Origin of the sequence: Sulfurimonas hydrogeniphila, from assembly GCF_009068765.1 — a bacterium.
Lineage (GTDB): Bacteria > Campylobacterota > Campylobacteria > Campylobacterales > Sulfurimonadaceae > Sulfurimonas > Sulfurimonas hydrogeniphila.
In genome coordinates, this window is the sequence record NZ_CP035534.1 from 1610721 (window position 1) to 1668391 (window position 57671).

Annotated in this window: 59 protein-coding genes, 3 tRNA genes and 2 rRNA genes (2 of these 64 cut by a window edge); 20 read left to right on the forward strand and 44 right to left on the reverse strand. The window is 37.8% G+C overall.

Going from position 1 to position 57671, the window contains the following annotated elements:
* From ETP70_RS08430 to aroQ, 12 genes are all read right to left on the reverse strand, one after another.
* Nucleotides 1–140 (reverse strand): 23S ribosomal RNA (locus tag ETP70_RS08430); it reaches 2753 nt to the left of the window's first position.
* A gap of 288 nt (nt 141–428) precedes the next feature.
* A tRNA-Ile gene (locus ETP70_RS08435) sits at nt 429–505 on the reverse strand.
* A gap of 286 nt (nt 506–791) precedes the next feature.
* Nucleotides 792–2311: ribosomal RNA gene (locus ETP70_RS08440) — 16S ribosomal RNA — on the reverse strand.
* Together the 16S and 23S rRNA genes with 1 tRNA gene alongside form the textbook arrangement of a ribosomal RNA operon.
* Before the next feature lie 448 nt (nt 2312–2759).
* Nucleotides 2760–3785 (reverse strand): tRNA 2-thiouridine(34) synthase MnmA, encoded by a 1026-nt coding sequence (gene mnmA / locus ETP70_RS08445; RefSeq protein WP_151900773.1) that lies wholly within the window; start codon nt 3783–3785, stop codon nt 2760–2762.
* 20 nt (nt 3786–3805) lie between these two features.
* Nucleotides 3806–4690: a flagellar motor switch protein FliY gene (gene fliY, locus ETP70_RS08450; protein ID WP_151900774.1), complete on the reverse strand. Its 885-nt coding sequence runs from the start codon at nt 4688–4690 to the stop codon at nt 3806–3808.
* Between the two features lie 3 nt (nt 4691–4693).
* On the reverse strand, nt 4694–5794 hold the full coding sequence (gene fliM, locus ETP70_RS08455; RefSeq protein ID WP_151900775.1) for a flagellar motor switch protein FliM: 1101 nt from the start codon (nt 5792–5794) through the stop codon (nt 4694–4696).
* A gap of 1 nt (nt 5795) precedes the next feature.
* Nucleotides 5796–6482: an RNA polymerase sigma factor FliA gene (locus ETP70_RS08460; protein WP_151900776.1), complete on the reverse strand. Its 687-nt coding sequence runs from the start codon at nt 6480–6482 to the stop codon at nt 5796–5798.
* Entirely contained in the window at nt 6479–6814 is a 336-nt protein-coding gene (locus tag ETP70_RS08465) for a hypothetical protein (protein WP_151900777.1), read from the reverse strand. The genes ETP70_RS08460 and ETP70_RS08465 overlap by 4 nt, the downstream gene beginning before the upstream one ends.
* Before the next feature lie 18 nt (nt 6815–6832).
* Nucleotides 6833–7711 carry a MinD/ParA family protein gene (locus tag ETP70_RS08470; RefSeq protein WP_151900778.1) on the reverse strand — a complete coding sequence of 293 codons (879 nt, stop codon included), beginning with the start codon at nt 7709–7711 and terminating at the stop codon, nt 6833–6835.
* The gene (gene flhF / locus ETP70_RS08475) at nt 7708–8988 is read right to left on the reverse strand and encodes a flagellar biosynthesis GTPase FlhF (RefSeq protein WP_151900779.1); all 1281 of its coding nucleotides are present in this window, start codon (nt 8986–8988) and stop codon (nt 7708–7710) included. The genes ETP70_RS08470 and flhF overlap by 4 nt, the downstream gene beginning before the upstream one ends.
* Complete coding sequence (folK, locus tag ETP70_RS08480) at nt 8985–9473, reverse strand: 2-amino-4-hydroxy-6-hydroxymethyldihydropteridine diphosphokinase (RefSeq protein WP_151900780.1); 489 nt, start codon at nt 9471–9473, stop codon at nt 8985–8987. The genes flhF and folK overlap by 4 nt, the downstream gene beginning before the upstream one ends.
* Before the next feature lie 8 nt (nt 9474–9481).
* Nucleotides 9482–9961: a type II 3-dehydroquinate dehydratase gene (gene aroQ / locus ETP70_RS08485; protein WP_151900781.1), complete on the reverse strand. Its 480-nt coding sequence runs from the start codon at nt 9959–9961 to the stop codon at nt 9482–9484.
* A 93-nt stretch (nt 9962–10054) separates the two neighbouring features.
* Between aroQ and mqnF the strand changes: the two genes are divergently transcribed.
* Together mqnF and sppA are read left to right on the forward strand one after the other, a co-directional pair.
* Nucleotides 10055–11278 (forward strand): aminofutalosine deaminase family hydrolase, encoded by a 1224-nt coding sequence (gene mqnF, locus ETP70_RS08490; RefSeq protein WP_151900782.1) that lies wholly within the window; start codon nt 10055–10057, stop codon nt 11276–11278.
* Entirely contained in the window at nt 11279–12148 is an 870-nt protein-coding gene (sppA, locus tag ETP70_RS08495) for a signal peptide peptidase SppA (RefSeq protein WP_151900783.1), read from the forward strand.
* Between the two features lie 10 nt (nt 12149–12158).
* Here sppA and ETP70_RS08500 read toward each other — a convergent pair whose 3' ends face one another.
* The 19 genes from ETP70_RS08500 to nadA form a co-directional block, all read right to left on the reverse strand.
* On the reverse strand, nt 12159–12758 hold the full coding sequence (locus tag ETP70_RS08500; RefSeq protein WP_151900784.1) for an FmdE family protein: 600 nt from the start codon (nt 12756–12758) through the stop codon (nt 12159–12161).
* On the reverse strand, nt 12755–14008 hold the full coding sequence (gene xseA, locus ETP70_RS08505; protein ID WP_151901533.1) for an exodeoxyribonuclease VII large subunit: 1254 nt from the start codon (nt 14006–14008) through the stop codon (nt 12755–12757). The genes ETP70_RS08500 and xseA overlap by 4 nt, the downstream gene beginning before the upstream one ends.
* 14 nt (nt 14009–14022) lie before the next feature.
* Nucleotides 14023–14316, reverse strand: coding sequence for a type II toxin-antitoxin system RelE/ParE family toxin (locus ETP70_RS08510; RefSeq protein ID WP_151900785.1), 294 nt, complete (start codon nt 14314–14316; stop codon nt 14023–14025).
* On the reverse strand, nt 14306–14548 hold the full coding sequence (locus tag ETP70_RS08515; RefSeq protein WP_151900786.1) for a type II toxin-antitoxin system Phd/YefM family antitoxin: 243 nt from the start codon (nt 14546–14548) through the stop codon (nt 14306–14308). Before ETP70_RS08515 ends, ETP70_RS08510 begins: the two co-directional genes overlap by 11 nt.
* A 246-nt stretch (nt 14549–14794) precedes the next feature.
* Nucleotides 14795–15529 carry a bifunctional demethylmenaquinone methyltransferase/2-methoxy-6-polyprenyl-1,4-benzoquinol methylase UbiE gene (ubiE, locus tag ETP70_RS08520; protein ID WP_151900787.1) on the reverse strand — a complete coding sequence of 245 codons (735 nt, stop codon included), beginning with the start codon at nt 15527–15529 and terminating at the stop codon, nt 14795–14797.
* A 4-nt stretch (nt 15530–15533) separates the two neighbouring features.
* Nucleotides 15534–16520: a bifunctional diaminohydroxyphosphoribosylaminopyrimidine deaminase/5-amino-6-(5-phosphoribosylamino)uracil reductase RibD gene (gene ribD / locus ETP70_RS08525; protein WP_230973247.1), complete on the reverse strand. Its 987-nt coding sequence runs from the start codon at nt 16518–16520 to the stop codon at nt 15534–15536.
* 14 nt (nt 16521–16534) lie between these two features.
* On the reverse strand, nt 16535–16987 hold the full coding sequence (locus tag ETP70_RS08530; RefSeq protein WP_151900789.1) for an LSm family protein: 453 nt from the start codon (nt 16985–16987) through the stop codon (nt 16535–16537).
* Nucleotides 16984–17352 (reverse strand): 30S ribosome-binding factor RbfA, encoded by a 369-nt coding sequence (gene rbfA / locus ETP70_RS08535; RefSeq protein ID WP_151900790.1) that lies wholly within the window; start codon nt 17350–17352, stop codon nt 16984–16986. Before rbfA ends, ETP70_RS08530 begins: the two co-directional genes overlap by 4 nt.
* Before the next feature lie 9 nt (nt 17353–17361).
* A complete protein-coding gene (gene infB / locus ETP70_RS08540) occupies nt 17362–20022 on the reverse strand; it encodes a translation initiation factor IF-2 (RefSeq protein ID WP_151900791.1) in 2661 nt (886 codons plus the stop codon).
* Entirely contained in the window at nt 20006–20269 is a 264-nt protein-coding gene (locus tag ETP70_RS12565) for a YlxR family protein (protein ID WP_151900792.1), read from the reverse strand. Before ETP70_RS12565 ends, infB begins: the two co-directional genes overlap by 17 nt.
* A gap of 30 nt (nt 20270–20299) precedes the next feature.
* On the reverse strand, nt 20300–21181 hold the full coding sequence (gene thrB, locus ETP70_RS08550) for a homoserine kinase (protein ID WP_151900793.1): 882 nt from the start codon (nt 21179–21181) through the stop codon (nt 20300–20302).
* A gap of 8 nt (nt 21182–21189) precedes the next feature.
* Nucleotides 21190–21648 carry a hypothetical protein gene (locus ETP70_RS08555; protein ID WP_151900794.1) on the reverse strand — a complete coding sequence of 153 codons (459 nt, stop codon included), beginning with the start codon at nt 21646–21648 and terminating at the stop codon, nt 21190–21192.
* The gene (lpxC, locus tag ETP70_RS08560) at nt 21641–22525 is read right to left on the reverse strand and encodes a UDP-3-O-acyl-N-acetylglucosamine deacetylase (protein WP_151900795.1); all 885 of its coding nucleotides are present in this window, start codon (nt 22523–22525) and stop codon (nt 21641–21643) included. Before lpxC ends, ETP70_RS08555 begins: the two co-directional genes overlap by 8 nt.
* 10 nt (nt 22526–22535) lie before the next feature.
* On the reverse strand, nt 22536–23903 hold the full coding sequence (gene pgp6 / locus ETP70_RS08565; RefSeq protein ID WP_151900796.1) for a peptidoglycan metallopeptidase Pgp6: 1368 nt from the start codon (nt 23901–23903) through the stop codon (nt 22536–22538).
* Between the two features lies 1 nt (nt 23904).
* A complete protein-coding gene (locus tag ETP70_RS08570; RefSeq protein WP_151900797.1) occupies nt 23905–24573 on the reverse strand; it encodes a DHH family phosphoesterase in 669 nt (222 codons plus the stop codon).
* A gap of 29 nt (nt 24574–24602) precedes the next feature.
* A complete protein-coding gene (gene flhB, locus ETP70_RS08575) occupies nt 24603–25655 on the reverse strand; it encodes a flagellar biosynthesis protein FlhB (RefSeq protein ID WP_151900798.1) in 1053 nt (350 codons plus the stop codon).
* Nucleotides 25656–25664: 9 nt separating this feature from the next.
* Nucleotides 25665–25793 (reverse strand): hypothetical protein, encoded by a 129-nt coding sequence (locus ETP70_RS12690; protein ID WP_269138895.1) that lies wholly within the window; start codon nt 25791–25793, stop codon nt 25665–25667.
* Nucleotides 25794–25805: 12 nt separating this feature from the next.
* Nucleotides 25806–26621: a carboxylating nicotinate-nucleotide diphosphorylase gene (nadC, locus tag ETP70_RS08580; protein WP_151901534.1), complete on the reverse strand. Its 816-nt coding sequence runs from the start codon at nt 26619–26621 to the stop codon at nt 25806–25808.
* Complete coding sequence (nadA, locus tag ETP70_RS08585; protein WP_151900799.1) at nt 26618–27616, reverse strand: quinolinate synthase NadA; 999 nt, start codon at nt 27614–27616, stop codon at nt 26618–26620. The genes nadC and nadA overlap by 4 nt, the downstream gene beginning before the upstream one ends.
* A gap of 104 nt (nt 27617–27720) precedes the next feature.
* Between nadA and plsY the strand changes: the two genes are divergently transcribed.
* The 6 genes from plsY to ETP70_RS08615 all read left to right on the forward strand — a co-directional run bounded on the left by plsY (nt 27721) and on the right by ETP70_RS08615 (nt 32596).
* Entirely contained in the window at nt 27721–28335 is a 615-nt protein-coding gene (plsY, locus tag ETP70_RS08590; RefSeq protein WP_151900800.1) for a glycerol-3-phosphate 1-O-acyltransferase PlsY, read from the forward strand.
* 1 nt (nt 28336) lies between these two features.
* Nucleotides 28337–28669: a dihydroneopterin aldolase gene (locus ETP70_RS08595; RefSeq protein ID WP_151900801.1), complete on the forward strand. Its 333-nt coding sequence runs from the start codon at nt 28337–28339 to the stop codon at nt 28667–28669.
* Nucleotides 28670–28769: 100 nt separating this feature from the next.
* Nucleotides 28770–29441, forward strand: a complete 672-nt coding sequence (gene hsrA, locus ETP70_RS08600) for a homeostatic response regulator transcription factor HsrA (protein WP_151900802.1) — start codon at nt 28770–28772, stop codon at nt 29439–29441.
* Between the two features lie 186 nt (nt 29442–29627).
* The gene (locus ETP70_RS08605; protein ID WP_230973248.1) at nt 29628–30794 is read left to right on the forward strand and encodes a sensor histidine kinase; all 1167 of its coding nucleotides are present in this window, start codon (nt 29628–29630) and stop codon (nt 30792–30794) included.
* A 79-nt stretch (nt 30795–30873) separates the two neighbouring features.
* Nucleotides 30874–31125: a YfhL family 4Fe-4S dicluster ferredoxin gene (locus ETP70_RS08610; RefSeq protein WP_151900803.1), complete on the forward strand. Its 252-nt coding sequence runs from the start codon at nt 30874–30876 to the stop codon at nt 31123–31125.
* Nucleotides 31126–31129: 4 nt separating this feature from the next.
* Nucleotides 31130–32596, forward strand: coding sequence for a Ppx/GppA phosphatase family protein (locus tag ETP70_RS08615; RefSeq protein ID WP_151900804.1), 1467 nt, complete (start codon nt 31130–31132; stop codon nt 32594–32596).
* On the opposite strand, the gene bamA is transcribed toward ETP70_RS08615, so the two are convergent.
* The gene (gene bamA / locus ETP70_RS08620; RefSeq protein ID WP_151900805.1) at nt 32593–34854 is read right to left on the reverse strand and encodes an outer membrane protein assembly factor BamA; all 2262 of its coding nucleotides are present in this window, start codon (nt 34852–34854) and stop codon (nt 32593–32595) included. The genes ETP70_RS08615 and bamA overlap by 4 nt on opposite strands.
* 98 nt (nt 34855–34952) lie before the next feature.
* Between bamA and ETP70_RS08625 the strand changes: the two genes are divergently transcribed.
* Nucleotides 34953–35783, forward strand: a complete 831-nt coding sequence (locus ETP70_RS08625; protein ID WP_151900806.1) for a prephenate dehydrogenase — start codon at nt 34953–34955, stop codon at nt 35781–35783.
* On the opposite strand, the gene ETP70_RS08630 is transcribed toward ETP70_RS08625, so the two are convergent.
* The 8 genes from ETP70_RS08630 to ETP70_RS08665 all read right to left on the reverse strand — a co-directional run bounded on the left by ETP70_RS08630 (nt 35780) and on the right by ETP70_RS08665 (nt 44319).
* A complete protein-coding gene (locus ETP70_RS08630; RefSeq protein ID WP_151900807.1) occupies nt 35780–37216 on the reverse strand; it encodes a BatD family protein in 1437 nt (478 codons plus the stop codon). The genes ETP70_RS08625 and ETP70_RS08630 overlap by 4 nt on opposite strands.
* Nucleotides 37200–39140 carry a VWA domain-containing protein gene (locus ETP70_RS08635; protein WP_151900808.1) on the reverse strand — a complete coding sequence of 647 codons (1941 nt, stop codon included), beginning with the start codon at nt 39138–39140 and terminating at the stop codon, nt 37200–37202. The genes ETP70_RS08630 and ETP70_RS08635 overlap by 17 nt, the downstream gene beginning before the upstream one ends.
* Nucleotides 39137–39988 (reverse strand): vWA domain-containing protein, encoded by an 852-nt coding sequence (locus tag ETP70_RS08640; protein WP_230973249.1) that lies wholly within the window; start codon nt 39986–39988, stop codon nt 39137–39139. Before ETP70_RS08640 ends, ETP70_RS08635 begins: the two co-directional genes overlap by 4 nt.
* Before the next feature lie 73 nt (nt 39989–40061).
* Nucleotides 40062–40469: a hypothetical protein gene (locus ETP70_RS08645; protein ID WP_151900810.1), complete on the reverse strand. Its 408-nt coding sequence runs from the start codon at nt 40467–40469 to the stop codon at nt 40062–40064.
* Entirely contained in the window at nt 40470–41300 is an 831-nt protein-coding gene (locus ETP70_RS08650; RefSeq protein WP_188109970.1) for a DUF58 domain-containing protein, read from the reverse strand.
* 10 nt (nt 41301–41310) lie between these two features.
* Entirely contained in the window at nt 41311–42258 is a 948-nt protein-coding gene (locus tag ETP70_RS08655; protein ID WP_151900811.1) for an AAA family ATPase, read from the reverse strand.
* Nucleotides 42259–42328: 70 nt separating this feature from the next.
* Nucleotides 42329–43321: an LPP20 family lipoprotein gene (locus ETP70_RS08660; RefSeq protein WP_151900812.1), complete on the reverse strand. Its 993-nt coding sequence runs from the start codon at nt 43319–43321 to the stop codon at nt 42329–42331.
* Entirely contained in the window at nt 43318–44319 is a 1002-nt protein-coding gene (locus ETP70_RS08665; protein ID WP_151900813.1) for a CsgG/HfaB family protein, read from the reverse strand. Before ETP70_RS08665 ends, ETP70_RS08660 begins: the two co-directional genes overlap by 4 nt.
* A gap of 154 nt (nt 44320–44473) precedes the next feature.
* Between ETP70_RS08665 and ETP70_RS08670 the strand changes: the two genes are divergently transcribed.
* The 4 genes from ETP70_RS08670 to ETP70_RS08685 all read left to right on the forward strand — a co-directional run bounded on the left by ETP70_RS08670 (nt 44474) and on the right by ETP70_RS08685 (nt 46592).
* Nucleotides 44474–44549 (forward strand) — tRNA-Lys (locus ETP70_RS08670).
* A 98-nt stretch (nt 44550–44647) separates the two neighbouring features.
* Nucleotides 44648–44722, forward strand: a tRNA-Glu gene (locus tag ETP70_RS08675).
* Nucleotides 44723–44799: 77 nt separating this feature from the next.
* Nucleotides 44800–46395: a Na/Pi cotransporter family protein gene (locus ETP70_RS08680; RefSeq protein ID WP_151900814.1), complete on the forward strand. Its 1596-nt coding sequence runs from the start codon at nt 44800–44802 to the stop codon at nt 46393–46395.
* Between the two features lie 26 nt (nt 46396–46421).
* Nucleotides 46422–46592 carry a rubredoxin gene (locus tag ETP70_RS08685; RefSeq protein WP_430739208.1) on the forward strand — a complete coding sequence of 57 codons (171 nt, stop codon included), beginning with the start codon at nt 46422–46424 and terminating at the stop codon, nt 46590–46592.
* A 5-nt stretch (nt 46593–46597) separates the two neighbouring features.
* On the opposite strand, the gene ETP70_RS08690 is transcribed toward ETP70_RS08685, so the two are convergent.
* The 4 genes from ETP70_RS08690 to ETP70_RS08705 all read right to left on the reverse strand — a co-directional run bounded on the left by ETP70_RS08690 (nt 46598) and on the right by ETP70_RS08705 (nt 50752).
* The gene (locus tag ETP70_RS08690) at nt 46598–47389 is read right to left on the reverse strand and encodes an energy transducer TonB (protein ID WP_151900815.1); all 792 of its coding nucleotides are present in this window, start codon (nt 47387–47389) and stop codon (nt 46598–46600) included.
* Nucleotides 47390–47397: 8 nt separating this feature from the next.
* Nucleotides 47398–48573, reverse strand: a complete 1176-nt coding sequence (locus ETP70_RS08695; protein ID WP_151900816.1) for an ammonium transporter — start codon at nt 48571–48573, stop codon at nt 47398–47400.
* A gap of 448 nt (nt 48574–49021) precedes the next feature.
* Nucleotides 49022–49360: a P-II family nitrogen regulator gene (locus ETP70_RS08700; protein WP_151900817.1), complete on the reverse strand. Its 339-nt coding sequence runs from the start codon at nt 49358–49360 to the stop codon at nt 49022–49024.
* A gap of 81 nt (nt 49361–49441) precedes the next feature.
* Nucleotides 49442–50752, reverse strand: coding sequence for an ammonium transporter (locus tag ETP70_RS08705; protein WP_151900818.1), 1311 nt, complete (start codon nt 50750–50752; stop codon nt 49442–49444).
* Between the two features lie 198 nt (nt 50753–50950).
* Between ETP70_RS08705 and gyrA the strand changes: the two genes are divergently transcribed.
* From gyrA to hemE, 7 genes are all read left to right on the forward strand, one after another.
* The gene (gyrA, locus tag ETP70_RS08710) at nt 50951–53431 is read left to right on the forward strand and encodes a DNA gyrase subunit A (protein WP_151900819.1); all 2481 of its coding nucleotides are present in this window, start codon (nt 50951–50953) and stop codon (nt 53429–53431) included.
* Between the two features lie 44 nt (nt 53432–53475).
* Nucleotides 53476–54042 carry an LPP20 family lipoprotein gene (locus tag ETP70_RS08715; RefSeq protein ID WP_151900820.1) on the forward strand — a complete coding sequence of 189 codons (567 nt, stop codon included), beginning with the start codon at nt 53476–53478 and terminating at the stop codon, nt 54040–54042.
* 205 nt (nt 54043–54247) lie between these two features.
* On the forward strand, nt 54248–54403 hold the full coding sequence (locus ETP70_RS12430; protein WP_188109971.1) for a hypothetical protein: 156 nt from the start codon (nt 54248–54250) through the stop codon (nt 54401–54403).
* 22 nt (nt 54404–54425) lie between these two features.
* Nucleotides 54426–55565, forward strand: coding sequence for a sigma-54-dependent transcriptional regulator (locus ETP70_RS08720; protein ID WP_151900821.1), 1140 nt, complete (start codon nt 54426–54428; stop codon nt 55563–55565).
* Between the two features lie 16 nt (nt 55566–55581).
* The gene (locus tag ETP70_RS08725) at nt 55582–56613 is read left to right on the forward strand and encodes an aspartate-semialdehyde dehydrogenase (protein ID WP_151900822.1); all 1032 of its coding nucleotides are present in this window, start codon (nt 55582–55584) and stop codon (nt 56611–56613) included.
* Complete coding sequence (locus tag ETP70_RS08730; RefSeq protein ID WP_188109972.1) at nt 56614–57132, forward strand: YqhA family protein; 519 nt, start codon at nt 56614–56616, stop codon at nt 57130–57132.
* A 9-nt stretch (nt 57133–57141) separates the two neighbouring features.
* On the forward strand, nt 57142–57671 hold the 5' portion of the coding sequence (gene hemE / locus ETP70_RS08735; protein ID WP_151900823.1) for a uroporphyrinogen decarboxylase. It continues 511 nt past the right edge of the window; 530 of the gene's 1041 nt are visible here — the first part of the coding sequence; the start codon lies at nt 57142–57144; the stop codon falls past the right edge of the window.

The window sequence follows — 57671 nt, forward strand, 5'->3', positions numbered from 1 at the left end:
CGCTCCGTGCTGGGTCGCCCCATTCAGAAATTCCCGGATCAAAGCTTCTTGGCAGCTCCCCGAGACTTTTCGCAGCCTAGTACGTCTTTCATCGCCTCTACTAGCCAAGGCATCCACCTATGGCCCTTAATATCTTTTTATTCTATGTTGCGTTCACTACCTTATTTAATGTATGAATACATTAAACAAGATGAATGATCTGTTATTGTAGTTATTTAGTTTTTAATTATATCTCTATAATTAAAGTTGTTGACTTTAACAATTGTAATTTAATGATCGTTTGGTTTTTAAACCAAATATAAATTCTTATGACTTTAAGAACTTATATTTAATTTAGAAACTTGTTTCTTAGATGAGTTGTGCTTAAAAAAGAAGCGAAGCATACTTTAGTATGTGAGTTTCTTTTTTAAGTGCAAATCGCTAAGAAATGGTGGGCCTACCAGGACTTGAACCTGGGACCTCACCCTTATCAGGGGTGCACTCTAACCAGCTGAGCTATAGGCCCTTTCTGGTGCTTTTAACTTTATTCTGCGTCAGAACCTTTACTTCAGTTGTCACGTACAGTTTATACGCTCCGCCTTCAGCAAAGAACCTTCCTTGACTAAAGCTAAAATCCCTCAGAAAGCAAAGCCCTCTCAAGGTTACACCTTTGACATAATCGTAATTCAAATGAACACAGATCACTGAAAACTAAGCAAGTAAGTAACTTTTGAAACAACTAATAAACTATTTCTCGTGTGAGATTTTCTTTTGAATGAAGTAGTCAAACGAATGACTCTTCTTTACTCTAGAAAGGAGGTGATCCAACCGCAGGTTCTCCTACGGTTACCTTGTTACGACTTCACCCCAGTCGCTAATTCCACCGTAAGCGGTAGCCCCCGAAGGTTGGCTTCCCGATTTCGGGTGAAATCAACTCCCATGGTGTGACGGGCGGTGAGTACAAGACCCGGGAACGTATTCACCGTAGCATTGCTGATCTACGATTACTAGTGATTCCAGCTTCATGGAGTCGAGTTGCAGACTCCAATCCGAACTGAGAGACGCTTTAAGTGATTAGCTCCACCTCGCGGTATCGCAACACTCTGTACGCCCCATTGTAGCACGTGTGTAGCCCTAGCCATAAGGGCCATGATGACTTGACGTCGTCCTCACCTTCCTCCTCCTTACGAAGGCAGTCTCCTTAGAGTGCTCAGCTTAACCTGCTAGCAACTAAGGACGAGGGTTGCGCTCGTTGCGGGACTTAACCCAACATCTCACGACACGAGCTGACGACAGCCGTGCAGCACCTGTTTTCGAGCTCCCAAAAGGGCACCCCGCCATCTCTGGCAGGTTCTCTCAATGTCAAGGCTAGGTAAGGTTCTTCGCGTATCTTCGAATTAAACCACATGCTCCACCACTTGTGCGGGTCCCCGTCTATTCCTTTGAGTTTTAATCTTGCGACCGTACTCCCCAGGCGGTTCACTTAATCTGTTAAGTGCATCACCGCCCTGACTAGCAGAGCGACGACTAGTGAACATCGTTTAGGGCGTGGACTACCAGGGTATCTAATCCTGTTTGCTCCCCACGCTTTCACGCCTTAGCGTCAGTTATGTTCCAGGAGATCGCCTTCGCTTTCGGTATTCCTAGTGATATCTACGGATTTTACCCCTACACCACTAATTCCATCTCCCCCTCCCATACTCTAGGTCGGCAGTTTCAAATGCAGTTCTACAGTTAAGCTGTAGGATTTCACATCTGACTTGCCAACCCGCCTACGCGTCCTTTACGCCCAGTGATTCCGAATAACGCTTGCACCCTCCGTATTACCGCGGCTGCTGGCACGGAGTTAGCCGGTGCTTATTCATATGCTACCGTCATTTTCTTGACATATAAAAGGAGTTTACACACCGAAATGCGTCATCCTCCACGCGGCGTTGCTGCATCAGGGTTTCCCCCATTGTGCAATATTCCTCACTGCTGCCTCCCGTAGGAGTCTGGTCCGTGTCTCAGTACCAGTGTGGCGGATCATCCTCTCAAACCCGCTACCCGTCATCGCCTTGGTAGTCTCTTACACTACCAACTAGCTGATGGGATATAGACCGATCCCTTGGCGGAATCCATTTCCCGACTTATCTTGTGATAAGAAGGAGTATCCGGTATTAATCATCGTTTCCAATGGCTATCCCGGTCCAAGGGGCACATTATCTATATATTACTCACCCGTGCGCCACTCGTCAGCATAGTAGCAAGCTACCATCTGTTACCGTTCGACTTGCATGTGTTAAGCACGCCGCCAGCGTTCATTCTGAGCCAGGATCAAACTCTCCATAATTGTTATTACAGAAAGATAAGTAAACTTATTACTGATCTTTTGCCCAAGATTATTAAATCATTGGCTTTGTTATTTTAAGTCTTAATAAAACTGCTTAAGGTTCTATTACTAGACTGTATAGTTATCTATTACTATTAAGGGAACCATACAGGCAAGCCTGTATGGATTTCAAAATAGAATAGACGGTTGTTGTTTATTAGTTATTTCTAAGTAATTTATCTCTTTAACTCTAAAGTTAAAAAGTCTCTTACTTGCTTAGTTTTCAATGATCTCAAACATTTTTAAAAGCTTCTACTTGAAGTCTCTCTAGGCCTTTTAAATCAGGTCTCTCTGTTTGTGGATGGGAATTATAGGGGAGTATTGCTTAGAGACTGCTTAATGTTTGGTGGGTTTTTTAAAAAGTTTTTGAAGTTTTTATTTGTTACTTTTTATAGAAGTTTGTTGGCAGCTAAGACTCTATAATCCAGCCGCCGCCTATAAGTTTATAATCATCATAAAATACCGCGGCCTGTCCGACTGCAACACCGAATACACTCTCTTCGAGTTTCAGATAGGCTACATCTGCTTCTATTTTTACATGGCACTTGACTGCTTTAGTTCTGTAACGCAGTTTCACTGTTGTGTCAAACTCTTTTCTGTCATCAAACATATTGAGATTATTGAGTTTTACATCATAACATGCCAGATCTTCTTTTTTCCCGACAACTATTTGATTTTTTTTCGGATTAATACTCAGTACAAAATGAGGATCATGGGCACCATGTACTGTAAAGCCTTTACGCTTTCCAATCGTATAGTGCATATATCCCTTATGTTCACCTATAACATTGCCATTTTGATCAAGAACTTCTCCCGGCTGATCAACCTGAACATAGTCTTTTAAAAGGTCCGTATATGTTGTTTCCACAAAACAGATTTCACTTGATTCTGCCTGAGATGAAAATGATTCCAATCCTTTTATGGATGCAGCCAACGCTTTTATATCTTTTTTATGTCTTTCACCTAATGGAAATTTTAATCTTGGTAGAATTTCTCTGTTAATATAAAAAAGAAAATAACTTTGATCTTTTGTATCATCATCTGCAGAGTAAAGATACTTTCCATCTGTTTTAATGTAATGTCCGGTTGCCAAATACTCTGCACCGATTTCATCAGCGAATTTTATCATTTCACCAAACTTAAGATTTCTGTTGCACAGGGCACACGGATTTGGAGTTTTTCCTTCAGCGTATGTATCAATAAACGGTTGAAATACTTTTTCATTAAATGTTTTTTGTAAATCCAGTACATGCAATTTAATACCGACAAAGTCAGCAGCTTTTTGTGCACGTGCCTGGTGAATTTCATGATATCCGGGTTTTGAATGAAGTTTCATATATAATCCTTCAACTTCATACCCTTGCTCTTTTAACAATAAAGAAGTAATTGTTGAATCAACCCCTCCACTCATTCCTACTAAAACTTTTTCTTTCATTATGTCCTCAAACTTTCTTATTAACCTTTAAGCTGTGTTAATCTTTCTTTTTTCGTGCCTATCGTTGTTACTTGTATTCCAAAGTTGCCATCTACAATAACTACTTCACCCTGTGCTATCACATGATTATCTACCAAAATATCCAACGGATCATTTGCCAATTGGTTTAATTCAATAACCGAGCCGATATCCATATTCAGTACATCTTTTAGCAACATTCTTTTTTTCCCGATTCTTACCTTTACAGGAAGTTTTACATCCATAATAAGAGCAATGTTTTTCATCTCTTCACTGCTCAAGGTAATATCTTCTTCACAATTTGATATTACATGTTCCGAAGTATCGGCACTGCTCGCATGGTCATGTGCATTTACTGTTTCTTTTGAAGATTCTGCTGGAAACAGGACATTTTTTAATTTTTCATCTATAATAAACATCAGTAATGAATGCACGGATTCCAGGTTAAACTTATATACATACATTCTGCTGAAAGCTTCGAGACTTACTTCATCATTATCGCCGACCAATTCTATATTTTCAATACTGAAAGACAAAACAGGCAACTCTTTTTGAGCAGAAAGCGTATTTGCAATAGCACCAAAAATATTTGATACTATCTCTTTTGTAGCATCCATATCGTCTTCGCTTACATCTTCTCTCTCACTGGCTTCTTCACCCATCATCATATCTGAAAGTGATGCTGCCAGATTTGGTGGTAACGCTACCATTGCCTCTGCATCCACATCTCCGCTTACCTTGATTTTTACCAAAACAATTGGCGGAACAATGTTTGAAATGATGCTTAATTCCTGTTCTTCTTTTAACTCTAAAGTTGGAGCAGTTCCAATAAGTGCTTCAATAGTACCAACTGTTTCATCTTCAAATAGTTTTATAAAGTCACTCATTTTTTACTCCTCATATTTGTTTTCAAATTCCGTTTCACCTTCATGAATTATATCTTTAACCCCGGAAATTTTTTCGTGTCTTTGTTTTTCTAAATTCTCAAGTGCACGCTTGACGGTATCTTTTTCTGTTTCAATAATCTCTGTAATACTAATTGATTTTCTGAACCTCCGCAGTCCTATTTCACCACGAAATCTCTCTTTTCCATCTACTGCAACAGTCACAATGTCATCTGCAGCACTTGAGAGCCTGATTACATCACCGATTTTCAATTCAAGTATATCATGCATAGTTAAATCTGCATCACCCAAATTTGCTTCTACATTTACTTTTGCCCCACCGAGAAGAACCTTCAGCTCCATATTTCTGCTTTTTTTAGAACTTGTTTCGTTTAACATTAAATCACGGCTTGCAAGTTTTGGCAAAACAGGTTCCAATGAGATAACAGGATAGCATATATTCATCATACCGGAACTGTGCCCTATGATGATTTCCATTACCACCATAACAACAATTTCGTTTTGTGCAACAATTTGAACGACATTCGGAGAAGATTCTTTGGATTCTATTGCCGGATAAATTTCCATAACAGGAGCCCATGCCTCTTTTAGCGTGCTCATCATAACACGAAGTATTGTTTCAAACAGGCTGAGTTCTATATCTGAAAATTCCCGACTTGCATCGAAAGGTTCTCCTTTTCCTCCAAGCAATCTGTCAAGCATAGGAAAAGCAATGGAAGGATTGATTTCTATAATGCCGCTTCCCTCAAGAGGCTTCACCGAAAATACATTAAAACTTGTAGGGTTTGGCAAACTCATCAAAAATTCACCATAGGTCATCTGATCAACAGAGTGAAGCTGTATTTCAACAATAGAACGCATAATTGAAGATATCTGAGAAGCCAGACTTCTGGCCATTTTGTCATGAACACCGCGAAATGCACGAAGCTGCTCTTTTGAAACCCTGTTTGGACGTTTAAAATCATAGAGAGTTACCTGCCGTTGAGGCAAAAGAGCATCTTCATCACTCTCTAAGACATTTTCACCTTCATCTTCAACAACATCCAAAAGCGCATCGATTTCTTCCTGTGATAGTATATCTGCCATGTTATGCTCCTATACTCTCTTTAATTTTTTGGATTACAGACTTGTGAATTTGTGAGATACGGGACTCAGTTATATCTAAAATATCACTAATTTCTTTTAAAGTCAACTCTTCAAAGTAGTATAGCTGAATTATCATCTGTTCTCTCTCTTTATAAGAGGAAAGAACTTTTTTTATTACGCCAATCAACTCTTCTTTTTCAATTTGAACAAGCGCTGCACCCTCATCACCAATTTGCAACTGATCATGCAGAGGCATGACTGTATAAATATTTGAAGCGATGCGTGCTTCATGAACTTTTTCAATACTTTCGCCCAGTATATCTGCCAGTTCTTCATCACTCGGTTCTTCGTCATGTGTCAGCATATATTCCTGAACTGCATAATCTATAGCTTTTACAAGTTTACGGCTGGCACGGCTTAAAATATCCAGACTTCTCAAATAGTCAAGCATTGCACCATAAACTCTTTTTTTTGCATAGCCCCAAAAAGAGTCATTGAGCTTTTCATCATATCGCCTTGCCAGTTTTATAAGTTCTTCTGTCCCGATTGCTGAAAGATCACTAAAATCCACCGAACTTGGAAGCCGCTCTTTGAGCCGAAAAGCCATTGCTTTTACGGCAGGAAGATATTGCAGTGCCAGTTCATCTTCTTTGTGTTTGAGATCTTGAAGGTAGGCATTTTTTGTCATAATTTTTGTCCGGCTACATCTTCAGAGTTCATTTTGACAGCAATATCTGTAATTTTACACGCTGAGTCTATCAGTTTTTCTCTTTTGTTTATCTCTTTTACAAAAACATCTAGTTCTGTTTCATGGGTTTCTTTTGGAAAATTATAGGCTTTAACCGTTATCGTTCTGTAATAAAGTGCAACAATTACATGTGAAAAAAGATAAAAAAAGATGGTAATAAAAAATGTATAAAGTAATAACCCTTCAGCATCAAAAGATTTTAACAACCCAAAGATTATTCCTACAAAAAACCCTTGAACAGTAAAAAAATAAACAAAGTTTTCACCAAACATAACTACCCCAAATAAGACTTAAAAATGATCCATTAATCTTTTAAACAGACCTGACAATCCACTTTCATTGGATGTAACCAGCACATTTCGTTCCAGCTTTTGTGTAATTTTACGCACAATTGCATCTATGTCTTTGCTCGGCTGTGATGCAGGATAAAGCATTCTAAAAAGTGCACGCTGCTTTACCGATGTTGAAACTTTTGCATCAGCATTCATTTTCCCAATCAACTGCAAATCCAGTTTTTCACCTATATTTGCCTTGGCAACTTTTTTAATTTTTTCAAAAACACCAAAAGCCTCTTTTTCATTTTTCACCTGATTCATTATCATAAATACATCATTTCTGAGTGTCGCAATTGTTTTAATCGTTGCATATGCATCGGTAATTGCTGCAGGATCGGGAACGGTTACAACAATTACATCATCTGCCGCATTTAAAAACATTTGAATATGCTCTCCAATCCCGGCTCCCGTATCTATAATCATTACATCAAGTTTGTTCAAGACCTGTGCTTCTTGCATAAATCTGTCAAACAGTGCCATATCGGAATATTTTAATATTTCATCACCACTCTCACCAGGAATCAGAATAAGATTACGGGTAATAGGAATTAAAATATCGCTAACCGTCGCTTCACCTTTGAGTACATGTAAAATGTTTTTTTTGATTTTTACATTAAACATAACATCCAGATTGGCCAGTCCTATATCTGCATCAAATATTCCCACATTCAAACCCTGCTGAGACAACGCGTAGGCAAGGTTTGAACTTATAGTACTTTTGCCTACCCCGCCTTTACCGCTTGTAATTGCGATAAAACGTGTTTTTTTTGATTTTTTCTTTTGGGAATTTGAAGCAACCAGTTCTTCAAGCTTTTGCGCCTGATTCCCAATCATACCTTACTCCTGTTAAATCCGTTCAAAAGACACTCAATTAAAAAATCACTGCTCGCACATACTAAATCTTCCGGTACTTCCTGACCTACAGAAAAATAACTTATCGGTTTTTTTGTTTCATAAGCCAGCGAAAAAATATTTCCAAAACCCATTGTCTCATCCAGCTTTGTAAACATCAGTGTATCTACACCCAGTGTTGAAAAACTGTCATAGGTCACTTTTAAGTCTTCATATTTAATTGAACTTGGCATTACCAGTACTACATCCACATTGTATTGCGTGTTGTTTGCATTCAGACACTCATATATTTTTTCAATTTTCACTCTGTCATAAGGACTCGATCCCATTGTATCAATCAATATATAGTCACAATATTTGAGAGATTCCAGAGCGCTTGAAAACTCCGGAGGGTCAACAACTGTTTCAATTCCAAGTTTCATCATTCGTGCATACTGCATCAACTGCTCGACTGCCCCTATACGATAGGTGTCAAGCACAACCAGTCCGACTTTGTACTTTTTTTCCATTAAAAAAGAGTATCTGGCAGCAAGTTTGGCAATAGAAGTTGTCTTTCCCACACCTGTTGGTCCGACAAGCATAATAACTTTTTTCGCACCTATATTAGGCAGTGTTTCTCTTCGGATAGGAACCATTTTTCGAAGTATTGTTTGAAAATACCTTTTTACGGTGGAAGAGTTTTCTCGCATTTTCAACGGCATATGTTCCAAAGTAACCTGCATAAGAGTATCCAGATGTTCCCTGTTCATTCCGCTTTGTGAGGCAAGACGATAAATTTCAGAAAATTCCGACGGAATTTGACTTGAAAGATTTGGTGACTTTTCATCCCAAAACATATTTTGAATAATTTTTACCTTATCTGTCAGTTTATTGATTTCAGATTTTATCTCTTTTAGCTCTTTGGGTTCAACAGAAGCAGCTGTTTGTTGCAACGGTGAAGGCTGATATAGGTTCTCCAAAGGATCGGTCACATTTGAAATTTTAGAAATTTGTTGTGCCGCATTGGAAATATCAAAAAGTATTTCCCGACTCTCTTCTTTGAGCGGTTGCTGTTTAGAAAGCGGTTTTTTTGTTTTTTTATAGGTAGCCGGAATCATTTCTTCATCTATACCGATTACTATCTCATAGAGGGCTTCTCTGCCTAAAGCTTTTTTTTGAATCTCTTTGGTTTCAATGAGCATCCCCTCATCCCCAATTTCCATTTTTGCTTTTTTGAGTGCCTCTGACGGACTGCGCCCGGTAAATGTCAATATTTTCATCTACCAACACCTGACAAAGGTATCATTACACTTTCTCTTTGCGCATAAAAAGGATGTGGCACAATTAAATCTTGTGTATGTATTGTACGGTTATCAAAAAATATAATATCCAAATCTAGCGTCCTTGGTGCATTTTCAAAAGTTCTTTTTCTGCCAAATTTTTTTTCCAATCTCAGTAAATAGCGCAAAAAAACTCTTGGCTGCATTGAAGTTTTTAAAACAAGTATTGAGTTGAAAAAATCATCCTGGTCTGTATAGCCAAAAGGAGGATTTTTTAAAATCAATGATGTTTTTACTACTGATACTCTTTTGTCTTTTTGCAACACCACAAGAAGATGTTCAAATCTTCGACGCACATCTCCGACATTTCCACCAATACCTACAACAGTTTCATATCTATGCCGACTTTTGCCACGGGCAGTATAAGGGAAATGCAAGTTGTAAAAAGAGGTTAATCTTTTGTTTATCTTGCATTTTCTGTACATGTAAAGACTTAGGCCTGTTTCTGTGCTTGCGCCTGCGCTTCTTGGGCCGCTTTGATTTCGTTCATAATCTGAAGCATACCCATCATAGCCAAATGGTAGCCAAAAGGTCCGAAACCGACAACAGATGATGTGCAGACAGGTGCAATCATATTTTTTTGTCTAAATTCTTCACGTCGGTGAATATTGCTGATATGTACTTCTATGGTAGGCAGGCTTACGGCAGAAATCGCATCACGAATTGCAATAGAAGTATGCGTATAGGCAGCAGCATTGATAATCAATCCCTGTGCTTCACCGTAGCACTCCTGAATTTTATCTACAATTTCACCTTCGAGGTTGCTTTGAAAAAATTCTATTTCCACACCGTTTTGGGTTGCTACATCTTTCATCTGTGCATGAATCTGCTCTAACTTCATCGGACCGTAAATATTTTGTTCACGGATTCCGAGCATGTTTAAATTTGGACCTTGAATAACTACTATTTTCATTTTTACCCTTATTATGATGATTTATCTTCTGAAGGACTATTTTATCCAAACTAATATTAAAAAAAGTGTATAATTTGGAAAAAAGAAAAAAAGATGACAATACTCGTTCCCAATTATATTTTAACACCAGATATACTCCTTGCAGACAAGGCAATTGCATTTGACAAAACCATCCGCTGCATAGGTGTTTTAGAAGAACTGGAGCAGAAATTTCCAGAAGCAGAAATCATACAGTTGCAAAAAAATTCTCTGCTTATGCCCGGCCTTATCAATGCTCATGTACATGTAGAGTTCTCTGCCAATAAAAACCAGCTCAGTTACGGTGATTTCTTAAACTGGCTCTACAGTGTTATAGAAAATCGTGAAGACCTTATCGCAGGCTGTGACCTTACATGTATGGACAAAGCAATAGATGCCATGCTTACAAGCGGTATCACAACCTTTGGTGCCATAAGTTCTCATGCCATGGATCTTGAAGCATGTATAAACGCTCAACAGAATGTTGTATTTTTCAATGAACTTATCGGTTCACAGGCAGGGATGGCGGATGCTCTTTTTAGTGATTTTCTTGCGCGGCTAGATGCCTCAAAAGCTGTTCAAAGGGAAGGATTTTATCCTGCAGTTGCCATTCATTCCCCCTACTCTGTTCACCCGATTCTTATACAAAAAGCTCTCGAGATTGTTAAAAATGAAAATCTAAAACTTACGGCACATTTTATGGAAAGTGAAGCCGAACGCAACTGGCTTGATTCAAGCAGCGGTGATTTTAAGGAATTTTTTAAAACACTGCTCAAACAGGACAAAAGCATCAGTGATGCCAAAGAGTTTTTGAACTATTTTGATGGTTTTGAAGCACTGCTCACACATGCGGTCAAAACAAACGAAGAAGAGTTAGAAAAGATTGCCGAGCAGAATCACACTATCATTCACTGCCCTATATCCAACAGACTCCTTGGCAATCCTACACTCAATATCAAAAAACTAGATGAAAAAAAGATTCGCTGGATTGTTGCGACTGACGGTTTAAGCTCAAACTATCAGCTTGATCTGTTTGAAGAGATGAAAATTTCTCTTTTTATGCACAGTGATGCGCCTCTCTTGAAATTCGCAAAACAACTTATAAAAGGAGTCACCGTCCATGCCGCCCAGGCACTGGGACTCAATACGGGAGAAATTTTAGAAGGCAAAAATGCAGATATGCTTGTTCTTGACCTGGATGCCGAACCAAATGAAGAGTTAGCCATTCATTTAATACTGCATCGCTATAATATCTCAAAAGTTTTCATTAACGGAAAACTTGCAAAAGGAAATGAATAAATGGAATTACTGAAAAAGATATTTTCTCCCATCGCAGCAATTATGAACTATATCCAAAATCATTTCAAAGCCATGCTCTTTGTGCTGATTTTGATTTTACTTTTTGCTCCGGCAAGTGAAAAAGAGTTCACAAACTATAATTTGGAAAAAATCAATCTCAGCGGTCCGATTATGGATGCCGGAGAAGTTGTACAAAAAATAAATAAAGCCGCAAACAACAGTGCTGTAAAAGGTGTCTTGTTCATTGTCGATTCTCCCGGTGGTGCCGTTTCACCTTCTGTCGAAATCGCGTATGCCATCAAAAGACTAAAAGAGCAAAAGCCTGTCATAGCCTATGCCAAAAGCACCATGGCAAGCGGAAGCTATTATGCAAGTATATGGGCTGATAAAATCATAGCAAACCCAGGCAGTATGATAGGCAGCATCGGTGTGATTATGCAGGGTGCCGATTTAAGCGGCATCATGCAAAAACTCGGTATCAAAACACAGGTAGTAAAAGCCGGACGCTACAAACAGATAGGCACACCTGACCGGCCATGGAAAAAGTATGAAATCGCTGAGTTAAACAAGGTCATTCAAGGAACATATGATATGTTTACGAAAGATGTTGCCGATGCAAGACATTTGGATTTTAACAAAAGAGACACCTATGCAAATGCCCATATATTTACGGCAGCACAGGCAAAAAAAGTCGGTCTCATTGACAATATCGGGGTCGAATTTGATGCAAAAAACGCCTTGGCAAAGCTAAGCGGTGTTTTGCATCCTGTATGGAACAAAGAAGACAAGTTTGACAAACTTCTCAAAAAACTCTCCGCCTCAACGGCTGTAATATTAAATACCTACTTCCCTGATCTGATTTTAAAATAAGTTACAGAGTTTACAACTCCGTAACTTCGACGACTTCTTCTAAGTTTTCAAAAATTCTTTTTACTCTCTCTTGCCATAATTCACCAAAATGTTTGATTTCTTCAGAACTGGCTGCTCCGCTTGTCAATTTTTGCATTAACGGCATCATATTCGGTGAAGCCGGTACCGTCGAAGGATTATAATTTACATCTACACTTTTTCCCGTATCTGCTCTTGTAAATCTTGCAGATGCGTCTATATTTGCATTGAAAAACATCAAAGAATGGCGGGCAAACTGTCCGTTTAATCCTTTAAATCCGCTTTTTTCCGTTGCACCTGTAATATGCGAAACAACATTGCCTATCACTCCGGCAACGCCCTCTTCTACAGACTCTTTAAACTCTACTTTTATAGTACCGCGCACGGCTCGCTGATTTGGATATAAAGCTTTTAAAGCCTCGCTTGCCATAATGTAAGCACCGGCAACTGTCGGACAGGAGTGTCCTGCTGCTTTGACAACTTCTAAGTATGTTATTTCATATTCTCCGTTTTCAAAAGCGCCTAAAACCTGCGCCAAAGGGTCTTTGAGTGGTATACTTTGTACGGCATCAAAAAATTGTGGATAATTCATCTGATTTTTTCCTTTTTTAAGACTTTTGCACTGACTATGTATGTGTCACTCTGAGCTTCAAATACATCATCTACATTGAGTGAAGACAAATCCACTACCTGTGAATCCTTTACAATCTGTGCAAAGCCTTTTTTGTTTTTGTATTTTGGATTATTGGATTCTAGCATTTTTTGCAGGTTTAAAAGTTGATTTTGCGCAATATTTAACACGCTCTGAATTGTTTGCGGAAATCGTTGCTGTAATGAATCCACTTCTTTTTTATAATTTTGCAGACGAAAGGTAATTGCCTGCGCAAAATCTTTTTGCAGTTTTTTAATCTCATCAACGCGATATTGTAATTTTTTTTCCACTGAATGTTGGAGATAAGAGTTCTTTACATGTAACAGTTCTTGCTGTAGATTATATACTTTATGGGTTATTTTTTGGGTTAACTGTGTTGATAAAGAGTCTAAATACTGATAGAGTTCATTGGTGTCAGGCAGTATCATCTCCATAGCAGCACTGGGTGTAGGCGCACGCAGGTCTGCCACAAAATCACTGATTACCCAGTCAATTTCATGCCCGACAGCCGAGACTACCGGTGTTTTTGCATGAAAAAGAGCATCAGCAACACTTTCTTCATTAAATGCCCACAAATCTTCAATACTTCCGCCGCCGCGACCTATGACTATAATATCATACCCTTTTGTATCGGCGATTTTGAGAGCATTTACTATAGAAAATGCAGCACCTTCGCCTTGAACAAGCACATCATAGACATCAATTTCCAAAAGTCTGTATCGTGAATTTGCTACGCGCAGCATATCTTGCAGTGCTGCACCGGTCCCTGAAGTAATCAGAGCAATGCGAGATGGAAATTTCGGAAGTTCTTTTTTTCTCTCTGGAGCGAAATAGCCTTGCGCAGAGAGCTTTTGTTTGAGCTGTTCATATGCCAATGCCAAAGCCCCTTGTCCGGCAGGTTCAATGGAAAAACAGTTAATTTGGTAACTTCCGCGCGGTTTATAGAGTGTCACAGCTCCATCTATGATAACCTTCATCCCCTCTTCAAGACGAAATCTCAGCTTTGAAGCATTTCCCCGAAACATCACACAGCTTACAGCCGAGTCTTTGTCTTTGAGTGTAAAATAGATATGTCCTGAGTTGTGAAAAGTAATGCGAGAGAGTTCACCCTCGACAAAAACACGTTCAAAGGTGCTTTCAAGAACAGTTTTTATCTGTTCGTTGAGTGATGAAACGCTGAGTGTATGCATATTATATTCCATTTTCAAGGTAAGTTTTCTCTGTAAAGTGTCAATATATAAACAATATGATCTTCTTCATCATCATAACTATATATGATTGAATAACTTTGATAAACTAATTTTCTCGTATTTTTATAGATTTCATCAGCAGGGCGTCCTGCTTTTGGAAAATTTTGTAATGTAGAAGCAAGAAATTCACGTAATTTTTTTAAATAATTCCGTGTTAATTTCTTTGATTGGGTTTTTTCATAAATATAATCTGCAATCTTATCAAGCTTATGTACTGCATTTGAAGTAAATAAAACTTTAATCTTCATATTTTACAAAAACTTTTTCAAATGCCTCATCTACACTAAATAAATCACCATCTTTTATATTTTGAAGTGATTTTTTAATCTCTTCTTTTATTTGATTATAATGATTAAGAGGTATCAATACCACATTTTGATTATTTTTACTTGTGATGAGACATTCTTCATCTTTTTGGCATACCTCAGAAATAATAGATTTTAAATTATTCCTTGCATAAGAGTAATTTACAGCTTGCATAATCAATCCTTTATAAAATTGTACAATATTTTGTTATATTTTACAACTCTATAAAATGACTGTATATACGATCCAGACAAAAGTTTCACTACCATTAATGTAAGAAAAAACTTAATATTTCCTTGGAATTTAGGTTTTAAACGTTAAAGTGTAACTTAGAAATACAAAGCCCGCACTGAAGTACGGGTTCCAAAAAATTTGCATAACTTCAGGGCATTAAAACAAAAGTTTAGATTTTAATAGTAACTACTTTTTACGAGCAATGAGCAGTGTTGAGATATCCATGGAAAAACTTTGGGTGTGGAGCATTTCAAAACCTGCATTCTCCAGTTCTTTTTGCATGCCCTGTATGGTTACAAAATTCTCAATAGAGTCCGGTAAGTAGGTGTAAGCTTCCAAATTTTTGGAAATTGCACCGCCCACATAGGGAAGAATTTTGTGCATGTAAATATCGCGGATTTTTTTAAGAATGTTTTTGTTCTCATCTTTCATAAATTCCAAAATGACAACAAGTCCCTCTTTTTTAAGGACACGATTAAATTCATCAAATGCTTCTTGACGCTCAACAACATTGCGAATACCGTAGGTGATACTTAAAAAATCTGCACTTGCATCTTCAAGAGGAATTTGGGTTGCTTTTGCAATATGATAGGAAAAATCAGGAAATTTTTTACGGGCAACATCGACCATACCGTTGGATGGATCAACACCTACAAATTCACTGATATTGACACCAGATTTTTGCGACTGTTTCTTCCAGTAACCCATCATATCGCCCGTTCCGCAGGCAACATCAACAACCCTGTCAATACTTTTTTTGCCGTAATACTCAAAAGCCAGATCACATGCTTTTTTACGCCATGAAATGTCAACACCCATGCTCATCACGCGGTTTGCTGTATCATACGTTGCTGCGATGTCATCAAACATAGAGACGATTTTTTCTTGTTTTGCGTCACCTTTTTGGTCTAAAATGCTCATAAACTTATATCCTTCTTTTCATCCACAGTATTATATCTTCTGCTTCTTTGCCTGCATTTAAAATGTCGAATTTATCTTCAATATTTCCAAAGCCTTCTTTTCCGCCAAAACCAGGAGCAAGATAGCATAAATAATAATCAGTAATATCACGGCTGAGTCCGTACATTTTTTCACTTCCCTCTATCATAATATTTTTATAGTTTTTGAGCACTGAAAAATCACTTGCTATAGTTACTTTTCGATTTGGCACACTAAAAAGAGGAATGGTTCTGTCAAAATCTTTTTCACGTGAAAGGATTAAAATATCAGGTGCTTTTCCATTCACAAGTCTCGCATCAAGTGTCGGTCTGTCACTGCGGACCGTATTGCCGCCGATGACGAGCAGATCACATACATTACGCATAGCATGGACATTTTTTCTTGATGCCTCAGAACTTACAATTCCCCCATCTGTTGTGCCGTTAAGCCTTTGTGCCCATTTAAAAAAAACAAATCGCTCATTTATAAATTGTAAAAATGGGAAAAGTAAATCTTCACATCTTTTTTTTTCTACATGTAAGCTTACATGTAAACCGCTGTTTACCAAAAGTTCATTGCCTTTGGCTGCAACGGCATTTATGTCTTCTGTCCCGATATAAATATTTTGGATACCGAGCTGTGCTATTAAATTTGCACATGAGGGTGTTTTTCCTACATGAGAACAAGGCTCTAAGGTAGAGTAAAGAGAGCAGTTTTTAAAAATATTTTTATGGTTTTTGAGTAAAAAGCTATGAATTTTTTCAGAGTCGTGAAGTTTGAGTATTGCTTTGTTTTGAGTAAGTTTATAATATGCAGATTTAAGAGCGTTTACTTCAGCATGAGGCTCACCCGCTTTATGATGTGATTCAACCGCTAAAATTTCACCGTGTTCGCCTCTTACAGTGCAACCGACTGCAGGGTTGGGATAGGTTAATCCTTGGTATTTCCAAGCCTCGTTTATTGCGAGGCTCATATAAAAATTATGATCTATTTCCATTCAAAATAAGTTTTTGCTTTTTTTATGGCATTAAAATCAACTTCGTGCATTTCTCCATCTTTTTCAATAAAGATTTTACTTCCCTCAACCTTGACAAGTTTCCCTTTGAGTTTTTCTTTTTCATCTAAAAGTAATGAAACATTTTCACCAAGAGATTTTTTAAAATGCTCAAGCGTCGTCAGTTTTCGCTCAATTCCCGGACTGCCCACTTCTAATCTGTATTCACCGGAAACAGGAGGAGTGACATCAAGCAACGGTGAAATTAAATGTGTTAACTCTACGCAGACATCAAGACTGACCCCTTTGCGTTTGCCGTTTTCTATTTCGGAAGAAATGACGCTTACCCTGAAAATTGTTTCATCATTTTCATTCACAACAACCGTGTCATAAAGTTCCAAATCTACTGATTTGACTACGGATTCTATATCACCTTGCAAACTCATGATGCTTCTCCTTTATGCTCTTTGGCTATTTTTTTAAACAAATCTTCAATATTTTGAGATTTTTTCAACTGTTCGTCAAATTCAAATGCCAGTTTTGGGCATCTGTACCACCCCTGGTCTTTCAAACAAAAATCTTCTACCAAAGGGCGGGCTTTTCTTAACTGCTTCAGGTAGGCTTTCTTTTCTTCTTCGCTGAAATTACTCGGGTCAATATAAACTTTTGCGTCGCTTCTTCCTCGGGAACATTTCACTTCAATGACACTGAGTTCATGTAAACGGTTGTCATTGAGCTGGCTGAGTGCTTCGGGGATAAGTTCGGCTAAAAGAGCTTCCGTTCTTTTCAGCTTTATCTGTGCTTCATTCATTTGTCTTCTTTACAGGGATACTTTTTGTTCGACTTTTTTGAATGTTTCAATCACATCACCGACTTTTACATCATCATAGTTAGAGATAATCACACCACATTCATAACCGTTTCCGATTTCTTCAACATCATCTTTAAAGCGTTTGAGTGATACAAGCTCACCCTCGTATGCAACAACACCTTCACGAATAACACGCACAAGTCCGCCGCGAATCAGTTTGCCGTCCACAACAAGACATCCTGCAACCATCCCTTTTGGTGATTTAAAGACATCTTTTACTTCTGCCTGACCTGTATTTTCTTCTGTAAATTTCGGTGCCATCATACCTGTAAGCATTCCAGTCATATCATCAAGAAGCTGATAAATAATAGAGTATGTTCTGATATCTACATTTCTCTGTTTTGCAAGTGCTTTTACCGAACCTGTCGGACGGACATTAAAACCTAACAACACACAGTTCTCAGAGTTGCTTACCAGTTCGACATCACTCTCTGTAATACCGCCGACACCGCTTGAAATAACATCAATTTTCACTTCGTCATTTCTGAGTTCTGTCAATGAACTTCTAATCGCTTCAAGTGAACCGTGAACATCCGTTTTAAGAACGACTTTAAGAGATTTGAGTTTGCCTTCTGCAATCATAGAAGTCATATCTTCCAATGTAGATTTCGTTGATTTCGAAAGCTCTTTGTTTCTCTCATATTCATAACGTTTCTGTGCATACTCTTTGGCTTCTTTATCGCTGTTCATTGCCATCATAATTTCACCGGCTGAAGGAACTTCATTCAGACCCACAACGACTGCTGTATGTGATGGTCCGACCTCTTTAATCTGTTTGCCGTTCTCATTGATAAGAGCTTTTACACGACCGTACGAACTGCCACAGACTACATTGTTACCGACTTTTAAAGTTCCGTTTTGCACAATTACAGTTGCAACAGGACCGCGTCCTTTTTCCAGAGATGATTCAACAACTGCTGCTTTTGCCGGTGCTTCAGGGTTGGCTTTGAGTTCTAAGACCTCTGCAGTCAGAAGAATGTTTTCAAGTAAATCATCAATGCCCATACCTGTTTTTGCAGATACAGGAACAAATTCTACGTCCCCGCCCCAGTCAACAGGAGAAATTCCGTGTTCAGCCATTTGACCTTTTACCAGATCAGGGTTTGCCGTCTCTTTATCCATTTTATTGAGAGCCACAATAATCGGTACACCTGAATCTTTGGCAATTTTTATGACTTCAAGTGTTTGCGGTTTCACACCGTCATCAGCAGCAACAACAATAATAACAATATCTGTAATATCCGTACCGCGTTGACGCATAGAACTAAAAGCAGCGTGTCCCGGTGTATCTATGAATGTAATTGCTTTGCCTTTTTGTTCAATCGTATAGGCGCCTATATGCTGTGTAATTCCACCGGCTTCACCTTGCGTTACTTTTGCTTTTCGTATAGAGTCAAGCAATGAAGTCTTACCATGATCAACATGTCCCATAATTGTTATAATAGGCGGTCTTTCAACAGCGTTAGGATCCTCTTCATCAGTTTCCTGAACATAATTAAATTCATCTTTAGGATCAATGACAGTCACTTCAACGCCAAACTCTTCAGAAAGTATTTCAATTTCATCTGCGCCCAAAAAGTCGTTTTTCGTCATCATCATACCCAGATCAAAAAGGACTTTTATAATGTCTGACATCGGACGTTTTAGTTTTTCGGCAAACTCATAGACGCGAATATCTTCAGGAATTTCCACATGTGTGACAATTTCCTCTTCATGAGATGCTTTTGCATATTTTTTTCTTTTGTCACGAGAAACTTTTCTTCCACGCGGTGCCTGTTTTTTGTTTGCATTTCTACCGGCCGGTTTCGGCGCTCTTGGTTTTCTAGGTTCTTCCGGAGCTATTGGAGCGCGTTCTGTTGCATTTAAATCCAACAATGTTACCTGATCATCCATATCCATGGATACTTCAGCCAATGAACCGCCAAAAATATCAAGTTTTTTTCCTTGGTCTTTTTTTGATGTCGGTGCCTGTTTTGTAGTAGATTTCTTTTTACGAGCCAGTTCTTCAAGTGCTTCTGCGCTCATTTTTCCATAAGAAGATACTGATGCCTGTTTTTGAGGCATACTGTATGTTTCTTCAACTTTCGGTTTTTTCTTTTTAACAATCTTTAAACCTGATTTTTTAATAGCAGGTCTGAGTGATGGCGACACAACCTTTAATGTCGTTTTTTTCACCTCTTTTTTCGGTGCTTCTTCTTTTTTGAGTGTTTTCTCTTCAACACTTTTCTCTTTTTCTTCTGCACTTTCAGCTTTTGTCTCTTTTTCAACTTCAGCTTCTTTTTGGACTTCGGTCTGGGTTTTGGCTGTACTTTGTTGTTCGGTTGCAGCTTCTTCTTGTGCTACAGGTCTCTCTTGTTCATCTTTTTTTGTTTCTTCAGGAGTATCATCATTAACTTTTTTAGATGTCTTTTTTACAACTTTTGGTTTTTGCGCTTCAGCAGTATCATCACCATTCATTATGTAATTTGCTAAACTTTCTGCTTGTTCCATTGTTACTACACTCTGTGCAGATTTCACTTCAAGACCCATTTTTTTTGCTTTTTCTAAAACATCTTTAGAAGCTATTCCCAGCTCTTTTGCAATTTCGTGTACTCTAACTTTTTCTATCATCAGTGATGATCTCCTTTAATTTATTCATAAGTTTATCTTTATCTGGGCTTTTGCATTGACGCATTAAAGCTCGAAGAAGTTTTTTCTCTTCTTTTAGACAACTTTGACATAAATAAAAACTTCTTTTCGTCCCGTCAAATGCTGTCAATTCACCATTAAAACATTGCAGTCTCAATAGATTACATTGCGGTTCTCTTATTCTGCAAGAAACGCACATTCTCGTTGGTTGATGAAATTTTTTTGCCATTATATCTAAATCTTACTTTATTTAATAGAGTTATCGCTCTATTATAAGCCCATCATTATCAAAATTCAAAACTTTTACATTAAAGTCAGGAAATTTCTGCTTCATTCTGTTGGCAATCATCGCAGAATCTTCATCATAAACAAGTGAAAAAAATGTAGAACCGCTCCCTGAAAGTGTACTCATCAATGCTCCGCTTTCATAGGCTACCTTTTGTACAGAAAAAAGTTCCGGCAGTGTTTTCATTCTTGCTTTTTGATGAAATCTGTCCTGTGCTGCAAGTTTCAGCATTTCCCAGTCTTCATTAAAAAATGCAGCTACAGTCAAGGCTGCATGAGAAAGGTTGTAAACCGCATTCTCTTTCGAATAGGATTTAGGAAGCACGGTCCTTGATTTTGAGGTATTCATCTGCTTGTTCGGAATGACAACTACAGCTTTGAGATAATCCGGCAGATGTTTTTTTTGAGAAAACACTTTGTTTTTTTCAACTGTTGCAACATTAAATCCACCCATCACAGCAGGTGTTATATTGTCAGGGTGCGACTCATACACAAGTGCATGATTTAATATACGGCGTTTTGAAACCCTTATACCTGCCGCTTCATGCGCAGAAGCAATCGCTGACACTATGACAGCAGAAGAACTTCCAAGTCCACGGGACATTGGAATTTGATTGTAAAATGTAAATTTGAAATTTTGTTTGTTTTTTGTCAATCTTGAATAATGATCATTAAAAATACTGATAAAAAGATTGTTTCCTTTGAGTCTCGGGTTGTTTTCACCCTCACCTTTTATACTCACACTGAAAAATTTTGAGAGATGAAACTCAACTCTGTTTCTCAAATCTACTGCCAAACCCAGAGTATCAAAACCTGGTCCGAGGTTTGCAGATGTTGCCGGTACACTTATTGTCACTGATTATCCTATCCAACTGCACCTATCATATAAAGGGGCGCTGTATTTGTGCTAAACTCTTTATAATCCAACACATCCGGCAATATAAAATCTGCCTGCGGTGCTGTTTCTATTTTTTGAGTTTTTATCTCTTGGTTAATTTTAACAAAATATAGCTTTCCAATCGCTTTGATAGGCTGATTTTTATTAAAATAAAAAGCATCTGTTGCAAAAAGCGGTATTTTTTTTAATATACTCAGTGATTTTAGAAATATATAGGCTACTTTGATGGACATAAAACTTCCCGGTCCATTGGCATACAAAAGTTTTTTCACACTATATTTGTCAAATATCTCTTTATAGATTAAAGGCAGGGCATCCGAACTTTTTTCATGGCTCTGTATCGTTTCTATAAGTCTATTCTCTGCATATATACCAATAAGAATCGGTGAACCCAATGCTATACATAAAATATCAACCTTAGGCATAGGCTTTTTCTAACTCTCTGGTTTTTTCACCGACAAGTTCTACCACTTCATAATTGTCGGCATCTTTAAGCAGAGCCAGTGTCAATTTATGATTGAGATCATGACTTCCTGCCAATGCTTCGTAATTTCCTATGAAATTCATTCCAATCAGACTCATATCTCCAATTGCATCTAAAATTTTATGCCGTACAAACTCATCACTAAATCGTAAACCTTCAGGGTTAAGTATCTTTTTATCATCCAAAACCACTGCATTTTCCAGTGAGCCTCCCAAAGCAAGTCCTTTTGAACGCAAGTACTGTACTTCATGTAAAAATCCGAATGTTCTTGCACGGGCAATCTCATTTTTATAGCTTTCTTTGGTAAATTTCAATACATATGCCTGTGTCTGAATAACAGGATGAGGAAATTTAATGGTAAAGTCATAGTTCAAATCAGGAGAAGGAGAAAGTTTTACATATTTTTCCCCTTCTTTTATCTCTACTTCTTTTTTAATCATCATTACTTTTTTTGGAATATCGAGTTCCTGTATACCCGCTTCATCCAAAAGCATACAAAAACTTGCACTGCTCCCGTCCATCACGGGTACTTCATCCGCATCAACAACAACACGAAGATTGTCAATGCCATATGCATATACCGCGGACAAAAGATGTTCTATTGTAGAAATAACATAATTGTCTTTGCCTATAACTGTCGCCATTTTCGTATCAACAACATTCGCAGGAACCAAGGGAATAGAAACATCCACATCACTTCTATAGAACACAATACCGCTGTTTGACTCCAAAGGTTCTAATCGTAAGCGCACAGGAGAACCTTTATGCAAGCCTATCCCGACAAGCTCCACACTTTTTTTGATTGTTGTTTGATACATCTGTTATCCTTTATTTGCCGTCAATGATTTTTTTAGCACTCTTAATAATATCATTAATATTAAGTTTTATCCACTTTTTGTCCATCCACTCTTGAGGACGGACTTCTATACCTTGCACCAATACACCAAAATGTAAATGATCTCCCATCGCATAACCGGTTTTTCCTGTTTTTGCAATAACACTGTTTGGTGCTACCTCATCACCCGCGGAGACCTCCAGACTTGAGCAGTGTCCGTAGAGAGTATAAAGCCCCAATCCGTGTGCAATAACAGGTGAATTCCCATACAGTCCGTTATAATCTGCAAATACTACATTCCCGCCGTTTTGAGTACGTACAGGAGCCATTGCATGACTGGCCATATCTAAACCCAAATGGTAGGCTTCGCTGATAAACCGACCTTTATAGTAGTATTTTCTATGATCTCCAAAGTATGCCACAACCTTTCCGTTTTTCAAAGGATACATTTTTTTAATTTTAAAATCACTGATCATTTCCTGTGGAACATCTGACGTGAGTTTATGTATCAACGCCTCATTTTTTTCTCGTATATTTTCATTAATAATTTTAAATCTTTCCAGAGGATCCTCTACTCCCTGAGTCTCATCAAATTCTTCAGCCAGTTCGGCAATTTTTCCGTTTAAAAACTTATCGGAAATTGTAATTTTTGAAAGCCTGTATGTTTTGTTTTTCAAATAAAGCGGAACATAGGTTTTTCTTACATTTCCCGCAGAATCTTTTGCTACAACTGTTGCTTTGAAACCTTCATCCTGCACAGGCCAGGCAAGCAAAGCTATATAATATCCCTCTTTATAAAAAGGTTCTACCTTAAAATGTTTATTGTGATTTGATTTTATGTACAACTCTTTTAAGTTTTCATCTTCCGCTTTAAAAATCACAAGGGCCGCACCTCCCCGGGATATTTTATACGAATTGTTCACAATGTTTACCTGCGGTCTTTTTTTGTCAATTCTCAGTTTAAAAGATTTTACCGCCGTATTGCCATTTAAAAAATTCCATTTACTCGCATCCTGTGCCTGTACAATAATTTCAATATTTTTGTCTTTGATTGCTGAAGCACCTCTTGGCGGTTCCAATTTCAAACTAACTGCTTTTTCGGGATACAGCAGTTGATTGTATAACAACTCACTCTCACCATTTTTGGTTCGTAAAATAACTTTATATGATTTAATACCGCTCTCATCTTCTATCTGTAACGGCAATGGCTTCTTGAGATTCCAGTAACCATTTGTCTGCAGTGTAATTACAGGGGCATTTCTTTCAAACATTGCAGAAAAATAGACATATGCTCCTGCGCCTATAAGAAGGGCCGTTATAAAAAATCCGCCAACCGAAGATCTGTTTTTTTTGTTTCTCAAATTATATTTCCTTAATTGATTTTAATATTTTGTTATTTTCGTCACTTTTATAAAGCCTGACTTCTTTTACATGTACTGTTTTCAATACTTCTTTCATTATTTCTTCTGCATCTTTCAACCTTGCACCGCTTGATTTTAAATCTTCATCTGAGACATACATATTCATAACCTGCGCATTATCACTCTGCAGCATCTTTTTATACAGTATAGATTTCAAACGAAACAATGACAAGGGTTCTCTTCTTTGTAAAAACTCTTTACATGTAAACTGATCAGCTTTCAGTTCTATAAGCTCAGCAGCCACAGCAAAAGCTGTACCCGTGCATTTTGCATTTGAAAATCCCTGTGTAAATTCCAAAAGAGCCCCAAACAGTGCTGTTGCCATTTTTGGATTGATAGAAACACCTTCTTGTTTTAATGCAAAATAGAGTTCTGTTGCATCAGGTTTTGCTTCTATTATGCAGTCTGCCTGCTTTGGTACAGTTTCACGTACGCGGGTAAACCACGGTAAAAAAGAAAACTTCTCATCAATTTGTTCGATAGCAACCAGGGAGACTTTTTTATGCAGAGTCAATACATAAGAATACAGAGCATTTGCATTTGCAAATGAAAGGTTGTCTGTTTGAATTACTATATGTTTTGCATTTTTTATATCATCAAAAGCTCTCAAATGTCTACTTTTTTAAATATAATTATATACTATTTTTTATTCATCTTGTAAACATAGGCTAAAACTTCGGCTACAGCATGAAACAATGCTTCGGGAATAGGCTTGTCGACATCAACTTCTTTGTAAAGACTTCTGGCCAAAGAGGGGTTTTGTACAATATGAACATGATTCTCTCTGGCTATTTTTTTGATTTGCTGTGCTATATGATCCATTCCTTTTGCAATGACAATCGGAGCCCGTGCCTTTGCCTCGTCATATTTTATGGCAACAGCGTAATGTGTAGGATTCGTTATCACCACATCGGCATTTGGAACTTCTGCCATCATCCTTTTTCGAGAAGCTTCCATTTGAATCTGTCGGATTTTTGATTTTATGAGTGGATCACCCTCCATATTTTTCATTTCATCCTTAATCTCCTGTTTTGACATTTTCAACCCGTCAAAATACTGTTTTCTTACGATAATTATATCTATTATTGCAAAGATAAAGATAATAAAGAGCATCACAAAAGCAATAATTATCATTTTATCTTTGAGCCAGACAAGCTGATCATGCAGTCCGAAGAGTGCAACTGTGGGCAACTCTTCAATAAAATAGAAGAAAAACAGAAATCCGACACCCAGGGTTGTAAAAGATTTCAGTGTTACTTTCACACCTTCAATAAGCTTTTTTAAAGAAAAAAGATTCTTTGTTCCTTTGATGGGATCAATCTTTTTAAAATCCGGCATAATAGCCTTTGTAGTAAATAGAAACCCAAACTGCGCAAGTGCAGCCACTACACCGGCAATCGCCACAGCAGCAGCCAGAGGAATGACCATAAGCAAAAACTCCCTTATAGTAACAATGGCAATATCTATTGCAAATAATTTGTCTACAGACATGCCTATGAGGGAAAAATAGTATTGAAAAAGACGGATCATATGTGTTGCCATATAAGGAAAAAGCATTAAAATACCAAGTATGGCAACAAAAAGTGTTATCACTCCCGAAGTGTCCTGGGACTTTGGAACATTTCCCTCTTTTCGGGCATCTTCTATTTTCTTGGGGGTGGGTTCTTCTGTTTTTTCAGCATCATCAGCCATACATATCTCCTAGAAGAACTCATAAAAATCTAAAATAGATTTTTCTTTAGTGCCGCAGTGGCTAACGCAGAAAAAGAAATGTATTCCTTTTTTGTTGGGAATAATGATCTCTTCTGTTTTTTCAGCATCATCAGCCATAGATTATGACCTCTAATCCATTTTCATTGACAAATCAATCCAGTTGGCCTGATGCACCAATGAACCTGAACTGATGGCATCTACTCCTGTTTTTGCATAAGACTCAATGGTCTCCAAAGAGATGTTTCCACTCGCTTCTAAAAGGATATGCGGATAGTTTTCGTTTCTAAAAGCCACAACCTCTTCAACCTGAGCCGGTGTCATATTGTCACACATAACGATATCTGCCTGCGCCTGCATAGCCTCCTGTGCTATAAAAAGAGTATCGGCCTCTACTTCAATTTTTGCAGTAAAGGGAATAACCTTTCTTGCATTTTCTATATAGCTTTGCAGATTTTGAATTGTTTTGAGATGGGTGTCTTTTATCATCAGAGAGTCATCAAGTCCCATTCTGTGATTTACAGCACCGCCACAGCGTGTTGCATACTTTTCAAATATTCGCAATAATGGTCTTGTTTTTCTTGTGTCCAAAAGTTTTACCTTATACGGCTCTGTTATTGCAACATATCTTCTTGTCAGTGTAGCAATAGAACTTGCGTGTAAAAGCATATCCAAAACTGTTCTTTCACAGCGAAGCAGTGTATGCGAATCTGCTTCCAAGACCGCAATCGTTTCTCCACTGTGAAATGACTGCCTGTCAGATTTTAACCATTGAATAGAAAAGTTTTCAAGCTTTGCCAAAACGTCTATATACTTTTGTCCCGCGACAACTCCATCACTTTTTGCTATGATTTTAGCACTTGCGGGTACCGCAGGCTCTACGAGTGCATATAAATCACCACGTCCCACATCTTCAGCCAAGGCTTCTTTTACAAACTCTTCTATCATAATGCCAACATTCGCTCTAATGCGATTTTTGCCCATTTTTGCGTTTTTGGATCAACTTCTATCTCGTTTATCGGCGCACCCTCATCTATTGCTTTGAGTGTCAGGTAAACATCTTCAAGCGTTGTTTCATTCATTGTCGGACATTCCGGTTTTGTAGAGCTTAACACATAGGTATTTTTTGGTCGCAGTCGGTTTACCATATTAAACTCTGTACCGACTGCCACTTTTTGATCTTCGGGCAACTCTGTAATATATTTGATAAGCTGTGAGGTTGAACCTACAAAATCACTGGCATCACAAACAGCAGGATCACATTCAGGATGTGTTGCAATTTTTATACCCGGAAACTTTTTACGGTAAAAAGCTATATCATCCAGTGTAAAAAGCTGATGCACCGAGCAAAAACCGTCATAGCAGATAATGTCTGCCTCTTTGGGATCACCAGCTTGTCCAATCACCATAGATTTAAGTCCCATCTGGTTGGCAATATTTTGTCCAAGACATCGATCAGGAACAAAAAGAATTTTTTTCCCCTCCGCCAATGCTGTTGTAATGATTTTTTTGGCATTTGAACTTGTACAAACCATTCCGCCCATCTCTCCTACTTTTGCTTTTACCTCAGCATTGGAGTTTATGTAGGTGATTGGCAATATGTTTTCTCTGGCAATGCCGTTATCTTCTAAAAATTTCACAGAATCATCATAATAAAGCGAGTCAATCATACGGGCCATTGCACAACAGGCAATTTTTGGCATAACAACACGCTTGTCCGGTGAAAGAACTTTCACACTCTGTCCCATAAATCCGACACCGCAAAAGAGTACAAATTCTGCATCATCTGCCATTGTTCTCATAGCCAATTCCAATGAATCGCCTGTAATATCAGCAAGTTCAAACACTTCATCACGCTGATAAAAGTGTGCAACAACTGTGACACTCAGTTTTTCTTTGAGCTCGGAAATTCGTTTTTTTAATTCATCATTTGTTAACTGCAAAAAATCATCCTGTATTTCATAATTTTATTATTATGCAATTATATCAAAATATATTTAGCATAAAAACTGTAGAATGCTGTCACTCAAATATTTTAAGGTAATTTATGGATTTTTTATTTAATATCAATGTACAGTTTTATATTGCTGCATATCTCATTGGAGGTATTCCCTTTGGTCTTTTGCTTGCAAAGAAATTTGCAGGTGTTGATGTCAAGTCGGCAGGAAGCGGCAGTATTGGTGCTACAAATGTTTTACGCGTTGTCAAGGAAAAAAATCCGGACCTGGCAAAAAAACTCGGTATTGCAACCCTTGCATTGGATGCACTCAAAGGTGTCAGCGTTTTAGCTGTTGCTTACTTTATGGGGCTTGACGAATCCGTTTTATGGGCTATTGCTGTTTTGGCAGTTCTTGGTCATTGTTTTTCCCCCTATCTTGGATTTGAAGGAGGCAAAGGTATCGCAACAGGAATGGGCGTTATGATGTTTCTTTTGCCTCTGGAGACAACAATTGCTCTTGTTGTGTGGCTTGTTATGGCTAAAACAGTCCGTATCTCATCCGTCTCTTCCCTCACGGGTGTTTTATCTTTGCTTGTTACAAGTTTTGTTCTTCATCCGAATATGCCGCATGCACCGGTTGTATTTATTGTATTTATTCTGTTTTATAAACATATCCCCAATATCATTCGTGTCATCAAGGGTGAAGAAAAAAGAGTCATATAACTTGAAAATTCATATAGAAGAGTTACGCTTTACATGTATCATCGGTATTTTGGAACATGAGAGACAAAATGAGCAGGAAGTCATTATTGATGTTGCAATAGAATATGATTTTGAGGACAATGTTTTTATAAACTATGCGGAGGTGGCAGAATTTATAAAAACAGATATGCAAAACAAAAAATTTTTACTTATTGAAGATGCACTTCATGATTTGAGCAGAGAGCTTAAAAATAAGTTTTCAAAAATAAATACTCTATATCTAAAAATAACAAAACCCTCCATTTTACCCGACTGCAAGGTCAGTGTAAGCAATATTACAAACTTCCAATCTTAATCCTAACTTCATTTTTTTTTAAAAAAAATTGAAAAAAACTTTAAAGTAACCTAAATTTATGCTATTATTCCACCAAATATTTAAGCACAGGAAAGAATTAATGCGTATATTAATTATAGAAGATGAAGTAACATTAAACAAAATGTTAGCAGAAGGACTCAAAGAATTTGGTTACCAAAGTGATGTAGTAGAGACATTAAAAGACGGTGAATACTATCTAGACATCCGTAACTATGATTTGGTTCTGATGGACTGGATGCTTCCAGACGGAAATTCAGTGGATATCATAGGTGATATCAAAACAAAAACTCCTAAGACAGTTGTTGTTGTTATTTCAGCCAGAGATGACAATGAAAGTGAGATCGAGGCACTGCGCGCCGGTGCTGATGACTACATCAGAAAACCTTTTGATTTTGACGTATTAATCGCTCGTATTGAAGCGCGTTTGCGTTTTGGCGGAAGCAATATCATAGAGATTGAAGACTTGACAATTAATCCTGAAGAAGAAAAAATTACCTATAAAGAGACTGAAATAGAGCTCAAAGGAAAACCTTTTGAAGTACTGACTCACCTTGCACGTCATCGTGATCAGATTGTTTCCAAAGAACAGCTTCTTGACGCTATCTGGGAAGAGCCTGAACTTGTTACGCCAAATGTCATTGAAGTAGCAATCAATCAGATTCGACAAAAAATGGACAAACCATTATCAATCACTACTATAGAAACTGTACGTCGTCGAGGCTACCGCTTCTGCTTTCCAAAAGAAATCTAATAAAATTTTAAATAATGATATAATTTCATAAAAATATTTATGGGGTTATATCATGTTCTCTTCACGAAGTATTCGGACAAACTTTTTAATCAAACTGATATTCTCATCACTGACACTCATTATCATCTTTTCATCTCTCTTGTATTTTTATATAGAAAAATCAATATATGATGAAAAAAAGAGGAATTGGTACAATATGCCAAAAATATTTCTGCATACAAATCAGTTTTTCAGACAGATGAATCAATGGGAGAAAACTTTTTCTCTTTAAATGTCGGCATCATTAATTTGAAAAATTCTCATACCGGTATGGATATTTATGAAACTTCTCAGAATAATCATACTTTTTTAACGCTCATCTATCCCTTTAACCTTGATGATAAAAGCTATCTGAAAATTACAAAAGATATTACACAGACAAAGCATCTTCTGAAAAAGATTCAAAGATATATCTTTGTTATCAATATAGCAAGTATCCTGCTTGTTATTATCTATGCTATTGCCTTGTCCAAAATGCTTATTGCTCCTATTCAGACATTTTCAAACAAACTGGCAAATATGAATGAGCACCTCATCACAGAGATAGATATGAAAAAACTTCCTAAAGAGTTTGAACCTTTGGGGGCAACGCTCAACCATCTGATTTTAAGAATTGAAAATTTTGTCAAATATCAAAAAGAGCTTTTTATAGGGACCGCACATGAATTAAAAACTCCCTTGGCGGTTATAAAATTAAAAAACCAGGTAACTCTCATAAAAAAACGCTCACCCGAAGAGTATATAGAAGCTATCAAAACAACCAACAAAACTGTCGATGAAATGAATATAATTATAACAAACATACTCAACATAGGCCGTCAGGAAGGAGCGCAGCTTGACAGACCTGTAGAGGTGGATGTCATAGCCTTTTTAAAACAAAAAGCAAATGACTTCAAACTGCTTGCCGAAAACGAAGGCAAACAGCTGCATATGGATTTTAAACCCGACGGATTTATGGCAACACTGCAGATAAGTCTTTTAAACCAGATTCTGCAAAACTTTTTGCAAAATGCCATTAAATTTACGCCCAAGGACAAATCTATCATACTCAGAAGTTCACAGGATGATGTCGGATTACTGATAGAGGTTGTAGATGAGGGATGTGGAATTGATGACAGTATAGATTTATTTGCACCATTTAAGCGTCAAGGAAACAAATCCGGCGTCGGTCTTGGTCTTTTCCTGGCAAAAAGCGCCGCAGATGCCTTAGGTGCGAAAATAAGCATAAGAAACAGAAAAGACGGAATTGACGGAACAGTAGCATCTTTGCAGCTTAATTCTAAATTATCCTGTATAATTCCAAAGAAGAGGTAATCTTTCAAAAATAATAAAGCTTTAATTTGCTATAAATCGTCAGATTAAAAAATAAATATAAAATATAAGGTTTTTGAATATGGCTTTAATAATAAATGATGAATGTATAGCATGTGATGCATGTAGAGAAGAATGTCCTACACTGGCAATAGAAGAAGGTGATCCGATTTATTATATTGATCCCGACAGATGTACTGAGTGCGTCGGCATATATGATGAACCTGCCTGTATATCTGTTTGTCCTGTTGACTGCATAGTGCCGGATAAAGATAATGTTGAAACTGTGGCAGAACTGCAGTTTAAATATAAAAATTTAGAAATAGAAGAGTAGTTCTTTGGCAAAGCGTGTTGCAATCATAGACATAGGCTCCAATTCAGTGAGAATGGTGATATATGAGAAAGTGTCACGTTTTGCTTTTCATTTGCTTCATGAAGAGAAGTCAAAGGTCAGAATTTCTGAAGATGCCTACAAACACGAAGGAGCTCTGCAAGAGGTTCCTATGCAAAGAGCTTTTGATGCACTGAGTGACTTTATACAGATCAGCAACTCTTTTAAGACAAACAAACTCTTTTGTGTTGCAACTTCGGCACTCAGAGATGCCCCCAATAAAAAAGATTTTTTACAAAAAGTAAAAAAAGAACTCAAACTCAATATAAAAATTATCAGTGGCGAAAAAGAAGCGTACTTCGGAGGCATTGCCTGTGCCAATCTTTTGCCAATGCAGGAAAATGCACTCAGCATAGATATAGGAGGCGGTTCTACTGAGCTTGCCTATATAGACAAAAACAATGTCTCCCATCCTCTATCTCTCAAACTTGGAACAGTACGTCTTAAAGAGCTTTATTTTGATGCTGATGACATAGAAGGTGCCATCAGGTATATTGACGAACAACTCCAAATGCTTCCTGCTATGAAAGTTGAAACACTCATCGGAATCGGCGGAACATTTCGGGCAATATCCAGTTCTATCATGAAGAGAGAAACATATCCGCTGAATAAACTTCACGCTTATGAATTTAAGGTCACTCTCTTGCAGGAGTTTATAGAAGAACTGCTCAATGCAAAAAGCAACAAAGAACTCAAAAGCCTTTTTATCAACAGTAACAGATTTGATGTCATTAAACCCGGTACGCTTATTTTACAAAGACTTATCAAAAAGATAAATATCTCAAAAGTGATTACAAGCGGTGTAGGTGTACGAGAGGGTGTATATCTGAGTGATTTGCTAAGGAACTCCAAACATAAATTTCCGCACAATTACAATACCTCCGTGCGCTATATTATAGACTCGCACATAAAAGACAGACAGTTTTCAAATAATTTAAGCTTATTGGCTAAAAAACTCTTTGATTTAACCCATGAATATTTTGGTATAGATTACAAATACAGATACAATCTTGCCTTAGCCGCAAAACTATATCCCGCAGGAAGCAGTGTCCATTTTTATTCCCAAAACAAGCATACCTATTATTTGATAAAAAGTGCCCTGGAGTTTGGTTTCAGACATCACGACATCATGCTCATTGCCACATTGACAAAGTACGCTAAAAACAAACTGCCATCGAGTACCCATTTGCAACTCTACAAAAAACTTCTTCCCAAAGAACAGATTACGAAAACACTCAGTTTTCTGCTCTCTTTAAGTATAGCACTCTTAAGCCACAGGCCAAGAAACCTGGATTTTGAGTTAGTGTTTGAAAAAAACACATTACATGTAAACTCTTCAAAAAAACTTTATCTCGCCAAAGAAGCCGTACTGAAACTAGAATGTGAACATAACAGTTTTAGCGTAAAATTCTAAAATCTCTGTCCCATTGTAAATTCAAAGTTTGCAGTCTGGTCGCCATCCTGAGGGTTTATCGGACGGGCAAACATTAGCTGAATCGGGCCGACAGGTGAGAACCACTCCAGTCCAAGCCCGTATCCGGCTCTTGAAATATTGTTGGTTAGTAAATTATCTGTTACATTATCCGAAATCATTCCCCAGTCTGCAAAAGCCACTATACGCATTTTTGCTTTTGGTATCAAAGGCATACTCAATTCTATATTATTTGAAAAAGTTTGTGTTCCGCCCACTCTTCTTATTCCATCCACTGCAGTAGCATCCGCTACAGTCGGAGAAAGTGTATATGCCTGGTACCCTCGCACACTTCCAATCCCGCCCATATAAAATTTTTCGGCAAGCGGAATGTATCCGTTGTCTATAATTGCATAATATCTGGCTTTGTATCTAAAAATAGCATCAAATCCAAGCAGATCCTGAAGTCCATAGTATTTGGCAAAATTTGTTCTTGCCTTTATAAAGTCAGCCGTACCGCCAAGCCCTGATTTTTCAAGACTCTGGGACAATTCAAATCCTTTACGAGGAAGATAATAATCATCAGTATTATCCCATTTTATACTCACAGAAACACTGCTTTTTGTAAAAGCTTCAAACGGATTGATCCCGCCATATACAGAAGCATTGAAGTCATCTCCAAAAGTATAACTGTTACTTGAATAAGCATATCCCAGATAACCACTGATATAGCGTGTAAACCTGTGTCCTATTCCCATACTCAGACCATTGCTTACAACAGAATAGTCAATATAATCAAAAGCTGACTGATAAATAGAAAAGTTTCCACTGAAATCACTGTCATTGAGACGAGGATTCGAAATATTAAAAGAGTAGTTTTGTGTTGTCTGGGATTTTTCAGCCTTAATGCCGACATTAATACCCGACCCCCATATATTTCTATCATTTACCCCGATACTCAGCAACAGTCCTCCATAACTTCCGTATCCGCCTCCCAACTGAATATTACCGGTTGGTGCTTCTTTGACTTTTACAATCAAATCCATAGTCTTGTTGTCAATTCTTTTTTCCTCAATTGTATTGCTGTCAAAAAAACCAAGCCTTCCAAGTGCTGCACGGGAATCTGTCAAATCCGTTAATGAGTATATATCATTCGGTCCCAAATACAACTCTCGACGTATTACCCTGTCAAGTGTTCTGTTATTACCTGAAATCAATACATTTCTGATTCTTACTTTCTCTCCGGGTATAACTTTGAACACTACTTCAACTGTATGGTTTTCTTTGTCTTTTTTCAAGTCAGGCACTACCTGAACAAAAGCATAACCAAGGTCTGCAACAAGTGTTTTAATCTTTTTTGAGTCCTCTCTAAAAGTTTTGATATTGAAAGTTTCATCTTTTTTCAGCGAGATGGCATCTCGTAATTTTGCATCATCTGCAACATGGACAAGTTGATTGACGGAAATTTTGCTTATTTTATATGGTTTGCCTTCTGAAATCAGATAACTCATATCAGCACTGTAGTTGTCAAAATCAACCCGCACAAAAGGTTCATCTACTTTCGCATCCAGATACCCGTACTGCATATAATAGTCACGTATTCTCAGGTTATCGTATTCCAAATCTCTCAGACTCATTTTACCGTCATTCTGTCCCCAGAACCAGCCCATGAATTCTTGCTCTTTATTGGCTATAACATCATCAAAATCATCCGGATCCAAGCCGTATACACCACTGTATTGTAATTTTTTGATAATAATTTCTTCGCCTTCGTTCACAACAAAAGTAACTTTTACACTTCCGTTTTCCAAATATGTCGTTTCAACTTCTACGACACTGTCAATTTTACCTTCTTGTGAAATTGCGTCAATGATTCTTTTTTTGGCAGCTTCAATTTTCTTTTCATCATATAACGACCCTTTTTTGATTTGAATGACAGACTCTTTGACTTCATCATCATCTTCTTTCCAGCCCTTGAGTTCCACCTTGGAGATAATTGCTTTTTCTTTAAAATAAAAAGTCAGTTTTCCCTTTTCATCAAATTCTGTCCAGATATCATTAAAATAGCCTTGATCAAAATATTTTTTAATCGCTTTGTCAACCATCTCTTTGTCTATGTCATCACCTTCGCCAAATCCTAAAATTCTCAAGGCAACCGGCTTGGAAAGGTGGATTAATCCATTATAATCAATAGTTTTCACTACACGCGCATATATATTAGTTGTCAATACAACCAGCAAAAAAGACAAAAGTATTTTCATTCATATTCCATTTAAAAAATTAGTAAAGATTTTACCCATTATGTGGTTAATATTAAGTAAATTCAGTATAATTTTACAAATTAACACAAAGAATAAACATGAATATAGCAATTATTGGATTAGGTTTGATGGGAGGTTCCCTTGCCCTTTCATTAAAAAAACAAAATTATGTTGACTCTATTGTAGGTTATGATCATAATCAAAAGCATACACAGGATGCCCTTTGCCTTGGACTGGTAGACAAAATAGTCTCTTTTGAAGAGGTGAAGAAGTGTGATGTTATTTTTCTTGCCATTCCTGTCAACGGTGTAATTAAAATATTAAAAGAACTGACGGATGTCGGGCCAGATACCACCATTATCGACCTGGGAAGCACAAAAGAAAAAATTGTAGCCTCTGTCCCGCCGCAGATACGCAAAAACTTTGTAGCCGCACACCCTATGACCGGAACAGAAAACTTTGGTCCGCATGCCGCGGTTGAAAATCTTTACTACGACAAGGTTGTTGTATTGTGCGATCTTGAAGAGAGTGGAGAACTGCAGACAAAGGTTGCCAAAAAAATATTTAAATCGCTGCATATGAAAAAACATTTTATGAAGTCTCAGGAGCATGACCGTCATGCCGCTTTTATTTCACATATGCCCCATGCCATCTCTTATTCTATTGCCAACACTGTGTTAAAGCAGGAAAATAAGCACACAATTTTAGCCTTGGCTGCAGGTGGGTTTCGTTCCATGAGTCGTCTGGCAAAGAGTTCTCCCTATATGTGGGAAGATATTTTCAGACAGAACAAAGAGAATCTGCTTGAAGCTATAGAACTTTTTGAAACAGAGCTTACAAATCTCAAACAAAACATTCAAAACGAAGAGTGGGACAAAGTCCATCAAGAGATGGCCAATGCCAACAAACTGCATGATATCCTGGATTAGGATATATCATATTTTTTCAGCAGTTCTTTTACAAGCTTTTTATCTATCTTTTCTTTTTTTGAAGAGTAAAGATTAGCTTCCAAAATATCTACAACTTTTTTCACTTCCTTATCTTTGTCTTTATACGGCAACAGTTTTATAAGCAACAGTTTTTCATCATTGAGATTCAATACTCTTTCTTTTTTCAAAAATTTCACCGGTTTTGCAAATATCATAATCAATATTCCAATGATAACTCCTGCAACAAAAGCTATACCTATAGAAAGTTTGTCATAGACTTTTGCTCTGTCCTTTACATGTAAAGGCTGTTCAGGAGTTTGAACAGACTCTTCTCTTTGTATTTTCAATGCTGTTTTTTTCACCGCACCGTTTACTTTGATATGAATGGGCTGTGTAGAGATTTTTTCTACCCGTTTTGTTTTAAGATTGTAAAATGCCAGTGAAAAAGGCGGAATTGTGAAATCTTTATCTGAAACAAAGGCTAACTTTTGTGTCAGAGTATTGCCTTTGATATTTATTTTTTCATCAAAAACATTTACACCCGGTATATAGGGTTTAAAACTCTTAATATCTTCCAAATTACCTTCACCTGTCACTTTGACGGTAACATTCACTGCTTCATTAGGATTAATCTCCAATTTGTCGGCAGTCGCTTCAATTGTAAAGTTACCGACTATTTTTGCATTATTAGGCAAAGGCTTTACATGTAACTCCACCGGATTTGAAAAATAGCTCTTCCATTTTATCTGAGGCATAAAACCTCCCCAGACATCCCTTGAAGAAATTCTTGTCGCAATTTTAAGCTGTGCCGGTTTAATTGTAAGATTTCCTTCTCTTTGCGGAGCCAGTCTGTAGCTTGCTTTTGTGATGACATACCCGTCTTTTTGAGTTCTTGTTGCCTGTGATTCGCCTTTGATCCAGAAGCCTTTAAAATCCGGCGCTATAAATTTACTGTCAACGGCTTCGGCATCTTCTTTTTGTTTCAGCACCAGATTGAGCGTAAACGGTTCCCCCACAAACAACTCTGTTTTTGAGGGAATCAAATTCAGTACAAAATCGGCATTTTTATCCTGTACTGCCGGTTTTACCGTTACTTTTACACTGTTGGATTGCTCTGTTTTTCCATCTACTTCAACACTCACCGGTGAAATCACACAGCTTTTTTGCGGCATAAACTGATAACTCAGTACATAGCTTTTTTTATAATCATTGTTTATCATCTCAATACTTGTCTGAGAACTTGTCCCCAATACATTGCTGCCGCATATTGTACTGATAAGCGGTTTATTGACTTCACCGCCTGTAATTGTCAGGGTATAGGTTGCGACTTCTCCGCTGACAACGCTTTTAGGATATACCTTTGCCACAACCTTTGCATATCCTGCCGTTGCAAGCAGGCTAAAAATTATTATTATTTTACCAAGGTTTTTCATTACTGTTTTCCTTCTTCTTGTTACTTTGGTTTAATCTGTATAAATACGTACTTTGTTCATTATTAAGGCTTTTGAGCCATTTTGCCTCTTCTGCATCACTCATCCTGTTTTTCATTTTTTCTGCCTGTGCAGCTGATGCGGAAGCAGACTTCTTTTTGTCTTTTTTCTGTTTTTTCTCCGCACTCTTTTGCTGAGATTTTTGCTGCTGTTCTTTTTTCTTTTGCTCTTTTTGTTTCTGATTTTTTTGTTGTTCGCCATTCTTTTCTTGCTGCTTTTTCTCTTCTTCGCTCGGCTTTTGAGATTTTCTCTGCTCACTCTTTTTGTCTTTTTTGCCTTTGGAGTTTTTGGAATCTTGCTTATTGTTTTGCTGCTGGTTGTTCTTTTGGTTGTTCTTATCCTGCTTTTTTCCGTTCTTTTTGTTATCTTTATTCTGCTGGTTCTGCTGTTTTTTCTGATTCTTCTGCTGCTGTTTTTTCTGATTTTTGTTCTTCTGATTTTTGTTTTTCTGCTGTTGTTTCTTCTGCTCTTTGTTCTTTAAGGCTTTTTTTACGGCTTCAAGGTTTTCTCTTGTATCTTTGTCTTCATGAAGTTTTAAAGATTTTTCATAAGATTCTATCGCCTTTTTCAAATTTGCTTCATCACCCATTTTTGCATAGGCATTACCCATATTTGAAAAATTTTTCGCACGTGCAGCTTTGTCATCAAAAGTTGCTTTTTCATAATTTCGAACCGCTTCTTTGTACTTTCCGGCCTTGTACAGGGCATTGGCTGCATTATAGTAACTTTCACTGTGGTTGCTCTTTTTTGCATAACTGTCATATATTTTTGCCGATTTTTCATACTCCTTGTGTTTGTAGGCATTTTTTGCCTCATCCAGATGCATAAAGTCCAGCAATCCCGCATATGACGGAGCAGGATTTCCGAGCAAAATGGCTAAAACAAACAATCCCGGCACCTCGACTTTTACCCGTTTACTCATAGAAGATGTCGCTATAAGCAGTAGCAGAAGTGCCAGTCCCAAAGGATAATAAAACAATGGTATATATTTTTCAATCTGCTCTGATTTGAGCTCTTTTTTCTTACTGTGACGCTCAATCTCTTTAAGCATTGCTTTGACATCGGCATCAGAATTGACACTTTCAATATAAACACCACCTGTTTTTGTTGCCAAGTCTGCAATTTTATCATTGAGTTTTGAAACAATGATTTTTCCGTTTTGTTTGATAAATTCTCCATTTTCAAGCTTTATCGGTGCTCCCTGCGGTGTGCCTACACCAAGCACAAATACCGCTATGTCATGCTTCTTTGCAAAAGCAGTCTCTTGAGAAAAATCTTTTTTGTCTCCGCCGTCACTCAATATCAGCAAATATTTTTTTGCATCTTTTTTTATACTTTTATCGACAACCTGCAGCATCGACATAAAGTCTGTGCCCTGTTCTGTTATAGAATTCGTGTTAAGTTTTTTCAGTAAAAAAGCAACAGCTTCATGATCAAAACTCAAGGGCGATACCAGATAGGAATTTTTTGCAAATGCAATCACACCGATGCGCTCATTTGGTGCCAGACGCAAGAGTTCAAGAGCCTTTTGTTTTGCCAGTTTTAATCTGTTTGGATAAACATCTTCTGCCAACATAGAATCTGATATATCCAAAGCTATCATAATATCAGCACTCTTAGCCGTCACTTCAATCTTTCCGTCTTTGATAACAGGACCTGCCAAAGCAAGTGTCATCAATACAGCAATCAGAAAAAAGAGTGCATTTCTTGCTTTGAGTGTCAAAGTGTTTGAAGAGACTCTGAGTCTTTGCATCACCTCGCTTGAAAAAAATGTTGCATGCGATTCTTTTTGTGTGAGCAACAATCCAAAGAGTATAACAATTAACGGTAACATATAGTAAAGAAATTCCGGATGTAAAAAACTCATATTACACTCCCTCTTTTATTTCGTAAATAGACATAAAGCAGCAGAGACAACAATGCTATAAACAGCGGATAAAAATAGTAATAGTTTTTATAGGAAAATGTTTCATTTTTTATCTCTGATTTTTCCAGTGCATCAATTTTTTCATAGACCTCTTTAAGCTGTGAGGCATTTGCAGCACCAAAGGCAACACCGCCTGTCTCTTTTGCAATTTTCATAAGCACGGCTCTGTTGTACTCATCAGGAGCGCCTATCCCTATCGGATAAACTTTTACCCCCTCTTTTTTGGCAATATCCAGTGCCACATCCAAAGGAATTTTATCCACTCCGGCTGTGGAGTAGCCGTCTGTAAGCAAAATAGCAACTTTTGATTTTGCTTTGCTCATTTTTAACAGGTTCACTCCCTGTGCCAATGCTTCATACAGGGCTGTATATTTTCCCGCCATTCCTACTTCAAGCTGAGCAACAATGCGGGACAGTATATGCTTGTCATATGTCAACGGTGAAGCGATAAAAGAGTAGGAACCAAAAACGACAAGTCCCATATTGTCATTTTCTCTTTTGTTTATAAAATCCCGTACAATTGATTTCACAACATCAAAGCGTGATGCAGCGGGGTTGAGCGGGTCAAATCCACGCTCTTTCATAGAACCCGAAGCATCCAGAATAAGGGCTATCTCATGCCCGTGTTTTGGCTTCAACTCATACGGTTCGTCTTTTACCGGCGACATAAGTGCCAAAATCATCATAACAATTGTGAGCCATTTTAAAAAGAAAAGCAGTTTTGATGCAGAAACATTGCTCTTCATAAACTGTGAAGCATGCGGAAAGTAAATTGAAGGCAGCTTCATTTTGCAAAGTGTTTCACATGCTATAAAAAAGAATATAACAAACAGTAATTTTGGAAATTCGAAATATATGCCGTCAAACATCTATCATTCCCTTATATAACTCTATTACATGTAAAGTATCTGTATCAAAATTTTCTACATTTTTTTTATATTTATATTTTTGGAGTATTTGCAACATATTTTCATAGGCTTTTAAATGACGTTCACTGTCATCTTTAAAAGTTGCTCCGTAAAATGTCAAATCATATGCCGCTTTTTTCGGATTTGAATAGTCTACCGAAAATAGCCTCTTGTAATGCTCTGCTCTTTTGTTGTATTTTTTTCTGTTTTGCATCCATTTGTATGCCAAATATATAAAACCCAAAAGTATCAGAACAACTAAAAGGCTTACTCCGATAAGATAATATAAAGAGTACTCATGTATCTCTATAAGCGGCTTAATATCATGCAAAGGAATTTCATTTTGTTGTAGGTTTTGCATCTATCTGCCCTCAAATAATCGTCGTAAGGAAACACCGATTTTTCCGTCTGTATAAACTTTTGTAAATCGAATCTGGTGTTTTCTGAATGTTGCATAGAGTTTTCTGTCATGCACCAAAACTTTTTTTGCATACTCTTTGACTGTCTGGGCATTGAAATCACCCTCCAACACAGCACCGCTTTCAGGATCAACCAAAGAAGTAAACCCCATTTCAGGCGGTTTTTCTTCCAGCCTGTCCCGTACTATAACCGCAACGACTTCATGTTTTTTTGCCAATACTTTAAAATCTGGAATTTCAAAAAAATCACCGACAATGACAATCAAAGATTTTCTTTTGAGCCTTTTAAACAGAGTATCTGCCAAAACTTTATAGTCTGCTTTTTTGTTCAAAGGATCAAAATCCAAAATTTCATTCGTACTTTTATGGACCTGAAAAAGCTTTTTACTCGGTTTTAAAAAAGATTCCAGCTTATCACTGAAGATGTAGGAACTCAGCAAATCACCGTTTTTTATCGTCGAAAAGCTCAGCATGGCTGTAATTTCTGCAATAACATCCTGTTTAAACCGTTTGGAGCCAAAATAGACACTGCCGTTGAGCATTGATGCCACGACTACATTCAACTCTCTTTCTTCACGAAATATTTTAATATAAGGCTTTTGCAGTTTTGCCGTGATATTCCAGTCAATATGTCGAATGTCGTCACCGGGCATATATTCACGCAATTCTATAAAGTCATAGCCCTCGCCTTGAAAAATAGACGGATTGTTTCCAACCATCTCACTAAAAACCTGACGGCGGGCCCGTACAAGTATTTTTTGTAGTTTGCTCATTATGGCGACCTTATGGTATCGCTACAGTTTCAAGCACTTTTTGAATGATTTCATCTGTCGTGATACCTTCAGCCTCAGCCTCGTATGTAAGCACAATACGGTGACGCATCAACTCTTTTACGATATAAGCAACATCAACAGGAGTAACAAAGTCTTTGCCGCGCATAAATGCCATCGCCTTCACGGCTTTGAACATGTCTATACTCACACGGGGAGAAGCTCCAAACTGAATGTACTCTTTGACCTCTTCGAGTCCATACTCTTCAGGATGTCTTGTTGCATTGACGAGTTCTATCATGTACTCTTCCACTTCTTCGTCTACATGTATATCGCGTACAACTTTTTTCAGCTCTTCAAGTTCGCTTTTATTCAAAACCGGATTGATTGTCTCAAAATTTCCGCTTGAAATTCTTCTTGCGATTTCAAGCTCTTCTTTTTTTGTGTTGTATCCGACGACAAGTTTAAGCATAAATCTGTCAAGCTGCGCTTCAGGGAGCTGATAGACGCCCTCTTGTTCTACCGGGTTTTGTGTTGCCATGACAAAAAACGGCAGATCAAGTTTAAATGTCGTATCACCGATTGTCACCTGCTTTTCCTGCATCACTTCAAGCAAAGCAGACTGCACTTTTGCCGGAGCACGGTTAATTTCGTCCGCAAGCAAAAGATTCGTAAAAATCGGACCTTTTTTGATTTTAAACTGATTGTTCTGCGGGTCGTATATTTCAGCCCCCAAAATATCCGAAGGGAGTAAATCCGGTGTGAACTGTGCCCGCTTAAAGTCAAGCCCCAGAGCTTTTGAAAGTGCATTGACCGTTGTTGTTTTTGCCAGTCCAGGAACACCTTCTATAAGGATATGCCCTTCACACAACAGTGCAATCAGCAGAGAATCTATCATCTTTTCCTGCCCGACAACTACTTTTGCAACTTCTTTTTTTACCTCTTGTATTTTATTAATCATTTTTATACCTCAGTTATTACTATTTCTTTTTATTATTATTGCAAGTATATTCCCAAGAAGTAAACGGTTACTAAATACCAATATTTAACACTTTTGAAATGCCCTCTTTTTGTATGAGCGAATGAAGCTTTTTGACAAGATTCTGCCTGGCTATTTCATAACCCTGGGAAGACTGTCCGGTTACATGTATGACATTTTCTCCTAACACTTCCCCTTTATAGTTTTTCGTTACAAAAGATATTTCACTGCGGGCAAGCGTAAAACCGTACGCGCTTGCCTTTTTGATTTTTGCATGAATAAAAACAGTATAGTGCATGTTTGATTTCACATTTTTTATGATAAATTTTTGTTTGGTCAGGGCACTTCTGAGTGGTTCAGCCAGACTTTTCACATTGGAATTTACCCAAAAGCTGATATGTTTCAGAAGATAATCATACTCTTCATTTACTTTACTCATCCATGCTATGTATTTTGTGTCGTCAAAGCCTTTATACAGCACTTTCATCACTATCAGAGCATTCTGTATATATGTAAATGATTTTTTCATCTTTTTATAATATGCCAAGCGTTTGAGGGCATCACATTTTTGTAAATTTTCGACTTTGCTCCTGTATATTTTCAGTTTTTGGTCCAGTTCATTTTTTAAGCCTTGAAACAACTTTTGTTTAGTGACCTTTATAAGCACCGCATATCTTTTAAAGCCGAGTTTTTTTGTATGGAGTATTTCATATTCGCTGATTTTTATTTTTTCAACACTGCTTTGTGTTTCATTGATGTATGTTGCCTCGGAGCTGTTGACACTTCCCTCTTTTACAACTGTTTTTGCACGAAAATTTGATGAAACCGCTACATGTAATGTCGAGGCTAAAAGACTCAAGGCATTCGTAATGGCATCTTGCTGGTTTTCACCTTCCCCCAGTGCATAAAGCGTAGAACTGTCAGACTGTGGAGGTTGCATATACCATGACGGAAGCTCTTTTTTTGCAACAACAACTCTTTGCTTTGCAGCACAACCGCCTAAAAGCAGCCCTGTAATAAGAAAGAGTAGGCTTAATTTGTTCATCTGTTTAACTGCTCAAGTGTTTTTTTTCTTTTGGAGATAAGAGAGTTGATACGGACAACAGCCTCATTAATCTCCTCAACCGGCTCTATCATCAAATTGTCCGCATATTCATAGTACTCTTTCGCCTCTTCATATTTCCCCTGTGCCTCTTTTATCACACCCAAATCATAAAATGCCACATAACTTTTCATATTTGTCGCATCAATCAACTCTTTCAAAAATTTTTCTGCTTTGTCATAACGCCTCTGCTCAATATATTTTAAAGAGATTTTCAAAAGTTTCTCTTGTTCATCTGTATAATCCAAATCAGGATCCTCAAGTAATTTTACATGAAATTTTCTGTAATGCGGAGTCAGCTTATAAATAAATGTATCTGCTATATCATCGGCAAGCTTTTGCGCCACCATCATTTTTGACGGGATCGCCCGCGAATCATCAGCACAGTGCTTAAATGAACTTGTTCTGCCTAAAGTATCAGCATAAATGATATCGCCTTTGGCAACATCCACTATTCTTACTTCTGCAGAAAGTCCTATAAGCCGTTTCATACAGCGCACACGGTATGTTTCGAGTTCTGTACATTTTCTATTTGCACAACGGACACGAGGCTCATAAAAATAACTGTCTTCTTTGGTAACAGGGCTTACATTTCCGGAAATAATAGCCTGCGCGCCTATCAGTTCTCCAACCTGGACAATCTTTTCATCATTGACAAGACCACTGTTTTGCAGTTTTTGCTCTGCTATAACTTTATTTATATCGTTTCTGCTGACAACAGTAAAATATTTTTTATTGTTTATCTCAAAATTAGAAAGCTTTGCCTCTATTTTTCTCGAAAGTCCTACTCTGTCATGTGTGAAATCTGTCACTGCTATTACTTTTGTTTGCGATATTCTGTCAATTTGTGCAGGCTCAAGTGCCTGTACAGTCACTTTCTGAGAACATCCGCTCATAAAAACAATAAAAAAAGCCATTAGTATATTTGTAATATTTTTCATAAAACTCCTCTTCGTGAAACGATTGTAGTTAAAAAGCATTTAATTGTAAATAAATCTATGCTTTCTTATAAAATTTATAAATTTTCACTCTTTTTTCTTGACATATCAATTGTATTTGTCTATAATTTCGACCTCTTAACAATAAGAGGCAAGAGTCCTGTTAGCTCAGCTGGTAGAGCACGTCACTTTTAATGATGTGGCCGATGGTTCGAATCCATCACAGGACACCATTTTTTTGTTATTTGCACCTCAGATTAAAGTTCACGTACCTTATGTACGATTCACTTTAAACTTCGGCACAACTAATCAAAAAACAACTACAAAAAGTGGCCCCGTCGTCTAGCGGTTAGGATCCATGGTTTTCATCCATGTTACAGGAGTTCGATTCTCCTCGGGGTCACCAACTTTACTCACTTTCAAACAATCATTAGAAATTTATGTCATAATAACATTATCCTATAAAGAGGGAACAACATAGTTATGCATTCATGGACTACACTTTCCCAGGCATTTGGGGGCATCGGTATTTTTATACTTGGTATGATTATCATGACCCAGGGTTTACATGCTCTTGCCGGAGATACTATCAGAAATGCTTTAATTCGTTTTACAAAAACACCCACTACCGGAGTTATAACAGGAGCTGTCAGTACCGCTGTTTTACAGTCATCAAGTGCTACAACAGTTGCTGCTGTAGGGTTTGTATCTGCAGGATTATTAACATTTCCCCAAGCACTCGGTATTATCTTTGGCGCAAATATCGGTACCACTATTACAGGATGGATGGTAGCACTTCTCGGATTTAAACTCAAACTGGGCACTCTGGTTTTGCCTTTTATACTTGTAGGGTCAAGTTTAAAACTTTTTTCAAAAGGAAAAGCAGCGGATATCGGTTTTGCCATTGCCGGATTTGGTCTGATTTTTGTCGGTATCAGCTTTATGCAAGAGGGCATGTCTGTCTATAAAGACATCATTTCACCTGAATACTTTCCGGGAGATTCTTTTTTTGGCCGATTTGAGCTCTTCTTACTTGGGATTCTTGTCACAATTATCACACAGTCATCAAGCGCAGGTGTTGCCGCGACACTCACAATGATTTACGGAGGTGCCATCAGTTTTGAGCAGGGAGCAGCCTTGGTAGTCGGCATGGATGTAGGTACAACAGTTACAGCGGCTTTAGCAACCATAGGTGGCTCTACAGAAGTAAAAAGAACCGGCTTTTCACATGTTGTATACAATATATTTACCGGTATTGCCGCGCTTTTTTTAATAGCACCCTACACTCTGTTCTTTGAATCTTTCGCGCCCGGTTTTTTCATGCAACAGGCTGAAATTGTCTTAGTACTGTTTCATACTTTTTTCAACTTTTTAGGTGTCATTGCAATTATACCTTTTACAATACCTTTTGCGCATCTTATGGAAAAAATCATACCCGAACCAAAACAAAAGTATATACAGGATTTTGATCCTGCATTACTTGAAAATATCCCTTTGGCTTTGAGTGTTGTGCAAAAATCTCTTGAAAATGAATTCAAAACATTATTGCGGTATATGCTCTATTTACTTGGAGCGAAAAAAAATGCACACAAAATCAATCTGCATACTTTTGACAAGCTTTTAGATGAAACACAGAATTTCTTAGACAAAATTAATTTAAAAAATACACAGGATGCAAACTGGCAACGGCTTATCAGTCTCATTCATGTTATTGACCATCTGCAACGGCTTTTTGACCGATGCCGTGAAGATGAGCACAAAGCACTGTTTCTTCAATCATCACCCTTGTTGGTATTAGAAAAAAATCAATTTATTGGGCTTATTCAAACAAGTCTGCAACTCCTTGAAAAAACATCCTTGCAGGAACTGGCCAATTATACACAGCAGAGCAACTATGACATTGACAGGAAAACAGAACAAAAGAGAGAAGAAATAACACTGTTAATGGCCGACGGGACCGTTAGCATAGATGAGGGCACCTACCACTTAGAAGCAATTCGGTGGCTGCAACGTTCATCGGTACACATTACACGTATTGCATATCATCTGCAACAGGCACTGCTCAATGCAGGAAAATAAGATATAATAAGTAACAGGAGCCAGTTATGGATAAATTGCAAAAATATAAATGTGTGTTTTGCGGTCATATTTATGACCCGAAAATCGGTGATGAAAAAAGTGGCATTCCTCCCGGAACAGCTTTTGAGGATCTTCCTGAGAACTGGAAATGTCCGGGTTGCGGTGCCCAAAAAGAGTATTTCAAGCCTGTTGAGTAAAACTGTTATTGTAAAGAGTATCGAATCGGTACACTCAACATTATATCTGTTTTCGGCTTTGGAAATTTTCCTGAAAGCTCAGCGATTGTTTTAATCGCCGCACGCGTCAAGATACCACTGCTTGAAGATATTGTTGTAATTTGTATAACAGTAGCATCTTTCAACAGCATAAAGCGAACAGTAACAGAACCCTGTATGCCTCGCTTACGTGCCATTCTCGGATAGTAGAGGTTTTCTTTTATCAATTGGGCAATCTGTGCCAGATTTTCCTGCAAATACGCTTCTTTCTCACTCACCTTTTTTTCAACAGTTTTTTTTGTCCTCTTTTCCCTGCGAAGATTTTCTTCTGCAACAGGCATGTTTTTCACGACTTCTTCTACTTTTTTTTCCGGTTTTTCTGCTGCTGTTTGTTCTATTCTTTTTTCCGGTTTTGTCTTTTCTTCAATCTTCGCCTCTTTTATCGTTTCTTCTTTCTTTTTAATCTGTTTTTTTAAAGGAATTTTTTTCTTAATTTTCTTGGGTTTTTGTTGGGTTTTTTGTTTTTTGGGAGGAATCACTTTTTTATGTTGCGGGACTTTTTTCACTTTTTTTTCAGAGATAACTTTTTTTCTCTCTTTTTTCTTCTTATGTATTTCTTCAGCCTGTTGTTTGATACATCTCAAATTTACACACACTCTTTTTTCTTCTTCAACAAATGCGGCAGATGAGACCACATACTTATAAACACCAAACAGGCTCAGCAGAATAAGCGCATGAACGAGCAAAGAAAGAAAAAGAGACTTTGAGTGATTAAGCATACATTATTTTAAATGGCGCGTTTAAATTCAGGATAGGCTTCAACGCCAACCTCATTGACATCAAGCCCCTCTACCTGAATATCATCCTCTGCTCTGAATGCAACAATCTTGTTGATAATGTAAATAACAATATAGGAACTCACAAATGCAAAAACTCCGATGACTACAATCCCTTTGAGTTGTGAAATCAGTGACACTTTATCAACAAAAATACCAACAGCGAGTGTACCCCAAATTCCGTTGACAAGGTGAACAGAAAGTGCACCTACAGGATCATCAAGTTTTAATTTGTCAAACATTGGTACAGCAAAAACAACAAGTGCACCGCCAATGGCACCAATCAGGATTGGTGTGTACATGTCATACAAATCAGGTCCTGCAGTAATTGCAACAAGCCCTCCAAGCGCACCGTTTAATATCATTGTGATATCTAAAAGCTTATAGCGTGCATACATGATAACAGCTGCAATGATTGCACCCGCCAAACCTGCCGTATTTGTATTCATAATCGTTTTTGCAACCGTATCGGCATTTTCGATACTTGAAATAGAACCGACACTGCCACCGTTAAATCCGAACCATCCTATCCATAAAAGAAGTGCTCCAAGAACCACAAGCGGTACATTTGATGCAGGTATCACTTTTATTTTCCCGTCTTTGTATCTGTCTTTTCTTGGTCCCATAATCAAAATCGCAGCCAGCAATGCCCAGCCTCCGGTGGAGTGAATAACAGTTGAACCTGCCAAATCATACATGTCAATATCCAACACTGTTCCCGCAAGAAGATCAGCGCCCCAGCTTACATTAACAATCAAAGGATAAATAACAGCACCCATAACAACCGTAAATATCATCAGTGGTATAATTTTTACACGCTCACTCACTCCACCACTCATAATATTTATAGTTTTACCGACAAATGCCATCTGAAACAAAAATGCCGCCCATATACTCATAGAAGAGTTTTCCCAGGAACCAAACGCAAGAGAGTAGCCGACAAGTAAAAATGCCATAGATGCTACCGCATAAATCATGGTATTTACCGTCAAAACAGAAGAGACATTTTTTGTTCTTACCAGTCCGGCTTCAAGCATGGCAAAACCCGGAACCATTAAAATAATCAAAACCATAGAAAAAAGTGTAAAGAAAGTATCCAGTATGTATTTGAAATCAGCTTCAGACATTATAAACCTTTAACCCGGATTATGCAACAGAAAACTCAAGAAAGTCTCTATCATTGTACCCAAGGCACATTCATAAAATTATTGACCAACCAAAAAGGTTGGCACAACAATTTTCTAAACATCCCTTGGACACAAGCATAGAACCTACTTATTATTTTCTATTGCATAATTCGGGTTTAAATTGAACTTAAAAGCTGAGTGTAGCAAAATCTTTATATTTTAAAAATTAAATCATTATTTTTAAATGCTAAAGAAGTCAATATGTGGATTTTCTACTCCTTGTAAAGGAGTCGGCTTGAGTGCCATAGCGGCCAGCGAAGCCAAAGGGGGTGGGATACCGCCATTAAGTTAAGCATTTTTTTGCAACGCGGACTTCAGTCCTGGCTGAAAGTGGCAAGACATTGCAACAGCCGGTACTGAAGTACCGGTTCCGAGAAAGCATTATTGTTTAGATAGCTTCCTCGTCAGTTTCACCTGTACGAATTCTGATAATTTTTTCTATGTCACTTACAAAAATCTTACCGTCTCCGATTTTACCTGTACGTGCTGCTTCAACAATTGTTGCCGTAACCTGTTCTACCATGTCTGCTGTAACAACCATTTCCATTTTTATTTTCGGTAAAAAATCAACCACATACTCGGCACCGCGGTACAATTCGCTATGCCCTTTTTGACGGCCATAGCCTTTTACTTCACTTACTGTCATACCGTCAATACCGATTTCTGCCAGTGCATCTTTTACATCTTCCAGTTTAAATGGTTTGATAACCGCTTCTACTTTTTTCATTATCACTACTCCAAAGTTTTATTATTTATCAATTGTAACCATTTTTGATTACAAAATCAATACACTAATCCCAAAAAGAGATTAGTTATTCATGTATCTTTCACCTTGAACAGATTCATCCAGACCCATTGTTTCTTCATCTTCACTTACACGTGAACCACCAGTCAATGCAGTAGCAACATAGTAAACAACAACAGTACCGATAAGAGTGAACAGTCCAACAATAACAACAGACTCAACCTGAACAATAAACTGTCCTATTCTGTCACCTGATTCTTTCAGCGGTCCGTCCCATAACAGGTCATTGTCTTTTAAAGCCAAAAGACCGGTTGCAAGTGCACCAAACAAACCAGCTAAAAAGTGAACACCGAATGCATCCAAAGAGTCATCATAACCAAGTTTCTTTTTAAGCACAGTCACACCCCAAAAAGCGAAGAGCGTTCCAACGATACCAACGATAAAAGCACCACCCACACCAACAAATCCGGCAGCAGGCGTAATAGCGACAAGTCCAGAAACAGCACCTGTAGCAAGTCCCAGCAATGTAGGCTTTTTATAAATAACCCACTCAGCAAGCATCCATGTAATAGCAGCTGCGGCAGTTGCTATCGTTGTAGTCAGGAGTGCTACACCGGCAATGGCATTCGCTCCAAATGCAGACCCTGCATTGAATCCGTACCAGCCAAACCATAAAAGAGCTGCACCAAGCGCAGTCAAAAGCACTGTAGCAGGTTTCATTGCAGACTTAGGATATCCGACACGTTTGCCAACAAGAACAGCAAGAACCAAACCGGCCAGACCACCATTCATATGGACAACTGTACCACCGGCAAAGTCTAAAGCACCTAAATCAAAGAGATAAGCACCGTCTCCACCCCAAACCATATGAGCAACAGGAGCATACACGACAAGTCCCCAAAGAGCCACAAATACCAGCCATGTAGAGAATTTAATACGTTCTATAACCGAACCTGCAGCAATAGCTACCGTAATAGCTGCAAATGTACCCTGAAATGCCACAAATACATAGGTAGGATATGTTCCGCTTAAATCATGCCAGCTGATTCCGTTTAAGAAGACATTACCGAATCCACCCATTACATTCTGAACAGCGGCAGACTCTGCTGTACCAAATGCTATAGAATAACCGGCAGCAATCCAAACGACAAATGCAACTACAAACGCTCCAAAAACCATAGCGTATGTATTGAGTACATTTTTACTTCTTGTCATACCTGCATAAAACAGTGCAAGACCTGCAGGTGTCATCAATAATACTAATGCAGTTGACATCATCATCCATGCTGTATCACCTGTATCAAGTGTTGCTGTATCCTCCGCAAATACGAATGTTGGTAAAGCAAATAAAAATGCTAATAACCATTTCTTCATGTGAATCCTTTTGTTGAATATTTTCAAAACAAAGTATAGAATAATTACATCTTTTTTTTCAGCTTAAACTGATTAATTTTTAAGCAGCTTTTACGATTCCTCTATTATTTATTCAATTACACAAAAATTCATCAGTTTTAAACATTTTATTAAGCGACAATAAGATAATATATATAAATTTAAATTTTAGGTGTTTCAATGAGCAACTTGTTAAACAATGGTGATATACAAAGTATAAATATAGAAGAAACTCTTCAAAACAGCTATCTTGATTACTCTATGAGTGTTATTGTCGGTCGTGCCCTGCCTGATGTAAGAGACGGGCTCAAACCTGTTCATAGAAGAATTCTTTATGCAATGGACAAACTCAATCTCTCATTTGGTGCAAAGTATAAAAAATCAGCACGTATCGTCGGTGATGTTATCGGTCAGTACCACCCTCACGGAGATACAGCTGTTTATGATGCACTCGTGCGAATGGCGCAGGATTTTTCCATGCGGATGGAACTTGTAGACGGACAGGGAAACTTCGGTTCGGTTGACGGTGACTCAGCTGCTGCAATGCGTTATACGGAAGCCCGTATGACAAAATATGCAGGTGAACTTTTAAAAGATTTGGAAAAGAACACTGTCAATATGATAGACAACTATGACGGTACAACAAAAGAGCCGGATGTAATGCCGACACGTGTGCCGAACCTTTTAATAAACGGTTCTTCAGGGATTGCGGTCGGTATGGCAACAAACATTCCTCCCCACAACCCTACTGAAATTATGAACGGACTCAAAGCACTCCTGGAAAATCCCAATATTACACTTCCTGAAATCATGGAACATATCAAAGCGCCTGATTTTCCGACAGGCGGCATTATATTTGGGAAAAAAGGGATTATGGATGCCTATGAAACAGGGCGTGGCCGTATAAAAGTACGTGCAAAAACACATATTGAGAAAAAAGGAAACAAAGACGTCATTGTCATTGATGAACTTCCTTATCAGGTAAACAAAGCCCGTCTTATTGAAAACGTTGCCAATTTGGTTAAAGACAAGATGATAGACGGGGTAAGCGAAATCAGAGATGAGTCCGACCGGGACGGTATGCGCGTTGTCATTGAGCTCAAACGTGACACAATCAGTGAAATTGTTTTAAATAATTTATTTAAACAAACTGCAATGCAGACAACCTTCGGTATCATAATGCTCTCCATTTTAAATCAGGAACCAAGAATTTTTGGTCTTATTGACATACTCAAGCATTTTATCAACCACCGAAAAACTATTATTATCCGTCGTACAATTTTTGATTTGGAAAAAGCAAAAGCGCGTGCACATATTTTGGAAGGTTTGAAAAAAGCAATAGATATTATTGATAAAGTCATTCGCACTATCCGTGCTTCCACAAATGAAGAAGAAGCAAAAGAAAACCTGGTAACAGAGTTCGATTTTTCAGAAATCCAGGCTGCAAGCATTGTTGCAATGCGTCTTGGTCGTCTTACAGGACTTGAAATTGAAAAAATAGAAAATGAATTGGCAGAACTTATGAAACAAATTGAGTTTCTTGAGTCAATTCTACAAAGTGAAAAAGTGCTGCACGGTATAATAGGTGATGAATTTGATGAAATTTTACAAACATATACCACAAAACGAAGAACTGACATCGAAGATGACTATGATGATATAGACATAGAAGACCTGATTCCCAATGAACCGATGGTTGTTACAATTACACACAGAGGATACATCAAGCGTGTACCGCTTGCAAGCTATGAAAAGCAAAAACGCGGAGGCAAAGGAAAAACTGCTGTCACAACCTATGAAGATGACTTTATAGAAAACTTCTTTACATGTAATACGCACGATACGCTCCTTTTTGTGACAGACAGAGGACAACTCCACTGGCTGAAAGTCTATCGTATACCTGAAGGAAGTCGTACAGCCAAAGGAAAAGCTGTTGTCAATTTACTTAATTTAATGGCGGATGAGCAAATTCAGTCTATTATTCCGACAACTGATTTCAGCGAAGAGAAATCTTTGGTCTTCTTTACAAAAAACGGAATTGTCAAACGAACAAATTTAAGCGAATTCAGCAATATCAGAAGCAACGGTGTCAGAGCAATTGTTCTTGATGATGATGATGCGCTCATTACAGCAAAAATTGCGGACAAAAGCATTAAATACCTCTTTATTGTGACAAAACTTGCACAGTGCATCAAATTTGAAATTGAAAAAACCCGGGAACAAGGACGAAGTACACGTGGAGTAAGAGGGATTAAGTTCAAGTACGAAGGTGATGAAGTCGTCGATGCAAACATTATAGCAAGTGATGATCAGGAGATTTTGATTGTCGCTGAAAAAGGGATAGGAAAACGTACGGATGCAGGAGAATACAGACTGACAAACCGTGGCGGTTCCGGTGTCATTGCCATGAAAATGACTGCAAAAACAGGCAAACATATTGTCGGCTGCCTAATGGTAGATGAGGGCATGGATATGATGGCGCTCACAAAAGCCGGTAAAATGATACGTGTTGATATGCAGACGATCTCCAAATCAAGCAGAAACACTTCCGGGGTCTATATAGTAAAAGGGGATGAAGTTGTCAGTATTTCACGCTGTCCGAAAGAAGAAAAAAGCGAAGAGGATGAGGAAGACACATCCCCTTCTTTAGACTTGGAATAGTAATTGCTAAAAGTCAAATACTACTTAATAAAGAGGAACTTAGCATGAAAAAAAATATCATTACAGGAAGTGTTATTGCTATCTTAGCATTAGGATTTTCAGCCTGTGCCTATAAACAACAGTGTGGCACTGACGAATGTGGTCATTCATATATAGATAGAACATACAGAAGTTACAACACTACTAAACAATGTAATGCACAAAAGCCGCCGATAGTGAAACAAAAAGTAAAAACTATTCAAACAGCAAAAAAAACATTACCGACACTACCTAAGAACACACAAGTTCTGCAGTGTAACAAACCGCTCAGAATCAGCGTTGTAGGGCAAGGTGTTGCACCATGCAATGGAGCATGTTCACCAGCACAAGCCTTAGCCTTAGCAAAAAGAGCTGCCATAGCAGATGCATATCGTCTTATTGCAGAAAAAGTAAAAGGTGTGTACGTAGAGGGAAATGATTATGTGAAGAATATGATGATTAAAAAATCAACAATTCGTACACATGTGGCAGCATGTTTAAGAAATACTAATATAGTAGAGACAAGCTTTAAAGATGGTCTATGTCAAGTAGAAATGGAAATAAAGCTTAAATATGCGGATATTATTCGTTAATTTTATTCTACTTTCTACTTTAGCATACGCTGACTTTTACTACATATCCTATAAATATGTGGTAAAAGATTTTCAACTTTATAATGAACAAATTCTTGTTTCAAAAGCAATGCAGTCCTGTTCTGGCAGCATCAGTCAATCTGTAATCTTTCAAAAAGAAAACAATAAAACATTTGAAAAGTTCATAAAAGAAAAAAAAGAAAAAATGATTGATTTTTTCCAAAAACTCGGACTACATGTAAAGAGTTATGACTCTTTTGATACAGTCAATTCACACACAAATACCACAATTACTTTTTTCACACAATGCTTCAAAGTCGATTTTAATGATAATTTTGTTAGAATATCAGCTTTAAAATAGCCGAATAAAAACAGGACTTTTTGTGAAAATAGCCATAGTCGAAGATGATATCAATATGCGTAAATCTCTTGAAATTGCTATGGGCGATTACAAAGAGTTTAGAGTAAAAACATTTAAAAATGCCAAAGATGCACTTAAAGTCCTTGATGACAGTTTTGATCTGGTCATTACCGATATCAATATGCCCGGAATGGACGGCATAGAATTTGTCAAAGAACTGGGCGGCAGATACGAAGTTATTATCATGACAGGGAATGCAACACTGAGTCGGGCTATTGAATCTATCCATCTTGGTGTCAAAGATTTTTTGCTCAAACCTTTTGATGTAGACACGCTTGTCGATGCGATTAAACGCGAGGCAGTTGTCCAAAAAGTAAAAAAATCGGCGCAAAAAAGCAAAAAAACGACGAATGATTTTTTGGGCTCGTCTGAAGCACTTACAAAAGTTTTAGGCATTGCCCAAAAGGCTTCCAAAACAGATGCAAGTATTTTGCTTTTGGGAGAAAGCGGTGTCGGCAAAGAAGTTTTTGCTTCTTATATACACAAAAACTCTCCAAGAGCAAAAAAACCCTTTATTGCTATCAATATGGCGGCAATTCCTGAGAACTTGATAGAGAGTGAGCTTTTTGGCTTTGAAAAGGGGGCATTTACCGATGCGACCGAAGCTAAAGCGGGACAGTTTGAACTGGCAAACGGAGGAACACTCTTTTTGGATGAGATAGGGGAAATGCCCTATGGTGTTCAGGCAAAGCTGCTTCGGGCCATACAGGAAAAAGAGGTGCGCAGACTTGGCTCTGCAAAAGCCATTAAAATAGACATACGCGTCGTTTCGGCAACAAACGCAAATTTAAACGAGAAGATAAAAAAAGGAGAATTCAGAGAGGACCTGTATTACAGACTCAATACAATTCCTCTCCATATTCCACCTTTGAGAGAAAGAAAAGACGAAATATTGGAAATTGCACAAAAGATGATTGCACACAACTGTCAAAAGTATGGTTTTGATACAAAAAGGCTCTCTGCTGAGGCAGAAAGTGAGCTTTTATCATATACCTGGCCCGGAAATATTCGAGAGTTGCTTTCAGTAGTGGAGCGTTCTGTCATACTCAGTGAAACCAGTGAAATTCAAAAAGACGAACTTTTTTTAAATAACAGAAAATAGAACAGGAGAAAATTGAATGAAAAAATATAATGTAGCTGTTGTCGGTGCAAACGGTGCTGTCGGTGAAGAGATTTTAAGAGTATTGGAAGAGATTGATTTTCCTCTTAAAAAACTGGTACCGCTTGCAAGTGCAAGAAGCGTCGGCAAGCAGGTAGAGTTTAACAAGGAAAGCTTTGATATTATAGAACTGACACATGATGTCTTTGAAAAAGAAGGGGTGGATATTGCCCTCTTTAGTGCCGGAGGCAGTGTCAGCGCAGAATTTGCCCCTTCCGCAGTTGCAGCAGGTGCCGTTGTTATAGACAACACCTCTCACTTCAGAATGGATCCTAATGTTCCTCTTGTTGTCCCTGAGGTCAATCCTCAGGATATTGCGCAATGGAAAGAAACAGGAATCATAGCCAACCCAAACTGTTCCACTATCCAAATGGTACAGGCACTCAAACCTCTTGACGAAGCATATGATTTGGTTCGTGTTGATGTTGATACATACCAGGCAACCAGCGGTGCAGGAAAATCTGCCATGGAGGAACTTGTCAGTCAAATGCAGGCATTTTTTGCTTTTCAACTCGATGAAGCAGAGCACAAGGCATTCAACCATCAGATTGCACTCAATGTCATCCCTCAAATTGATGTATTTACAGACAACGGTTACACGAAAGAAGAGATGAAAATGGTGAACGAGACAACAAAAATCATGCACAAAGAAATTGCTCTGAGCGCTACCTGTGTTCGTGTACCTACTCTTCGCGGTCATGCAGAATCAATCACTATGACTTTTGATTCTAAAATAGATGCAAACGAAGCAAGAGAAATACTGAAAAAAGCACCCAACATAGTGGTTTTGGACAATCCTGATGAAGCACTCTATCCTATGCCTGCTGCATGCATAGACAAAAATGAAACATTTGTCGGGCGTATCAGAAATGACCTCTTTTCAAACAATATGCTGCATATGTTTGTCGTTGCAGACAATTTAAGAGTAGGCGCTGCTACAAATGCAGTAAGAATTGCCCAAAAATGGATAGAGATGGAAGAAGGATCGTAAATGATTGAAAAAATCTTTGAAAGCGGACTCTGGAGTTCGCGCTTTATGGTTTTAATGGCCGTAATTTTCGGTCTGATCGGAGCTGTAGCGCTTTTTATTGTTGCAAGTTTTAACATATATGATACAGCTAAACTTGTTATCAACACCTATGTCAACCATCATCACCCGGAGCACTTTCATGAACTGGTTGTCGGTGGAATTATAGGTGCCGTGGATTTATATCTTATCGGCGTTGTTATGCTGTTGTTTTCTTTCGGATTGTATGAATTGTTTATCTCGGATATTGATGCGGCGAGAGAAGATACTACGAGAGAAAACAAAATTTTGTCTATTCACTCGCTTGATCAGCTCAAAGACAAAATATCCAAAGTAATTGTGATGGTTTTGGTTGTAGGCTTCTTTAAAAAAGTGGGACTTGCAAGCTACCAGACACCGTTAGAATTACTCTATTTGGCTTTATCTATTACTGCCGTTGCTGTCGGTTTGTATTTTTTAAGTAAAGTCGGACACAATCACTAAGGAAAAAAAATGGGAATAAAAAATAAAATATTTGTAGATGCATGTTTTGGGAAAGAGACACCATACACTCCTGTATGGATGATGAGACAGGCGGGGCGTTATCTGCCGGAGTATATGGCAGTACGTGCCAAAGCAGGAGATTTTTTAAATCTTTGTCACAATCCGGAAATGGCCTGTGAAGTCACTCTTCAGCCTGTAGATATAGTTGGTGTTGATGCGGCTATACTCTTTAGCGATATCCTTGTAATTCCTGATGAAATGGGTATGGATTTGTCATTTGTCAAAGGAGAAGGCCCGAAATTTTCTGACCCGATTAAAAACGAAGAAGATATAGACAGACTCACAGGCGGGGAAGAAGCTGCGAGCAAACTTACCTATGTGTATGACACCATCAAACTCATTAAAACAAAGCTTGCCCAAGACAAAGCACTTATTGGTTTTACAGGTTCACCGTGGACACTTGCAACATATATGATAGAAGGACAGGGAACAAAAACATACAATGTGTGCAAAAAAATGATGTATTCAAACCCTGAACT

What these genes read in the sequence shown, in the direction of transcription:
- ETP70_RS08685 (WP_430739208.1), top strand. Translation starts at nt 46,422, where the DNA reads ATGGATAAATTGCAAAAATATAAATGTGTGTTTTGCGGTCATATTTAT.
- ETP70_RS08465 (WP_151900777.1), bottom strand. Translation starts at nt 6,814, where the DNA reads ATGTTTGGTGAAAACTTTGTTTATTTTTTTACTGTTCAAGGGTTTTTT.
- ETP70_RS08650 (WP_188109970.1), bottom strand. Translation starts at nt 41,300, where the DNA reads ATGAGCAAACTACAAAAAATACTTGTACGGGCCCGCCGTCAGGTTTTT.
- ETP70_RS08655 (WP_151900811.1), bottom strand. Translation starts at nt 42,258, where the DNA reads ATGATTAATAAAATACAAGAGGTAAAAAAAGAAGTTGCAAAAGTAGTT.
- sppA (WP_151900783.1), top strand. Translation starts at nt 11,279, where the DNA reads ATGGAATTACTGAAAAAGATATTTTCTCCCATCGCAGCAATTATGAAC.
- gyrA (WP_151900819.1), top strand. Translation starts at nt 50,951, where the DNA reads ATGAGCAACTTGTTAAACAATGGTGATATACAAAGTATAAATATAGAA.
- ETP70_RS08695 (WP_151900816.1), bottom strand. Translation starts at nt 48,573, where the DNA reads ATGTCTGAAGCTGATTTCAAATACATACTGGATACTTTCTTTACACTT.
- ETP70_RS08700 (WP_151900817.1), bottom strand. Translation starts at nt 49,360, where the DNA reads ATGAAAAAAGTAGAAGCGGTTATCAAACCATTTAAACTGGAAGATGTA.
- infB (WP_151900791.1), bottom strand. Translation starts at nt 20,022, where the DNA reads ATGATAGAAAAAGTTAGAGTACACGAAATTGCAAAAGAGCTGGGAATA.
- ETP70_RS12565 (WP_151900792.1), bottom strand. Translation starts at nt 20,269, where the DNA reads ATGGCAAAAAAATTTCATCAACCAACGAGAATGTGCGTTTCTTGCAGA.
- flhF (WP_151900779.1), bottom strand. Translation starts at nt 8,988, where the DNA reads ATGAAAATATTGACATTTACCGGGCGCAGTCCGTCAGAGGCACTCAAA.
- lpxC (WP_151900795.1), bottom strand. Translation starts at nt 22,525, where the DNA reads ATGTATCAAACAACAATCAAAAAAAGTGTGGAGCTTGTCGGGATAGGC.
- mqnF (WP_151900782.1), top strand. Translation starts at nt 10,055, where the DNA reads ATGACAATACTCGTTCCCAATTATATTTTAACACCAGATATACTCCTT.
- ETP70_RS08635 (WP_151900808.1), bottom strand. Translation starts at nt 39,140, where the DNA reads ATGAGTTTTTTACATCCGGAATTTCTTTACTATATGTTACCGTTAATT.
- ETP70_RS08715 (WP_151900820.1), top strand. Translation starts at nt 53,476, where the DNA reads ATGAAAAAAAATATCATTACAGGAAGTGTTATTGCTATCTTAGCATTA.
- ETP70_RS08665 (WP_151900813.1), bottom strand. Translation starts at nt 44,319, where the DNA reads ATGAAAAATATTACAAATATACTAATGGCTTTTTTTATTGTTTTTATG.
- ETP70_RS08725 (WP_151900822.1), top strand. Translation starts at nt 55,582, where the DNA reads ATGAAAAAATATAATGTAGCTGTTGTCGGTGCAAACGGTGCTGTCGGT.
- ribD (WP_230973247.1), bottom strand. Translation starts at nt 16,520, where the DNA reads ATGAGCCTCGCAATAAACGAGGCTTGGAAATACCAAGGATTAACCTAT.
- fliY (WP_151900774.1), bottom strand. Translation starts at nt 4,690, where the DNA reads ATGAGTGACTTTATAAAACTATTTGAAGATGAAACAGTTGGTACTATT.
- ETP70_RS08730 (WP_188109972.1), top strand. Translation starts at nt 56,614, where the DNA reads ATGATTGAAAAAATCTTTGAAAGCGGACTCTGGAGTTCGCGCTTTATG.
- rbfA (WP_151900790.1), bottom strand. Translation starts at nt 17,352, where the DNA reads ATGAATGAAGCACAGATAAAGCTGAAAAGAACGGAAGCTCTTTTAGCC.
- flhB (WP_151900798.1), bottom strand. Translation starts at nt 25,655, where the DNA reads ATGGCTGATGATGCTGAAAAAACAGAAGAACCCACCCCCAAGAAAATA.
- ETP70_RS08460 (WP_151900776.1), bottom strand. Translation starts at nt 6,482, where the DNA reads ATGACAAAAAATGCCTACCTTCAAGATCTCAAACACAAAGAAGATGAA.
- ETP70_RS08610 (WP_151900803.1), top strand. Translation starts at nt 30,874, where the DNA reads ATGGCTTTAATAATAAATGATGAATGTATAGCATGTGATGCATGTAGA.
- ETP70_RS08645 (WP_151900810.1), bottom strand. Translation starts at nt 40,469, where the DNA reads ATGCAAAACCTACAACAAAATGAAATTCCTTTGCATGATATTAAGCCG.
- ETP70_RS08630 (WP_151900807.1), bottom strand. Translation starts at nt 37,216, where the DNA reads ATGAAAAACCTTGGTAAAATAATAATAATTTTTAGCCTGCTTGCAACG.
- ETP70_RS08705 (WP_151900818.1), bottom strand. Translation starts at nt 50,752, where the DNA reads ATGAAGAAATGGTTATTAGCATTTTTATTTGCTTTACCAACATTCGTA.
- ETP70_RS08470 (WP_151900778.1), bottom strand. Translation starts at nt 7,711, where the DNA reads ATGATTGGGAATCAGGCGCAAAAGCTTGAAGAACTGGTTGCTTCAAAT.
- ETP70_RS08625 (WP_151900806.1), top strand. Translation starts at nt 34,953, where the DNA reads ATGAATATAGCAATTATTGGATTAGGTTTGATGGGAGGTTCCCTTGCC.
- ETP70_RS08660 (WP_151900812.1), bottom strand. Translation starts at nt 43,321, where the DNA reads ATGAACAAATTAAGCCTACTCTTTCTTATTACAGGGCTGCTTTTAGGC.
- aroQ (WP_151900781.1), bottom strand. Translation starts at nt 9,961, where the DNA reads ATGAAAATAGTAGTTATTCAAGGTCCAAATTTAAACATGCTCGGAATC.
- ETP70_RS12690 (WP_269138895.1), bottom strand. Translation starts at nt 25,793, where the DNA reads ATGGCTGATGATGCTGAAAAAACAGAAGAGATCATTATTCCCAACAAA.
- nadC (WP_151901534.1), bottom strand. Translation starts at nt 26,621, where the DNA reads ATGATAGAAGAGTTTGTAAAAGAAGCCTTGGCTGAAGATGTGGGACGT.
- ubiE (WP_151900787.1), bottom strand. Translation starts at nt 15,529, where the DNA reads ATGAGCATTTTAGACCAAAAAGGTGACGCAAAACAAGAAAAAATCGTC.
- xseA (WP_151901533.1), bottom strand. Translation starts at nt 14,008, where the DNA reads ATGCATACACTCAGCGTTTCATCACTCAACGAACAGATAAAAACTGTT.
- ETP70_RS08510 (WP_151900785.1), bottom strand. Translation starts at nt 14,316, where the DNA reads ATGAAGATTAAAGTTTTATTTACTTCAAATGCAGTACATAAGCTTGAT.
- ETP70_RS12430 (WP_188109971.1), top strand. Translation starts at nt 54,248, where the DNA reads ATGATTGATTTTTTCCAAAAACTCGGACTACATGTAAAGAGTTATGAC.
- folK (WP_151900780.1), bottom strand. Translation starts at nt 9,473, where the DNA reads ATGTACAGAAAATGCAAGATAAACAAAAGATTAACCTCTTTTTACAAC.
- ETP70_RS08500 (WP_151900784.1), bottom strand. Translation starts at nt 12,758, where the DNA reads ATGAATTATCCACAATTTTTTGATGCCGTACAAAGTATACCACTCAAA.
- hsrA (WP_151900802.1), top strand. Translation starts at nt 28,770, where the DNA reads ATGCGTATATTAATTATAGAAGATGAAGTAACATTAAACAAAATGTTA.
- ETP70_RS08515 (WP_151900786.1), bottom strand. Translation starts at nt 14,548, where the DNA reads ATGCAAGCTGTAAATTACTCTTATGCAAGGAATAATTTAAAATCTATT.
- ETP70_RS08555 (WP_151900794.1), bottom strand. Translation starts at nt 21,648, where the DNA reads ATGCCTAAGGTTGATATTTTATGTATAGCATTGGGTTCACCGATTCTT.
- ETP70_RS08640 (WP_230973249.1), bottom strand. Translation starts at nt 39,988, where the DNA reads ATGAAGCTGCCTTCAATTTACTTTCCGCATGCTTCACAGTTTATGAAG.
- ETP70_RS08680 (WP_151900814.1), top strand. Translation starts at nt 44,800, where the DNA reads ATGCATTCATGGACTACACTTTCCCAGGCATTTGGGGGCATCGGTATT.
- fliM (WP_151900775.1), bottom strand. Translation starts at nt 5,794, where the DNA reads ATGGCAGATATACTATCACAGGAAGAAATCGATGCGCTTTTGGATGTT.
- ETP70_RS08530 (WP_151900789.1), bottom strand. Translation starts at nt 16,987, where the DNA reads ATGAGTTTGCAAGGTGATATAGAATCCGTAGTCAAATCAGTAGATTTG.
- plsY (WP_151900800.1), top strand. Translation starts at nt 27,721, where the DNA reads ATGGATTTTTTATTTAATATCAATGTACAGTTTTATATTGCTGCATAT.
- ETP70_RS08690 (WP_151900815.1), bottom strand. Translation starts at nt 47,389, where the DNA reads ATGCTTAATCACTCAAAGTCTCTTTTTCTTTCTTTGCTCGTTCATGCG.
- mnmA (WP_151900773.1), bottom strand. Translation starts at nt 3,785, where the DNA reads ATGAAAGAAAAAGTTTTAGTAGGAATGAGTGGAGGGGTTGATTCAACA.
- bamA (WP_151900805.1), bottom strand. Translation starts at nt 34,854, where the DNA reads ATGAAAATACTTTTGTCTTTTTTGCTGGTTGTATTGACAACTAATATA.